Annotated in this window: 50 protein-coding genes and 2 pseudogenes (2 of these 52 only partly in view); 30 read left to right on the top strand and 22 right to left on the bottom strand. The window is 63.9% G+C overall.

Annotated features, from left to right (window positions below):
• The 4 genes from STTU_RS04060 to STTU_RS04045 form a co-directional block, all read right to left on the bottom strand.
• Positions 1-1321, bottom strand: the 5' portion of a protein-coding gene (locus tag STTU_RS04060) for an ATP-binding protein (RefSeq protein WP_007820071.1). The gene continues 239 nt to the left of window position 1, outside the view; the window shows 1321 of its 1560 coding nt (coding positions 1-1321); it begins with the start codon at positions 1319-1321; the stop codon falls past the left edge of the window.
• 96 nt (positions 1322-1417) lie between these two features.
• The gene (gene fdhD / locus STTU_RS04055) at positions 1418-2263 is read right to left on the bottom strand and encodes a formate dehydrogenase accessory sulfurtransferase FdhD (RefSeq protein WP_007820068.1); all 846 of its coding nucleotides are present in this window, start codon (positions 2261-2263) and stop codon (positions 1418-1420) included.
• A 148-nt stretch (positions 2264-2411) separates the two neighbouring features.
• A complete protein-coding gene (locus tag STTU_RS04050) occupies positions 2412-3917 on the bottom strand; it encodes an MFS transporter (protein WP_007820063.1) in 1506 nt (501 codons plus the stop codon).
• A gap of 108 nt (positions 3918-4025) precedes the next feature.
• Positions 4026-4670 (bottom strand): TetR/AcrR family transcriptional regulator, encoded by a 645-nt coding sequence (locus tag STTU_RS04045; protein ID WP_234019139.1) that lies wholly within the window; start codon positions 4668-4670, stop codon positions 4026-4028.
• A gap of 271 nt (positions 4671-4941) precedes the next feature.
• On the opposite strand from STTU_RS04045, the gene STTU_RS04040 reads away from it, so the two are divergent.
• The 16 genes and pseudogenes from STTU_RS04040 to STTU_RS03965 form a co-directional block, all read left to right on the top strand.
• On the top strand, positions 4942-5889 hold the full coding sequence (locus tag STTU_RS04040; protein WP_007820059.1) for a beta-ketoacyl-ACP synthase III: 948 nt from the start codon (positions 4942-4944) through the stop codon (positions 5887-5889).
• Between the two features lie 264 nt (positions 5890-6153).
• Entirely contained in the window at positions 6154-7335 is a 1182-nt protein-coding gene (locus STTU_RS04035; protein WP_043254066.1) for an ROK family transcriptional regulator, read from the top strand.
• Positions 7336-7731: 396 nt separating this feature from the next.
• Positions 7732-9219, top strand: coding sequence for a sugar ABC transporter ATP-binding protein (locus STTU_RS04030; RefSeq protein WP_029397398.1), 1488 nt, complete (start codon positions 7732-7734; stop codon positions 9217-9219).
• Positions 9216-10259 (top strand): ABC transporter permease, encoded by a 1044-nt coding sequence (locus tag STTU_RS04025; RefSeq protein ID WP_043254057.1) that lies wholly within the window; start codon positions 9216-9218, stop codon positions 10257-10259. Before STTU_RS04030 ends, STTU_RS04025 begins: the two co-directional genes overlap by 4 nt.
• 110 nt (positions 10260-10369) lie before the next feature.
• Positions 10370-11410: a substrate-binding domain-containing protein gene (locus tag STTU_RS04020; protein WP_007820048.1), complete on the top strand. Its 1041-nt coding sequence runs from the start codon at positions 10370-10372 to the stop codon at positions 11408-11410.
• A gap of 77 nt (positions 11411-11487) precedes the next feature.
• Positions 11488-12708, top strand: coding sequence for a Gfo/Idh/MocA family protein (locus STTU_RS04015; protein ID WP_007820047.1), 1221 nt, complete (start codon positions 11488-11490; stop codon positions 12706-12708).
• Positions 12709-12721: 13 nt separating this feature from the next.
• A complete protein-coding gene (locus STTU_RS04010; RefSeq protein ID WP_007820046.1) occupies positions 12722-13726 on the top strand; it encodes a sugar phosphate isomerase/epimerase family protein in 1005 nt (334 codons plus the stop codon).
• 352 nt (positions 13727-14078) lie between these two features.
• Positions 14079-17756, top strand: coding sequence for a ThuA domain-containing protein (locus STTU_RS04005; protein ID WP_007820044.1), 3678 nt, complete (start codon positions 14079-14081; stop codon positions 17754-17756).
• A gap of 144 nt (positions 17757-17900) precedes the next feature.
• Positions 17901-19061: an inositol-3-phosphate synthase gene (locus tag STTU_RS04000; protein ID WP_007820042.1), complete on the top strand. Its 1161-nt coding sequence runs from the start codon at positions 17901-17903 to the stop codon at positions 19059-19061.
• A pseudogene (locus STTU_RS03995) lies at positions 19058-20055 on the top strand (SCO3242 family prenyltransferase). The gene STTU_RS04000 and the pseudogene STTU_RS03995 overlap by 4 nt, the downstream one beginning before the upstream one ends.
• On the top strand, positions 20052-20966 hold the full coding sequence (locus STTU_RS03990) for a sugar phosphate isomerase/epimerase family protein (RefSeq protein ID WP_007820036.1): 915 nt from the start codon (positions 20052-20054) through the stop codon (positions 20964-20966). Before STTU_RS03995 ends, STTU_RS03990 begins: the two are co-directional and overlap by 4 nt.
• Entirely contained in the window at positions 20963-21574 is a 612-nt protein-coding gene (locus STTU_RS03985; protein ID WP_043254054.1) for an EboA domain-containing protein, read from the top strand. Before STTU_RS03990 ends, STTU_RS03985 begins: the two co-directional genes overlap by 4 nt.
• Positions 21574-22422 (top strand): TatD family hydrolase, encoded by an 849-nt coding sequence (locus tag STTU_RS03980; protein ID WP_007820034.1) that lies wholly within the window; start codon positions 21574-21576, stop codon positions 22420-22422. The genes STTU_RS03985 and STTU_RS03980 overlap by 1 nt, the downstream gene beginning before the upstream one ends.
• Position 22423: 1 nt before the next feature.
• Positions 22424-23593, top strand: a complete 1170-nt coding sequence (gene eboE / locus STTU_RS03975) for a metabolite traffic protein EboE (RefSeq protein WP_007820033.1) — start codon at positions 22424-22426, stop codon at positions 23591-23593.
• A 26-nt stretch (positions 23594-23619) separates the two neighbouring features.
• A complete protein-coding gene (locus STTU_RS03970; protein ID WP_007820032.1) occupies positions 23620-25038 on the top strand; it encodes an alkaline phosphatase family protein in 1419 nt (472 codons plus the stop codon).
• Between the two features lie 64 nt (positions 25039-25102).
• Positions 25103-25717 (top strand): annotated as a pseudogene (locus tag STTU_RS03965) (TIM barrel protein); the annotation flags it as partial.
• A 368-nt stretch (positions 25718-26085) separates the two neighbouring features.
• Here STTU_RS03965 and STTU_RS32670 read toward each other — a convergent pair.
• Together STTU_RS32670 and STTU_RS03960 are read right to left on the bottom strand one after the other, a co-directional pair.
• Positions 26086-26271, bottom strand: coding sequence for a DUF397 domain-containing protein (locus tag STTU_RS32670; protein WP_078518915.1), 186 nt, complete (start codon positions 26269-26271; stop codon positions 26086-26088).
• Positions 26264-27076, bottom strand: coding sequence for a helix-turn-helix domain-containing protein (locus STTU_RS03960; protein ID WP_043257046.1), 813 nt, complete (start codon positions 27074-27076; stop codon positions 26264-26266). Before STTU_RS03960 ends, STTU_RS32670 begins: the two co-directional genes overlap by 8 nt.
• Before the next feature lie 1009 nt (positions 27077-28085).
• Here STTU_RS03960 and STTU_RS34565 point away from each other — a divergent pair.
• Positions 28086-28433, top strand: coding sequence for a hypothetical protein (locus tag STTU_RS34565; RefSeq protein WP_158678781.1), 348 nt, complete (start codon positions 28086-28088; stop codon positions 28431-28433).
• Between the two features lie 452 nt (positions 28434-28885).
• On the opposite strand, the gene STTU_RS03940 is transcribed toward STTU_RS34565, so the two are convergent.
• Complete coding sequence (locus STTU_RS03940) at positions 28886-29824, bottom strand: hypothetical protein (RefSeq protein ID WP_158678780.1); 939 nt, start codon at positions 29822-29824, stop codon at positions 28886-28888.
• Positions 29825-29897: 73 nt separating this feature from the next.
• Entirely contained in the window at positions 29898-30089 is a 192-nt protein-coding gene (locus STTU_RS03935; RefSeq protein WP_007820020.1) for a hypothetical protein, read from the bottom strand.
• 257 nt (positions 30090-30346) lie between these two features.
• Here STTU_RS03935 and STTU_RS03930 point away from each other — a divergent pair, with 257 nt between their 5' ends.
• The 13 genes from STTU_RS03930 to STTU_RS34535 all read left to right on the top strand — a co-directional run bounded on the left by STTU_RS03930 (position 30347) and on the right by STTU_RS34535 (position 41900).
• The gene (locus STTU_RS03930) at positions 30347-31036 is read left to right on the top strand and encodes an XRE family transcriptional regulator (protein ID WP_324607869.1); all 690 of its coding nucleotides are present in this window, start codon (positions 30347-30349) and stop codon (positions 31034-31036) included.
• Between the two features lie 2383 nt (positions 31037-33419).
• Positions 33420-33584, top strand: a complete 165-nt coding sequence (locus STTU_RS34560) for a hypothetical protein (protein WP_158678779.1) — start codon at positions 33420-33422, stop codon at positions 33582-33584.
• A gap of 856 nt (positions 33585-34440) precedes the next feature.
• Positions 34441-34623, top strand: coding sequence for a hypothetical protein (locus tag STTU_RS34555; protein ID WP_158678778.1), 183 nt, complete (start codon positions 34441-34443; stop codon positions 34621-34623).
• 469 nt (positions 34624-35092) lie between these two features.
• The gene (locus STTU_RS34550) at positions 35093-35482 is read left to right on the top strand and encodes a hypothetical protein (protein WP_158678777.1); all 390 of its coding nucleotides are present in this window, start codon (positions 35093-35095) and stop codon (positions 35480-35482) included.
• A gap of 333 nt (positions 35483-35815) precedes the next feature.
• On the top strand, positions 35816-36115 hold the full coding sequence (locus STTU_RS34545; RefSeq protein ID WP_158678776.1) for a hypothetical protein: 300 nt from the start codon (positions 35816-35818) through the stop codon (positions 36113-36115).
• 1 nt (position 36116) lies between these two features.
• Positions 36117-36455: a hypothetical protein gene (locus STTU_RS03910; RefSeq protein WP_043254041.1), complete on the top strand. Its 339-nt coding sequence runs from the start codon at positions 36117-36119 to the stop codon at positions 36453-36455.
• Positions 36456-36537: 82 nt separating this feature from the next.
• On the top strand, positions 36538-37890 hold the full coding sequence (locus tag STTU_RS32665) for a DUF3987 domain-containing protein (RefSeq protein ID WP_158678775.1): 1353 nt from the start codon (positions 36538-36540) through the stop codon (positions 37888-37890).
• Complete coding sequence (locus STTU_RS03905) at positions 37887-38486, top strand: hypothetical protein (protein ID WP_043254040.1); 600 nt, start codon at positions 37887-37889, stop codon at positions 38484-38486. Before STTU_RS32665 ends, STTU_RS03905 begins: the two co-directional genes overlap by 4 nt.
• Before the next feature lie 135 nt (positions 38487-38621).
• A complete protein-coding gene (locus STTU_RS03900; protein WP_043254038.1) occupies positions 38622-38963 on the top strand; it encodes a histone-like nucleoid-structuring protein Lsr2 in 342 nt (113 codons plus the stop codon).
• 78 nt (positions 38964-39041) lie between these two features.
• A complete protein-coding gene (locus STTU_RS03895) occupies positions 39042-39467 on the top strand; it encodes an Lsr2 dimerization domain-containing protein (RefSeq protein ID WP_007820004.1) in 426 nt (141 codons plus the stop codon).
• 503 nt (positions 39468-39970) lie between these two features.
• The gene (locus tag STTU_RS34540; RefSeq protein WP_158678774.1) at positions 39971-40192 is read left to right on the top strand and encodes a hypothetical protein; all 222 of its coding nucleotides are present in this window, start codon (positions 39971-39973) and stop codon (positions 40190-40192) included.
• 41 nt (positions 40193-40233) lie between these two features.
• A complete protein-coding gene (locus STTU_RS03890) occupies positions 40234-40722 on the top strand; it encodes an adenylyltransferase/cytidyltransferase family protein (RefSeq protein ID WP_234019138.1) in 489 nt (162 codons plus the stop codon).
• Positions 40723-41549: 827 nt separating this feature from the next.
• On the top strand, positions 41550-41900 hold the full coding sequence (locus STTU_RS34535) for a hypothetical protein (protein ID WP_158678773.1): 351 nt from the start codon (positions 41550-41552) through the stop codon (positions 41898-41900).
• Positions 41901-42472: 572 nt separating this feature from the next.
• Here STTU_RS34535 and STTU_RS03885 read toward each other — a convergent pair.
• From STTU_RS03885 to STTU_RS03845, 14 genes are all read right to left on the bottom strand, one after another.
• Positions 42473-42703: a hypothetical protein gene (locus STTU_RS03885; RefSeq protein ID WP_043254035.1), complete on the bottom strand. Its 231-nt coding sequence runs from the start codon at positions 42701-42703 to the stop codon at positions 42473-42475.
• Between the two features lie 58 nt (positions 42704-42761).
• On the bottom strand, positions 42762-43583 hold the full coding sequence (locus tag STTU_RS32170; protein WP_052862316.1) for a GH25 family lysozyme: 822 nt from the start codon (positions 43581-43583) through the stop codon (positions 42762-42764).
• Positions 43584-43861: 278 nt separating this feature from the next.
• The gene (locus tag STTU_RS32655; RefSeq protein WP_267881238.1) at positions 43862-45247 is read right to left on the bottom strand and encodes a glycerophosphodiester phosphodiesterase; all 1386 of its coding nucleotides are present in this window, start codon (positions 45245-45247) and stop codon (positions 43862-43864) included.
• 405 nt (positions 45248-45652) lie between these two features.
• Entirely contained in the window at positions 45653-46717 is a 1065-nt protein-coding gene (locus STTU_RS34530; protein ID WP_043254033.1) for a hypothetical protein, read from the bottom strand.
• 2 nt (positions 46718-46719) lie between these two features.
• Positions 46720-47925, bottom strand: coding sequence for a siphovirus ReqiPepy6 Gp37-like family protein (locus STTU_RS03860; protein ID WP_234019137.1), 1206 nt, complete (start codon positions 47923-47925; stop codon positions 46720-46722).
• A gap of 42 nt (positions 47926-47967) precedes the next feature.
• Entirely contained in the window at positions 47968-48774 is an 807-nt protein-coding gene (locus STTU_RS32165; protein WP_234019136.1) for a phage tail domain-containing protein, read from the bottom strand.
• A 206-nt stretch (positions 48775-48980) separates the two neighbouring features.
• A complete protein-coding gene (locus tag STTU_RS35190) occupies positions 48981-53552 on the bottom strand; it encodes a transglycosylase SLT domain-containing protein (protein WP_007819987.1) in 4572 nt (1523 codons plus the stop codon).
• 12 nt (positions 53553-53564) lie between these two features.
• The gene (locus tag STTU_RS32160) at positions 53565-53807 is read right to left on the bottom strand and encodes a hypothetical protein (RefSeq protein WP_234019135.1); all 243 of its coding nucleotides are present in this window, start codon (positions 53805-53807) and stop codon (positions 53565-53567) included.
• Positions 53808-53974: 167 nt separating this feature from the next.
• Positions 53975-54262, bottom strand: a complete 288-nt coding sequence (locus tag STTU_RS34525) for a hypothetical protein (RefSeq protein ID WP_007819986.1) — start codon at positions 54260-54262, stop codon at positions 53975-53977.
• A 76-nt stretch (positions 54263-54338) separates the two neighbouring features.
• Positions 54339-54956: a hypothetical protein gene (locus STTU_RS32155; RefSeq protein WP_234019134.1), complete on the bottom strand. Its 618-nt coding sequence runs from the start codon at positions 54954-54956 to the stop codon at positions 54339-54341.
• Between the two features lie 416 nt (positions 54957-55372).
• Positions 55373-55720, bottom strand: a complete 348-nt coding sequence (locus tag STTU_RS34520) for a hypothetical protein (RefSeq protein ID WP_007819985.1) — start codon at positions 55718-55720, stop codon at positions 55373-55375.
• Positions 55721-56047: 327 nt separating this feature from the next.
• Positions 56048-56392, bottom strand: coding sequence for a phage head-tail connector protein (locus STTU_RS32645; RefSeq protein WP_234019133.1), 345 nt, complete (start codon positions 56390-56392; stop codon positions 56048-56050).
• A 47-nt stretch (positions 56393-56439) separates the two neighbouring features.
• Complete coding sequence (locus tag STTU_RS34515; RefSeq protein WP_158678771.1) at positions 56440-57537, bottom strand: hypothetical protein; 1098 nt, start codon at positions 57535-57537, stop codon at positions 56440-56442.
• Positions 57538-57554: 17 nt separating this feature from the next.
• On the bottom strand, positions 57555-57671 hold the 3' end of the coding sequence (locus STTU_RS03845; protein WP_043254028.1) for a hypothetical protein. 414 nt of this gene lie beyond the right edge of the window; only the last 117 of its 531 coding nucleotides appear in the window; the start codon falls outside the window, past its right edge; its stop codon occupies positions 57555-57557.

Below are 57671 nucleotides of genomic sequence, written 5' to 3'. Positions count from 1 at the left end.
TGATGCGATGAACGAAACGCAGATCCTCAAGTTCTACGATCTCCCGCCCCCAGTCGGTGTCCATGTATTCACGGCGCACGAGGAAAAAGAAGGTGTCGCGATCGCGAACAAATCGCACCAGGTCGTCGAACCGGGCTTCGAGGGCGGGGGCATCCCGCCCGGCGTCGTTACGCAGATCGGTCTGCTTGCGCTGGAGGCGCAGACCGGCTGCCGATTGGACGTTCTCCGCGCTGATGGCGAATGGCTGGTCGCTCCCTTCGCCCCGCTGCGAGGATTCCCACCCCGCGTCAGCCGCCGCAATGAGCAGGTCGAAGTAATCGCGGGCCACAGCGCCACCCGCGATCAATACCGCGCGCTCGCGAGCTGTTGGCGTGAGAACGTCACGGATCTTGAACTCGGTAGGCGCGAGCACGCCGTTCGCCACCTCCTCCAGGAAGGTCTGCGCCGTCGCGAAATCAGTCAGGCCCACGTCCAGCGAGAGATGCTGAAGATCATGGGGTGGCTGCATGCCGAGTGGCGGGTCACCATCCGAGAACGACTGCGTCCGTGAATGTACGCTGCCAATTTTGAGCCACACATTGCTTCGCTTCGTGACGCCGTGGAGGTGATCCAGAACGAGCGGCTGTTTGTTCTTCGCGATGAAGTAGAAGTCGTCGAGTACCACCAGGAGTGACTTCCGGCCGTCAAGATTTGCCGCCTTTTCCAGGGCTTGCGCGATGGCGGGAGCGAGGTCGCGGAGAAAATCCTCCTTGCGGCGTGTCTGTGTAGAGCTTTCCGAAGTCTTCGTCCGCCTGGACCGCGAGGCCGCGGCCGATGTGCTCAAGCGCGCGTACCGCCTGGCCACGCTGCCCCGAAGGCTTACTTCGAGGTCGTTCGATTGGGCCTCGTCGCACTCCATGCTCCGGGTGACCTCGGCCCCCGTGTCGCGGAGAGCGTAAAGGATGGTGAGGAGCTGTTTCACTCTCGTGCGAAGCTCCCGCTGTGGCTTCCTCCACCCCTTGGGCTCGATCGCTTGGAGGATGTCGATGATGATCTCGATGAGTACGTCGGGATAGGAACGGGCCTTGTGGGTCTCCACGTCGACGAAGATGACCCGGGCGCCACGCTCCTCCGCGCGGCGCTGGAGGACGGCGAGCGTGGTGGATTTGCCCACTCCCCGCCGGCCGGTGATGAGGTGGTTGACCGCTGATTCGAGGGTGGCCACGGTGCCCGGACGGAGCTCCACGAAACGGTCGCTCAAGGCGTCGTCGGCTTGGTTGGTCGTCCTCAGCGCGGCGGACAAGGCCGCCTTGAAGGACTGCAGGTTGTCTCGGTGCAGCAAGCTATCCCCCGTGTCATGAGTGCCGCACACAGGGTAGTCGAGTCATGCCATGGAGTCACATTGCCGCTTTGCCTGCAGAATGACCGCCCGATCCCGTCAGCTGACCTCCGCCCCCTCCAGCACCAGCCGTTCCTCTCCCGCGTACACGTTCATCGACTCCCCCCGCAGGAACCCCACCAGCGTCATTCCCGTCTCCGCCGCCAGGTCCACCGCCAGGGAGGAGGGGGCCGAGACGGCGGCCAGGACCGGGATGCCCGCCATGGCCGCCTTCTGGGCGAGTTCGAAGGAGGCGCGGCCCGAGACCAGGAGGATCGCGCGGCTCAGGGGGAGGCGGGCGTCGGTGAGGGCGCGGCCCACGAGTTTGTCGACCGCGTTGTGGCGGCCCACGTCCTCGCGGATGTCGAGGAGTTCACCCGTCTCGGAGAAGAGCGCCGCCGCGTGGAGGCCGCCCGTGCGGTCGAAGACGCGCTGCGCGGCGCGGAGGCGGTCGGGGAGGGCGGAGAGGAGAGCGGGGGAGAGGCGCAGGGGCGGGGTGTCGGCGAGGGGGTGGCGGGTCGTCGTCCGGACCGCGTCCAGGCTCGCCTTTCCGCACAGGCCGCACGACGAGGACGTGTAGACGTTCCGTTCCAGGGTGAAGTCGGGGAGGGCCACTCCGTCGGCGAGCCGCACGTCCACGACGTTGTACGTGTTCGAGCCGTCGTCGGTCGCCCCGGCGCAGTACACGATCGAGCGCACGTCGTCGGCGGAGGCGAGGACGCCCTCGCTCACGAGGAAACCGGCGGCGAGCGCGAAGTCGTCGCCGGGGGTGCGCATCGTGATGGCGAGCGGTTTGCCCGCGAGGCGGATTTCGAGGGGTTCCTCGGCGACGAGCGTGTCGGGGCGCGCCGAGACGACGCCCGCCCGTACGCGGGTGACCCGCCGCCGTTCCGTCACGCGTCCCATGAGCGGCCCGCCCTTTCCGTCCGTACCCGTGCGCCGCGGCCCCCGCCCGCCCCATGCGTGCGGTGGCACGTCGGTACGAGCGTGCCACGGCCCTCGTGGGGACGATACGGGGAGGGGGCCGCTCGGCGGCGGCCCGCTCCCCGTGTCCTCACATGTGGACCACCGCCGCCGCGTGCTGCTCGGCGCGGTGCGCGCGTCGGCGGCGGAAGAGGAGACCGGCGGCGACGAGGCCCACGGCGAAGAAGACCGCCGTCCACACGTACGCGTCGGAGTAGCCGTGCACCCCGGCGGCGAGCCGCGCCTTCGGGTCGCGCGCGTCGTGGGCGGCGAGGTAGTCGGCAGCGCCGCTCGCGACGATCGTGTTGAGCAGCGCCGTGCCGAGCGAACCGCCGACCTGCTGCATGGTGTTGACGAGCGCGCCCGCCGCGCCCGCGTCGCTGTGCGCGACTCCCGCCGTGGCCTGGCTCATCGCGGTCGCCATCACGGCACCCATGCCGAGCCCCGCGATGACGAGCGGCGGCAGCACGTGGCCCGCGTACGAGCTGTCCACGTCCAGCCGCGAGAGCCACAGCGCGCCGATCCCGCCGAGCAGCATCCCGGCGCTCACCACGAGCTTCGGCCCGAAGCGGGGGAGCAGGACGCTCGCGCCCGTCGTCGCCGTGACCATGATGGCGCCGCTCATCGGCAGGAACGCGAGCCCGGTCCGCACCGGGGACAGCCCCAGGACCTGCTGGAGGTAGTACGTCAGGAAGAGGCTGATGCCGAAGATCGACGCGCCCGCGACGAGCATCGCGGTGTAGGCGGCGCCCCGGTCGCGGTGCAGCAGGATGCGCAGCGGCAGCAGCGGGTGGGCGGTGCGCGTCTGCCAGAAGCAGAAGGCGGCGAGCAGGAGGGCGCTCGCGACGAGGAAGCCCCAGGTGCTGACCGACGACCACGTGTGCGTCTCGGCGTTCGCGAAGCCGTAGACGAGGCAGAAGAGCCCCGCGCTCGCGAGCAGCGTCCCCGGCACGTCGAGCTTCTTCGTGCGGTCGCGGGCGGTACGGCGCAGCAGGAGCAGGCCGCCGACGAAGGCGATCGCCGCGAAGGCGATGTTGACGTACAGGGTCCAGCGCCAGTTGAGGTGCTCGGTCAGGATGCCGCCGAGGAGCAGCCCGAGGGCCGCGCCGGACCCGGCGACCGCGCCGAAGATGCCGAAGGCCCGGCCGCGCTCGGCCGGGTCGGTGAAGGTCGTCGTGAGCAGCGAGAGGGCGGCGGGCGCGAGCAGGGCGCCGAAGAGGCCCTGCACGGCGCGCGCGACGATCAGGACCTCGAAGCTCCCGGCGGCACCGCCGAGCGCGGAGGCGAGCGCGAAGCCGACGAGACCTATGAGGAAGGCGTTCTTGCGGCCGAAGAGGTCGGCGACGCGGCCACCGAGGAGCAGCAGCGAGCCGAAGGCGAGCGAGTAGGCCGTGACGACCCACTGCCGGTCGGCGTCGGAGAAGCCGAGGTCGCGCTGCGCGGTGGGCAGCGCGATGTTCACGATCGTCGCGTCGAGGACCACCATCAGCTGGGCCACGGCGATGAAGACCATGATCAGCCAGCGGTGCGGCACGGGCCCGGAGGCGGTTCCGGCGGTTCCGGGACGTGCCGGAGCGCCGGTTGCGGGCGAGGACATGCGGTACTTCCTTGCGTGGGAGAGGGGAGGAGCGGGGCTCTCGCGGGTGGGAGGGGAACAGGAGGGAGCGGCCGGGCACGGGCGGACTCCTCCGGCCGCCCGGACCGGTCAGCTGTGCAGCAGCGCCGGGAGGAGGACGTCCTCCACGAGGGCCTCGAGTCCCGAGGGGCCGGTCCGGCCGTCGAGGCTGTGCACGAGCGCGGCACCGAAGAGGAGCCCGCTGAGCTGCCGCGCGGCGGCCGGGCGGTGCGACAGCTCCCCGCGCGCGACGGCGCGGTCCACGGCGGCGGTCAGCTCGGCCGTCTCCGGGTCGATGAAGGCGAGCCGCAGCGCGTCGTGCAGGGCCCGGTCCTCGATGGAGGCGTGCGCGACCGCCCAGACGAGCGTCGTCGAGTCCTCGAACTCGGAGGACGCCCGCCGGGCGGCGGCGAGCAGATCGCCCCGGAGCGAGCCCGTGTCGAGCGGCAGCCCGCGCGCGGGCCGGGTGCGCGAGAGCGCCGTGGCCACGAGGTGCTGCTTGGTGCGGTAGAGCCGGTAGAGCGTCGCCTTGCCGCACTGGGCGCGGGCCGCGACGCCTTCCATGGTCAGCGCCTCGTACCCCGTCTCCCGTACGACGGCGAGGGCGGCCGAGAGGAACTCGTCCTCCCGCTCCGGGGTGAGCCGGGGACGCCGCACGGGCGGACGCGCCCCGGCCGGGCGCGCGCCGTCCCCCGACTCCTCGCTCACCACGACCCCCGGAAAAGAAACGCTCACGTTTTTACGGACGTCACGGTAGCCCGCCCGCCGGGAAAAACGCAAACGTTTCCAAAGTGGCCCCGCCGGTCCCGCGCGGGAGCGTTTCCGCACTCCTTCGCGCCCCTCTTTCACCCCGCACGCCCCTGGTGTCCCGTGGTTCTGGGTGAACTCTCCAAGCCCGTCGCCCGAATCCTGTCGCTTTACCCACCTCCGTACCCGTCGGTAAGTGATCACGCTGGAACAATCCGTCTCACGGCTACGGAACACGGCTACGGAGGGCAAGACCCCCATGAACGGTTCACGGATCGTCGCGCTCGGTCACTACCAGCCCGGCCGGGTGCTCACCAACGAGGACCTTGCCGGCATGGTCGACACCAACGACGCGTGGATCACGTCCCGCGTCGGCATCAGGACCAGGCACATCGCGGGTGACGACGAACCGGTCGACGAGCTGGCCGCCTACGCGGGCGCGAAGGCGCTCGCCGCCGCCGGGCTCACCCCCGGCGCCGTCGACATGGTCCTCGTCGCGACCTCCACGGCCGTCGACCGCTCGCCCAACACCGCCGCCCGCGTCGCCGCGCGCCTCGGGATGCCCTCACCCGCCGTGCTCGACGTCAACGTCGTCTGCGCGGGCTTCACGCACGCCCTCGCCCTCGCCGACGCCACCGTCCGCGCGGGCAGCGCCCGGCAGGCCCTTGTCATCGGCGCCGACAAGATGTCCGCCGTCACCGACTGGACCGACCGCAGCTCCTGCGTCCTCGTCGGCGACGGAGCGGGCGCCGCCGTCGTCGAGGCGACCGCGCCGGGCGAGGAGCCGGGGATCGGCCCGGTGCTGTGGGGCTCGAACCCGGCGATGGGCAACGCGGTACGTATCGAGGGCACCCCGGCGCGCTTCGCGCAGGAGGGGCAGACCGTCTACCGCTGGGCCACCACCCAGCTGCCCGCCATCGCCCGGCAGGTCTGCGAGCGCGCCGGGCTCACCCCCGAGGACCTCGCGGGCGTCGTGCTCCACCAGGCCAACCTGCGCATCGTGGAACCCGTCGTGCGCCGCCTCGGCGCCGTCAACGCCGTGATCGCCAAGGACGTCGTGGACTCCGGCAACACCTCGGCCGCGAGCATCCCGCTCGCCTTCTCCAAGCTCGTCGAGCGCGGCGAGCTGAGCAGCGGCGACCCCGTCCTCCTCTTCGGCTTCGGCGGAAACCTCTCGTACGGGGGTCAGGTCGTCCGCTGCCCCTGAAACCCCCTCCCACCGGGGTGATTCGCCCGCCCCGCGCGCTCATTGACCCACGCCGCCCGCTCCTTTGTCCTGAGGCGGGAGAAAGTAGGGGCCAATTCCCGCGCAAGTCCTTCCCCTTCCGGTAGCCCACTGCTACGTTCCACGTCGAAAGCGCGAACGCCCGTGAGCGCGAGAACGCCACGACCCGCCGCAAGCGGGCCGCGGCGGCGGGCGGCGGCGAGGGAATCGGACAGCCGGTGAGGCGGGGAGGGGCGCGTGAGACGCATGACAGCACGACCCGCCAACACGCATCAGGCCCGGTTGCTGCGACTGCTGCGCGACGGGGGCCCCAACTCCCGCGCCCAGCTCGGTGACCAGGTCGACCTCTCGCGGTCCAAGCTGGCCGTCGAGGTGGACCGGCTCCTGGAGACCGGGCTCGTCGTGGCCGACGGGCTCGCCGCGTCCCGCGGCGGCCGTCGCTCGCACAACATCCGGCTCGCGCCCGGACTCCGTTTCCTCGGCGTGGACATCGGGGCCACCTCGATCGACGTCGCCGTGACCAACGCCGAGCTGGAGATCCTGGGGCACATCACGCACCCCATGGACGTCCGCGAGGGACCGGTCGCGGTCTTCGAGCAAGTCCTCGCCATGGCGGCGAAGTTGCGGGCATCGGGCTTCGCGGACGGCTTCGACGGCGCCGGTATCGGCGTCCCGGGACCGGTCCGCTTCCCCGAGGGCGTTCCCGTGGCGCCTCCGATCATGCCCGGCTGGGACGGCTACCCCGTCCGCGAGGTCCTGAGCCAGGAACTCGGCTGCCCCGTCATGGTCGACAACGACGTGAACCTCATGGCGCTCGGCGAGCAGCACGCAGGAGTCGCCCGCTCGGCAGGCGACTTCCTGTGCGTCAAGATCGGCACCGGCATCGGCTGCGGCATCGTCGTCGGCGGCGAGGTCTACCGGGGCACCACGGGCAGCGCGGGCGACATAGGACACATCCAGGTGGAGCCCGAGGGCAGGTCCTGCGCCTGCGGCAACAGGGGCTGCCTGGAAGCCCACTTCAGCGGTGCGGCGCTCGCCCGCGACGCGCAGGACGCGGCCCGCGAGGGCCGCTCGCCCGTGCTCGCCGAACGCCTCGGCGCGCAGGGCACGCTCAACGCGGCCGACGTGGCGGCGGCAGCGGCGGCGGGCGATCCCGCGGCCCTCGACCTCATCCGCTCCGGGGGCAACCGCACCGGACAGGTGATCGCCTCGCTCGTCAGCTTCTTCAACCCGGGACTCGTGGTGATCGGCGGCGGGGTCACGGGCCTCGGCCACACCCTGCTCGCCGCCATCAGGACCCAGGTCTACCGCCAGTCCCTGCCCCTCGCCACGGGCAACCTGCCCATCGTCCTCGGTGAGCTGGGCCCGGCCTCCGGAGTCATCGGCGGCGCCCGCCTCATCAGCGACCACCTCTTCTCCCCGGCCTGACCCCGAAAGGGCCGGCACCTCTCAGGTACAGCGCCACCCCGCACCACCGCACGAGCCGCACCACCGCACGAGCCGCGCCGCACTCCGTCACGCCCGAAAACAGCCGCACCCGGAATCCGCCGCACCCGCGAAGCCACCCGCACCGCCAAGTCAGCCCCCTCCGGCGCTTGACGAGCGGGGTCGTGGGGCGGAGCCCCGCGCAACGGGTGGGGGACACCCCACACCCCGCGCAACGGGCGGGGGACACTCCGGCCCCATGGGGCCGGGGGCACCCCGCACGCGGCACCCCGCACCACGCCACGCCCACAGCGCACCCGTATTCCCGAGGGGATCCTCGCTATGGCACCAGCGCACCACCCGTCCGGGGAGAGCCCGCCGCAGGCGAGCCTCCTCACGATGACCGGCATCACCAAAGCCTTTCCCGGCGTCCGCGCGCTCGACGGCGTCGACCTCGACGTGCGCCCGGGGGAGGTGCACTGCCTGCTCGGCCAGAACGGCGCCGGGAAGTCCACCCTCATCAAGGTGCTCGCGGGCGCCCACCAGCCCGACGAGGGCACCATCGTCTGGCGCGGCGAGGAAGTGACCCTCAGGTCGCCAAGTGCCGCCATGGCACTGGGAATCGCGACGATCTACCAGGAACTCGACCTCGTCGAGCACCTCTCGGTCGCCGAGAACGTCTTCCTCGGCCACGAGCGCACCAGCGCCGGTTTCGTGGTGCGCCCCGGGTCCGCCCGCGCCGAGGCGAGCGCACTCCTCGCCCGCCTCGGCCACCCCGAGATCGACCCCGGCGTCCTCGTCGGCAAGCTCTCCGCCGCGCACCAGCAGATCGTCTCGATGGCCCGCGCGCTCTCGCACGACGTACGGCTCATCGTCATGGACGAGCCCTCCGCGGCCCTCGACCCGGACGAGGTCGAGAACCTCTTCCGCATCGTCGCGGACCTCACCTCCGACGGCGTCGCCGTCGTCTACATCTCGCACCGCCTGGAGGAGATCCGCCGCATCGGCGACCGGGTCACCGTCCTCAAGGACGGCCGCGCGGTCGCGGGCGGACTGCCCGCCGAGTCCACGCCCACGAGCGAGGTCGTCTCGCTCATGACGGGCCGCAAGGTCGAGTACGTCTTCCCCGCACGCCCCACCGAGCAGCCCGGCGCCACCGTGCTCAAGGTGGAAAACCTCGGCAGGGAAGGGGAGTTCGCGCCCGTCGACTTCGAGGTGCGGGCCGGTGAGATCGTCGGCCTCGCGGGCCTCGTCGGCTCGGGACGCTCGGAGATCCTGGAGACGGTGTACGGGGCGCGCAAGCCCACCAGCGGGACCGTCACCGTCGACGGCCAGGCCCTGCGCCCCGGCAGCGTGCGCTCCGCCGTCCGCGCCGGGATCGGGCTCGCGCCCGAGGAACGCAAGGCGCAGGCCCTCCTCGGCCTCGAATCCGTCACGCGCAACGTCTCGATCTCGACGCTCTCGCGCTTCTCGAAGGCCGGCTGGGTCGAGCGCGGCAAGGAACGCGCGGCGGCCCGCGCGGCCACCCGCGAACTGTCGCTGCGCCCCGACAACCCCGACGCGCAGGTGCGCACACTCTCCGGCGGCAACCAGCAAAAGGCCGTCCTGGCACGGTGGTTGCTGCGCGGCTGCAAGGTGCTGCTGCTCGACGAGCCGACGCGCGGCGTCGACGTCGGCGCGCGCGCCGAGCTGTACGCCGTCATCCGCAGGCTCGCCGACGACGGTCTCGCCGTCCTGCTCGTCTCCAGCGAGGTCCCCGAGGTCCTGGGGCTCGCCGACCGTGTCCTCGTCCTGCGCGAAGGCACCGTGGTGCACACGGCGCCCGCCCAGGAGCTCGACGAATCCCGCGTACTCGACCTCGTCATGGAAGGGAGCCCGACGTCATGACGCAGCCCGCCTCACCCGCGCGCGAAGACGGAGCGGGAACCACCGCCGCACCGCCCGAGGCGTCCCCGAAGGCGTCCCCGAAGACCGTCCCCGCCAAGCGCCTGGTCCGCTGGGACGGGCGCACGCTCACCCTCGTCGGTGTCCTCGCGGCGCTCGCCCTCGTCGGCGCGATCACCAAGCCGGACCAGTTCATCGCGACCTCGAACCTCCAGCTGATCCTGACCCAGTCCTCGGTCATCGGGGTCGTCGTGGTCGGTGTCACCTTCGTCATCATCTCCGGCGGCATCGACCTCTCGGTCGGCGCGATCGTCGCCCTCGCCTCGGTGTGGGCGACGACCGTCGCGACGCAGGAGTACGGATTCTGGGGCATCCTGTTCACCGCGCTCCTCGTCGGGCTCGCCTGCGGGCTCATCAACGGGGTCCTCGTCGCGTACGGGCGGCTCGTCCCGTTCATCGCGACGCTCGCGATGCTCGCCTCGGCACGCGGGCTCGCGCTCCAGATCACCGACGGCCAGACGCAGATCGTCTCCGTGAAGTCCGTGCTCGACCTCGGGCGCCGCGAGAACTACGTGCTCGGCATCCCGCCGCTCGTCATCGTCTTCCTCGCCGTCGTGATCGTCGGCTGGCTCCTGCTGAACCGCACCACCTTCGGGCGGCGCAGCGTCGCGGTCGGCTCCAACCCCGAGGCGGCCCGCCTCGCCGGGATCGACGTCCGCCGCCAGCGCCTCTACCTGTACCTGCTCTCCGGACTGTGCTGCGGCATCGCGGCCTTCCTGCTCGTCGTCCTGGTGGGCTCGGGCCAGAGCACCAACGGCAACCTGTACGAACTCGACGCGATCGCCGCCGCGATCATCGGCGGCACCCTGCTCAGCGGCGGGCGCGGCACGATCGTCGGCTCCGTGCTCGGCGTGCTGATCTTCACCACGATCAACAACATCTTCGCGCTCAACAACCTCCAGACGGACGTCCAGCAGATCGCCAAGGGCGCCATCATCGTCATCGCCGTCCTCGTCCAGCGCCGCGACGCACGCGACACCTGACCCCGAGGAACCGGGCCGCCCCACCCCCACCCCCCACCGCGTACTCCCCGCACCGTCCCGCACCACCCCACCACCCGCGCAGTACACGCCCTACGGGAAGGGTCACCGCCATGTCACACGCCACGAGCCGCAGAGGACTCCTCTTCGGCGGTGCCGCGGTCGGCGCGACCGCGCTGCTCGCCGCCTGCACCAGCAACGAGCCGGCCGAGGCCAAGGAGGAGAAGACCGACGCGGCCCCGGCGGCCGAGGAGTCGGGCAAGCACGTCACGATCGGCTTCGCGGGGCCCCAGGCCGACCACGGCTGGCTCAACGCCATCAACGTCCAGGCCGACCAGCGGGCGAAGAAGTACTCCGACATCACCTTCGAGAAGACCGAGGGCTCCAACGACACGGCCACCCAGATCGGCCAGATCGACACCCTCATCAACAAGAAGGTCGACGTCCTCGTCATCCTCCCCGCCGACGGCAAGGCCCTCACGCAGGCCGGGCTCAAGGCGATGCGCGCCGGAATCCCCGTCGTCAACCTCGACCGCATCTTCGACACCCCGCAGGCGTACCGCTGCTGGGTCGGCGGCGACAACTACGGGATGGGGCTCAACGCCGGGCACTGGATCGGCGAGCAGCTCAAGGACAAGAAGAACGCGAAGGTCATCGAACTCGCGGGCACCGACAGCCTGGAGCTGACCCGGCAGCGCACCAAGGGCTTCGACGACGCCCTGAAGAACTACCCGAACATCCGGAAGGTCGCCCGCCAGGCCGCCGAGTTCACCGTCGAGTCGGGCCAGGCCAAGATGGCCCAGCTCCTCCAGGCGCAGAAGTCCTTCGACGCCTGCTGGAACCACGACGACGACCAGGGCGTCGGTGCCCTCCAGGCCATCGAGCAGGCGGGGCGCGACGGCTTCATCATGGTCGGCGGCGCCGGTGCCCGTTCCGCGATGGACCACATCAAGGCGGACGACGGCGTGCTCAAGGCCACCGTCCTCTACCCGCCGACGATGGCGGCGTCCGCGATCGACCTCGCCCGCGCCCTCGGCCAGGGCAAGGGGATCTCCGGCCTCTCCGAGACCGAGATCCCGACCCAGCTGAGCCTGTACTCGGCCGTGGTCGACAAGGACAACATCGACCAGTACCTGTCGAGCGGCTTCAAGTAGGCCCGCGCGGCAGCAGGGGGGCCGACCCCGGCGGGGGCCGACCCCCCACCCGTATCTCGCCAAGGAGGAAAGACCGCATGAGCACTACGGAGCACGAGGACGAGTCGGCCACGAGCCCGCCGCGCCTCGGCGTGGGAATGGTCGGCTACGCCTTCATGGGCGCCGCCCACTCCCAGGGCTGGCGCACCGCGGGGCGGGTCTTCGCGCTCCCGCTCCGGCCCGAGCTGGCCGCGCTGTGCGGACGTGACCGGGCGGCCGTGGGCCGAGCGGCCCGGCAGCTCGGCTGGGCGGCGGCCGAGACGGACTGGCGGGCGCTGATCGCCCGCGAGGACGTCGACCTCGTCGACATCTGCACCCCCGGCGACAGCCACGCCGAGATCGCCGTCGCGGCCCTGGAGGCCGGCAAGCACGTGCTGTGCGAGAAGCCGCTCGCCAACACGGTCGCCGAGGCCGAGGCGATGGTCGAGGCGGCCCGCGCCGCCAGGGAGCGCGGACAGCTCGCCATGGTCGGCTTCAACTACCGCCGGGTACCCGCCGCGGCCTTCGCCCGGCAGCTCGTCGCCGAGGGTCGCCTCGGCACGCTGCGGCACGTCCGCGTCACCTACCTCCAGGACTGGCTGACCGACCCCGCCTCCCCGCTCACCTGGCGCCTGGACAAGAGCAAGGCCGGTTCGGGCGCGCTCGGCGACCTCGGCGCGCACGTGGTGGACCTCGCGCAGTACCTCACGGGCGAACCGATCGTCGGCGTCTCCGCGCTCACCGAGACCTTCACGACCGAGCGTCCCGTACCGGAGGGGAGCGGAGCCTGGCTCGGCAGCACGGGCGCGGGCGGGCGGCTCGGCCCGGTCACGGTGGACGACGCGGCCCTCTTCATCGGCCGCACCGCCTCGGGCGCCCTCGCCTCTTTCGAGGCGACGCGCGTGGCCGCGGGGCGCAAGAACGCGCTGACGCTCGAACTCAACGGCTCCAAGGGCTCGCTCTCCTTCGACCTGGAGCGGCTCAACGAGCTGTCCTTCCACGACCACACCGAGCCCGCCGCGACGAGCGGCTTCCGCCGCATCCTCGTCACCGAGCCGGAACACCCCTACCTGGACGCCTGGTGGCCGCCGGGCCACGGCCTGGGCTACGAGCACACCTTCGTCCACCAGGCGCGTGATCTCGTGCACGCCCTCGCGTCGGGCGAGCAGCCGGTGCCCACCTTCGAGGACGGGCTCCAGGTGCAGCGGGTGCTCGCCGCCGTGGAGGAGAGCGCCGCGAAGAACTCGGTCTACACCCCCGTACCGCAGCAGACCTCCTGAGAAAGGGCCCCGCATGTCACGTGACTACACCCTCTTCACCGGCCAGTGGGCGGACCTGCCCCTGGAGAAGGTCTGCGAGCTGGCCCGGGACTTCGGCTACGACGGTCTCGAACTCGCTTGCTGGGGCGACCACTTCGAGGTCGACAAGGCGCTGAACGACCCCGGCTACATCGCCTCGCGCAAGGCGCTGCTCGACAAGTACGGGCTCAAGGTCTTCGCCGTCTCGAACCACATGGCGGGGCAGGGCGTGTGCGACCACCCCATCGACGAGCGGCACCAGAACATCCTGCCCGCCCGCGTGTGGGGCGACGGCGAGCCCGAGGGCGTGCGGCAGCGCGCGGCCGAGGAGATGAAGAACACCGCGCGGGCCGCCGCCGCACTCGGCGTGGACACCGTCATCGGCTTCACGGGCTCCTCGATCTGGCACCTCGTCGCGATGTTCCCGCCCGTCCCGGACGGCATGATCGACCGAGGGTACGAGGACTTCGCCGCGCGCTGGAACCCGATCCTGGACGTCTTCGACCAGGAGGGCGTGCGCTTCGCCCACGAGGTGCACCCGAGCGAGATCGCGTACGACTACTGGACGACCGTGCGCGCCCTGGAGGCCGTCGACCACCGCCCGGCCTTCGGTCTCAACTTCGACCCAAGCCACTTCGTGTGGCAGGACCTCGACCCGGTCGGCTTCCTCTACGACTTCCGCGACCGGATCTACCACGTGGACTGCAAGGAGGCCCGCAAGCGCCTCGACGGGCGCAACGGCCGGCTGGGCTCGCACCTGCCCTGGGGCGACCCGCGCAGGGGCTGGGACTTCGTCTCCGCCGGGCGCGGCGACGTGCCCTGGGAGGACGTCTTCCGGATGCTGGGCTCCATCGGCTACGAGGGGCCCATCTCGGTCGAGTGGGAGGACGCCGGGATGGACCGGCTCCAGGGCGCCCCCGAGGCGCTGGCCCGGATGCGCTCGTACGACTACGAGCGGCCCACGGCGTCCTTCGACGCGGCCTTCAGCACCAAGGACTGACCCCGGCGCACCCGCTCGGGGACCCCCTGCCTTCCGGCCGGTGCGTCCCGAGGCGGTACGCCCGGTTCCGCCCGGCCCGTGGCACCACCCGCCACGGGCCGGTCAGGGCTGCCCGCACGTGTCTTTGTCCTGTGGCGGGAAAAAGACGAACTAGCCTGCGTCCAAGGGCTATGCCGCACGGACAAAGCTCTACTACCGTCCCTGAGCGTGTACAGGACCACGCGGTACACACGGCACCACACCGCACCACGGCACCACGGCAGTACGCACCACGCACGACGTAGCACGCCCCGGACGACGGCGCGCCCGGGACCACCCGCCCGTACGACCGGCCCCCTGTGGAGGCACTCTCGTGCACAGGAAACGTCAGGGGTTCCGAAGAACCCTCGCGCTCTTCACCGGAACCCTGCTCACCGCCGCATCCCTCACCCTCGTCGCGCAGCCCGCGGGCGCCGACGAGCCCGAGACCCCCGAGTTCCAGCAGGTGACCCTCGCCAAGGGTGCCGCGGAGACCGGGGAGCCGATGTCCCTCGCGGTCCTCCCGGACCTCGGTGTCCTGCACACCTCGCGGGACGGCACGCTGCGCCTGACCGACAAGAACGGCACCACCAAGGTCGCCGGCAAGCTCGACGTGTACTCGCACGACGAGGAAGGTCTCCAGGGCGTCGGCGTCGACCCGGACTTCGCCGAGAACCGCGCGATCTACCTGTACTACGCGCCGCCGCTCGACACCCCGGACGGGGACGCCCCCGAGAACGGCACCGCCGCCGACTTCGAGCCCTTCGACGGCATCAACCAGCTCTCGCGCTTCACGCTCGCCGAGGACGGCACCCTCGACAAGGCGAGCGAGAAGAAGATCCTCGACGTCAAGACCTCGCGCGGCACCTGCTGCCACGTCGGCGGCGACATCGACTTCGACGCCGACGGCAACCTGTACCTGTCGACCGGCGACGACACCAACCCCTTCGCCTCCGACGGCTACACCCCGATCGACGAGCGCGCGAGCCGCAACCCGGCCTTCGACGCCCAGCGTTCGGCGGGCAACACCAACGACCTGCGCGGCAAGATCCTCCGGATCAAGGTCCACGAGGACGGCAGCTACGACATCCCCGAGGGCAACCTCTTCGCCCCGGGTACCGACAAGGCCCGCCCCGAGATCTACGCGATGGGCTTCCGCAACCCCTTCCGGCTCAACGTCGACAAGGAGACCGGCATCGTCTACGTCGGCGACTACGGCCCCGACGCGGGTGCCGCCTCGCCGAGCCGCGGCCCCGCCGGACAGGTCGAGTTCGCCCGCGTGACGAAGGCCGGCAACTTCGGCTGGCCGTACTGCACGGGCAAGAACGACGCCTTCAACGACTACGACTTCGCCACCGGCCAGTCCGGCGCCACCTTCGACTGCGCCGCGCCGAAGAACGACTCGCCGCACAACACCGGGCTCACCGACCTGCCGCCCGCGCAGGAGGCGTGGATTCCCTACGACGGCGGCTCCGTGCCCGAGTTCGGCTCCGGCTCCGAGTCCCCGATGGGCGGCCCGGTCTACCACTACGACGAGAACCTCGACTCGCCGGTGAAGTTCCCCGAGGAGTACGACGGGGACTTCTTCGCGGGTGAGTTCGGCCGCCAGTGGATCAAGCGCATCGAGCAGGACGCCGACGGCACGGTCCAGTCGATCAACGACTTCCCGTGGTCCGGTACGCAGGTCATGGACATGGCCTTCGGCCCCGACGGCGCCCTCTACGTCCTCGACTACGGCCTCTCCTGGTTCGGCGGCGACGAGAACTCGGCGCTCTACCGCATCGAGAACGTCACCGACGGGCGCGCCCCGGTCGTGGACGCGAGCGCCAACAAGACCTCCGGGCAGTCCCCGCTGCGCGTCGCCTTCTCGGCGAAGGGCAGCGACGGGGACGGCGACGCGATCAGCTACAGCTGGGACTTCGGCGACGGCTCCAAGAAGGTCGCCGGCGCGGACGCCGCCCACACCTACCGCACGGACGGCACCTACACCGCCACCGTGACCGCGACCGACGCCACCGGGCTCACCGCGACCGCGAGCGTCGAGGTCGTCGTCGGCAACACCGCGCCGACCGTCAAGCTGGAGGCCCCGGCCGACGGCACGCTCTTCAAGTTCGGCGACACGATCCCGTTCAAGGTGACCGTCACCGACCCCGAGGACGGCCAGATCGACTGCTCCAAGGTCACCGTCCGCTACATCCTCGGGCACGACAGCCACGGCCACCCGATCACCTCGGCGACCGGCTGCGAGGGCACCATCACGGCGCCCGCCGACGCCGAGCACGACCCCAACGCCAACATCTTCGGCGTCATCGACGCGGAGTACACGGACAACGGGGGCGGCGGCCAGGCCAAGCTGACCGGGCACGCGCAGGTCCAGCTCCAGCCCCGGCACCGCCAGGCCGAGCACTTCAACACCTCCTCCGGCATCAAGACCTACGACAAGGCGCAGGCCAACGGGGGCAGGACGGTCGGGGACATCGACGACGGCGACTGGATCGCCTTCACCCCGTACAACCTGACCGGCGCCAAGAAGCTCACCGCGCGCGTCGCCTCGGGCGGTGCCGGCGGCTACCTCGAAGTCCGTACGGGCTCGCCCACGGGCACCCTCCTCGGCTCCACCGCGGTGCCGAAGACCGGGAGCTGGGAGACCTTCCAGAACGTCGACGTCAAGCTCAGCCAGGTGCCCAGGAAGACCACCTCGCTCTACCTCGTCTTCAAGGGAACCACCGGGCAGGGCGCGCTCTTCGACGTCGACGACTTCGAGATCACCTCGGACGCGGTCGTCAAGGGCAGCAAGCGGGTCCTGGTCTTCTCCAAGACCGCGGGCTTCCGCCACGACTCCATCCCCGAGGGCATCAAGGCGCTCAAGGAACTCGGAGCCGAGTCCGGCATCACCGTCGACGCGACGGAGGAGGCCGGGCAGTTCACCAAGAACAACCTCGCCAAGTACGATGCGGTCGCCTTCCTCTCGACGACCGGTGACGTGCTCGACGCCGACCAGCAGGCCGCCTTCGAGGCGTACGTCAAGGGCGGGGGCGGCTACATGGGCGTCCACGCCGCGGCCGACACCGAGTACGACTGGAAGTTCTACGGCGGCCTCGTCGGCGCCTACTTCGACTCGCACCCGCAGATCCAGGAGGCGACCGTCCGCGCGGAGGGCCACGACCACCCCGCGACCGAGAGCCTCAAGGACGCCTGGCAGCACACGGACGAGTGGTACAACTACCGCACCAACCCGCGCTCCCAGGCCAAGGTCCTCGCCACCGTGGACGAGACCAGCTACAGCGGCGGCAACATGAAGGGCGACCACCCGATCGCCTGGTGCCAGCCGTACGAGGGCGGTCGCGCCTTCTACACCGGGCTCGGCCACACCAAGGAGTCCTACGCCGAGGCCGACTTCCGCGCCCACCTGCTCGGCGGCATGAAGTACGCCACCGGCCAGGTCAAGGCGGACTGCAAGCCGAACAAGGACTACCGCCCGCTCTTCAACGGCCAGTCCCTGGACGGCTGGAAGCAGGCCGGTCCCGGCAAGTTCTCGGTCTCCGACGGCGCCCTGCACTCCGAGGGCGGCATGGGCCTGCTGTGGTACCAGGCCAAGGAGCTCAAGAGCTACTCCCTCAAGCTCGACTGGCGGATGCGGGGTGACGACAACTCCGGTGTCTTCATCGGCTTCCCCGCCTCGGACGACCCCTGGTCGGCCGTGAACAAGGGCTACGAGATCCAGATCGACGCCACCGACGCGGACGACCGCACCACCGGCTCGGTCTACACCTTCAAATCCGCCAACCTCAAGCTCCGCGACCAGGCCCTGCGCCCGCCGGGCCAGTGGAACTCCTACGAGATCAAGGTCCAGGGCGAGCGCGTCCAGGTGTACCTGAACGGTACGAAGATCAACGACTTCACCAACAAGGACCCCGAGCGCTCCCTCGCGGACGGCTACATCGGCATCCAGAACCACAGCGACGCCGACCACGTGTCCTTCCGCAACATCCAGCTCAAGGAACTTCCCTGAGCGAGGGCGGGACGCCGGCCCCCGGGCACGGCGTCCCGCCCGCCCCGAGACGGCGGTGGGCGGGGGACGCCGGACCCCCGCCCACCGCTCCCCGAGCCGCACCATCCCGGCGCACCCGCAGGTTCGTATGACAGGAGGCTGCCCATGTCCGCCGAACCGACCCCCACCCCCACGACGCCCCCCACCCCTTCCCCCGTACCGGCCCGTACCGGCATCTGGCTCATCGGTGCCCGCGGTTCCGTCGCCACCACCACCGTCACCGGTGCCGCCGCCGTCGCCGCCGGGCTCCACCCGGCCACCGGCATGGTCACCGAGACCGCCGCCTTCGCCGAAGCTGGCCTTCCCCCGCTCTCCGCGCTCGTCTTCGGCGGCCACGACACCACCGCGTGCCCGCTGCCCAAGCGCGCCGAACAACTCGCCGCCGCCGGGGTCCTCCCGCACGGCCTGCCCAGCGCCCTCGCCGCCGAACTCGCCGCGGCCGACGCGGACATCAGGCCCGGCGGCCCCGGACCCGGCGACACCCGGAGCGACGAGGAACTGATCGCCGCCCTCGCCGCCGACCTCACCGACTTCCGCACCCGGCACGACCTCGCCCGCGTCGTCGTCGTCAACGTCGCCTCCACCGAGCCCGCGCCCGGACCGGACGACACGCGCCTGCCCGCCAGCTCGCTCTACGCCGCCGCCGCACTCGCCGCCGGCTGCCCCTACGTCAACTTCACCCCGTCGACCGGGCTCCACCACCCCGCGCTCGCCGCGAGCGCGGCGGCGAGCGGCCTCCCGTACGCGGGCCGCGACGGCAAGACCGGGCAGACGCTGCTCCGCTCCGTCCTCGCCCCGATGTTCCACCAGCGCGCCCTCGCCGTGCGCGCCTGGTCGGGGAGCAACCTCCTCGGCGGCGGCGACGGCGCGGCCCTCGCCGACCCGGCCGCCGCGGCGGCGAAGAACGCGGGCAAGGAGCGCGTCCTCGCCGACACGCTCGGCACCGCCCCCGAGGGCGAGGTGCACATCGACGACGTCCCCGCGATGGGCGACTTCAAGACCGCCTGGGACCACATCGCCTTCGACGGCTTCCTCGGCACCCGCATGATCCTCCAGACCATCTGGCAGGGCGTCGATTCCTCGCTCGCCGCGCCGCTCGTCCTCGACCTCGCGAGGCTCCTCGCCCGCGCACACGAGACCGGGCTCAGCGGACCGCGCCCCGAACTGGGCTTCTTCTTCAAGGACCCGGACGGCGGCTCCTCCTCGCTCGCCGAGCAGTACACGGAACTCCTCGCCTTCGCCGGACGGCTGGGGGAGACCCGGTGACCCCCGCGCTCGTCCCGCCCCCCGCCCCCGCGCCCGGCACCCGCGCGCGACTCGCTGCCTGGGCCGAACTCCTGCGCGTGTCGGCGCTGTTCACCGTCCCGGGCGACGCGCTCGCGGGCGCCGCGGCGAGCGGCGCGGGCACGCCCCGTACGACCGCGCTCGCCGTCGGCTGCTCGCTGTGCCTGTACGAGGCCGGCATGGCCCTCAACGACTGGGCCGACCGCGCCGAGGACGCCGCCGAGCGCCCCCACCGCCCGCTGCCCTCCGGCCGGATCACGGCGCCCGCCGCGCTCCTCGCCGCGAGCGCCCTCACGGCCGCCGGACTCGCCCTCGCCGCCCGCGCGGGCCGCCCGGCCCTCCTCCTCGCGAGCGCCCTCGCCAGCACCGTGTGGGCCTACGACCTGCGGCTCAAGCACACCCCGTGGGGCCCCCTCGCGATGGGCGCGGCGCGCGGGCTCGACGTGCTCCTCGGCGCGGCGGCCCAGCCCGGAGCCCGCACGCGCACCGCCCTCGCGGCGGCGGGCGCCCTCACCGCGCACACCACCGCCGTCACCGCCGTCTCGCGGCACGAGGTGCGCGGCGGCTCCACGAGTGCCCCGCTCGCGGCGCTCGCGGCGAGCACGGCCCTCGGCGCCGCGCTGGTACGGGGCGCGCTCGGCCGTACGAGGAACACCCCGCGTACGGGGCACAGCGCCCCCGTACCCCCGCACCCCCGGCGGGCCGGGTGGCAGCAGCCGCCCCCGGCCCGCCGGGCACCACCCTCGCCGCCGCGCTCGCCGCCGGGTACGCGCTGAGCGCGGGCCGCCCCTTCCTGCACGCGGCGCTCAACCCGTCCCCGCAGCTCACCGGGCGTGCCGTCGGCGGCGGCATCCGCGCCATGATCCCGCTGCAGGGCGCCCTCGCGGCCCGCACCGGCGCCCTCGGCGCCGCGCTCGCGACCGCCGCGCTCGCACCCCTCGCGAAGGCCCTCTCCAGGCGGGTGAACCCCACATGAGCACCCTGCGATTCGGCTACGGCACCAACGGCCTCACCGACGTGCGCCTGCCCGAGGCCCTGCGCCTCCTCGCCGACCTCGGCTACGACGGCGTCGGCCTCACCCTCGACCACATGCACCTCGACCCCCTCGCCGAGGACCTGCCCGCCCGCACCGCCCGCATCGGCGGACTGCTGGCGGAGCTGAACCTCTCCGTCACCGTCGAGACCGGCGCCCGCTACGTCCTGGACCCGCGCGCCAAGCACGGGCCCTCGCTCCTCGACCCCGACCCGGAGCGCCGCGCGCTGCGCACGGGGCTCCTCGTGACCGCCGTCCGCGTGGCGGCGGAGCTCGGGGCGCACGCGGTGCACTGCTTCAGCGGCGTCCTCCCTTCCGGGCAGGACGAGGGGGCGGCGTGGGACCGGCTGCTCGGCGCGCTCGCGCCCGTCCTCGACGCGGCCGGCACCGCAGGGGTGCCGCTCGCGATCGAGCCCGAGCCCGGACACCTCGTCGGCGACCTCGCGGGCTTCCACCGCCTGCGCGGCCTCCTCGGCGACTCGGCGCCGCTCGGCCTCACGCTCGACATCGGCCACTGCCAGTGCCTCGAACCGAAGCCGCCCGCCGACTGCGTCGCCGAGGCCGCGCCCTGGCTGCGGCACGTACAGATCGAGGACATGCGCAGGGGCGTCCACGAGCACCTGCCCTTCGGGGACGGCGAGATCGACTTCCCGCCCGTGCTCGCCGCGCTCGAAGCCACCGGCTACCGGGGCCTCACCGTCGTCGAACTGCCCCGCCACTCGCACGCCGGACCCCACCACGCCGCGCGCTCCCTGCCGTTCCTGCGCGAGGCGGCCCGCCGCGCCGCGGAAGGCGGGAACGGCGGAGACGGCGCGGAAGCCGCCCGAGTCACCCCAGGAGGTGTCCCCGCATGAGCCCCGACACCTGGCTCGCCACCGCACTCGACCAGGCCGCCGACCCCACGGCGACCGGGCCCGGCGGGCTCCCGTTGTGGGAGGTCAGGCTCGCCGAGGCCGGGCGCGCCTGCGGCCCCGAGCGCGCCGACGCGGCACGCGTCGCGCTCCTGCGCGCGGCCCGCCCGGACACCGCCGCGCTCGCCCGCGTATACCGGCACGGCACGGGAGCCGAACGTCGCGCCGTCCTCACCGTCCTCGACGCCCTCGTGCCCGACGACTCCGCCCTCCCGTTGGTCGAGGACGCCCTGCGCACCAACGACACGCACCTCGTCGCCGCCGCGCTCGGCCCCTACGCCGCCCGGCACCTCGACGCGCACGCCTGGCGGCACGCCGTCCTCAAGTGCCTCTTCACCGGCGTCCCCGTCACGGCCGTGCACGACCTCGCGCACCGCGCCCGGGGCGACGCCGAACTCGCCCGCATGCTCGGCGACTTCGCCGCGGAACGCACCGCGGCGGGGCGCACCGTGCCCCAGGACCTGCGCACCGTGCTCGCGCACACCGCCGCCCCCACCGAAGGCGCCCCCGAGGGCGTCCCCGCAGGCGCCCTCAACGGCGAGGAGAACTGATGCGCATCTTCGACCCCCACATCCACATGACGTCGCGCACCACCGACGACTACGAGGCGATGCACGCGGCCGGTGTCCGCGCCGTCGTCGAACCCGCCTTCTGGCTCGGCCAGCCGCGCACCAGCCCCGAGAGCTTCTACGACTACTTCGACGCCCTCCTCGGCTGGGAGCCCTTCCGTGCCGCGCAGTACGGCATCGCGCACCACTGCACCCTCGCCCTCAACCCCAAGGAGGCCGGGGACCCGCGCTGCACGCCCGTGCTCGACGAACTGCCCCGCTACCTCCTCAAGGACCACGTCGTCGCCGTCGGCGAGACCGGCTACGACTCGATGACCCCCGCCGAGGACCACGCCCTGGCCCTCCAGCTCACGCTGGCCCACGAGTTCGGCCTCCCCGCCCTCGTCCACACCCCGCACCGCGACAAGCTCGCCGGACTGCGCCGCACGATCGACGTCGTCCGCGAGTCCCCGCTCGCGGCCGACCACCTCCTCCTCGACCACCTCAACGAGACCACCGTCAAGGAGGCCAAGGACTCCGGCGCCTGGACCGGCTTCTCCATCTACCCCGACACCAAGATGGACCCGCACCGCATGGTCGCGATCCTCCAGGAGTACGGGACGGAGAAGGTCCTCGTGAACTCGGCGGCCGACTGGGGCAGAAGCGACCCGCTGCTCACCCGGACGACCGGCGAGGCGATGCTCGCGGCCGGCTTCACCGAGGACGACGTCGACCAGGTGCTGTGGCGCAACCCCGTCGCCTTCTACGGGCTCTCGGGCCGCCTCGACCTCGACCGCGAGGCGCCCGAGGCGCTCCACGAGGGCAACTCCATCCTGCGCGGGGGTGAGTGAGGTGCGCTTCCGCCACCCGGACGGCTCGGTGCTCCACCTCTCGTACTGCACCAACGTCCACCCCGCCGAGACCCTCGACGGCGTCCGCGCGCAACTCCGCGACCACTGCGAGCCCGTACGCCGCCTCCTCGGCCGCGACCGGCTCGGCATCGGCCTGTGGCTCGCGCGCGACGCCGCCAAGTCCCTCATCACCGACCCCGTCGCGCTCCGCGCCCTGCGCGCCGACCTCGACGCCCGCGGCCTCGAAGTCGTCACGCTCAACGGCTTCCCCTACCGCGGCTTCGGCTCCGACGAGGTCAAGTACCGCGTCTACAAACCCGACTGGGCCGACCCGCAGCGCCTGGAGCACACCACCGACCTCGCCCGCCTCCTCGCCGGACTCCTCCCCGACGACATGCCCGAGGGCTCCATCTCGACGCTCCCGCTCGCCTGGCGCACCGCGTACGACGCGGACGCCGCGCGCGCCGCGCGCACCGCGCTCACGACTCTCGCCCAGCGCCTCGACGCCCTGGAGGAGACCACCGGGCGCTCCCTGCGCGTCGGCCTCGAACCCGAGCCGGGCTGCACCGTCGAGACCACCGCCGACGCCATCGCCCCGCTCACCGAGATCGCCCGCGACCGCATCGGCATCTGCGTGGACACGTGCCACCTCGCCACCTCCTTCGAGGACCCGGCGACCGCGCTCGACGCCCTCGAAGCCGCCGGGGTCCCCGTCGTCAAGACCCAGCTCAGCGCCGCGCTGCACGCCGAGCACCCCGACCGCCCCGAGGTGCGCGAAGCACTCGGCGCCTTCGCCGAACCCCGCTTCCTCCACCAGACCCGCACCCTCACCCCCGCCGGGCTGCGCGGCACCGACGACCTCGCCGAGGCTCTCGGCGGCGACCGCCTCCCCTCCGCCCAGCCCTGGCGCGCCCACTTCCACGTCCCCCTCCACGCCCCGCCCGCGGCTCCCCTCACCTCCACCCTCGACGTGCTGCGCGACTGCCTGCGCACCCTCGTCGGCGGCGCGCACCCGCGCACCCGCCACCTGGAGGTCGAGACGTACACGTGGCAGGCCCTGCCCGAGGGCCTGCGCCCCCGCAGCCGCGCCCAGCTCGCGGACGGCATCGCGCGGGAACTCGTCCTCGCCCGCGACCTGTTGACGGAAATGGGCCTCAAGGAGCTGCCGTGACACCCGAACCCGTGACCCCAGAACCCGTGACCCCCGACCACGTGACCCCCGAACCGGCCGGACCGGGGCCGACCCCCCTCCTCGTCCTCGACGTCGTGGGGCTCACCCCCCGCCTCCTCGCCCACATGCCCCGCCTCGCCGCGCTCGGCGACTCCGGGAGCCGCGCCCCGCTCGGCACCGTCCTGCCCGCCGTCACCTGCGCCGCCCAGTCCACCTTCCTCACCGGCACCCTCCCCGCCGAGCACGGCATCGTCGGCAACGGCTGGTACTTCCGCGAACTCGGCGACGTCCTCCTGTGGCGCCAGCACAACGGCCTCGTCGCGGGCGACAAGCTGTGGGACGCCGCGCGCCGCGCCCACCCCGGCTACACCGTCGCCAACATCTGCTGGTGGTACGCGATGGGCGCCGACACCGACTGGACGGTCACCCCGCGCCCCGTCTACTACGCCGACGGCCGCAAGGAGCCCGACTGCTACACCCGGCCCCCGGACCTCCACGACGAACTGACCGAGAAACTCGGCACGTTCCCCCTCTTCCAGTTCTGGGGCCCCGGCGCCAGCCTCGACTCCTCGCGCTGGATCATCGGCGCGACCCGCCACCTCCTCGCCACCCGCAAGCCCGATCTCGCGCTCGCCTACGTCCCGCACCTCGACTACGACCTCCAGCGCTTCGGCCCCGACGACCCGCGTTCCCACGCCGCCGCCGCCGAACTCGACATCGCGCTCGCCCCGTTGATCGAGGACGCCCGCCGCGAGGGCCGCACCGTCGTCGTCCTCTCCGAGTACGGCATCACCAAGGCCGACCAGCCCGTGCACCTCAACCGCGCCCTGCGCGAGGCCGGGCTCCTGGAGGTGCACACCCAGGACGGCATGGAGTACCTCGACCCGATGGCCTCGCGGGCCTTCGCCGTCGCGGACCACCAGATCGCCCACGTCTACGTCCGCAGGCCCGAGGACCTGGACGCGACCCGCGCGGCGCTCGCCGGGGTCGAGGGCATCGGCGAACTCCTCGACGACGAGGGCAAGAAGGCGCACGGCATCGACCACGCCCGCGCGGGCGAACTCGTCGCCGTCGCGGCACCGGGGCACTGGTTCACGTACTACTACTGGCTCGACGACGCGCGCGCCCCGGACTTCGCCCAGCTCGTCGAGATCCACCGCAAGCCCGGCTACGACCCCGTCGAACTCTTCATGGACCCCGAGGACCCCTATGTCCGCCTCAAGGCGGCGGGTGCCCTCGCGCGCAAGAAGCTCGGGATGCGCTACCGCATGGCCGTCGTCCCGCTCGACGCCGCGCCCGTCCGGGGCAGCCACGGGAGGCTGCCCGAGAACGACGACGAGGGCCCGGTCCTGCTCAGCTCCGACCCGGCGGCGGCCACCGGTCGCCTCGCGGCGACCGACGTCAAGCCGCTCCTCCTCAGACTCGCCGGTCTGGACGGGTCCTGACCCCGTCCCCTCCGGCGCCACCGCACCACCACCTCACCCCTTCTTCCTCCCAGGGAGCCCACGCATGAGCCGCAAGAAGACAGTGGACGAGGAACTCTCCGCCCGCCTCAGCAGAAGAGGGATGCTCGGCGTCGGCGCCGGTCTCGGCGCCGCGGCCCTCCTCGGCCTCGGCACCGGCCAGGCCGCCGCACACGGAGGCGGCCACGGCCACGGGCACGACCACGGGCACGGTCACGGCCACGGCGGGGGCGTCCCCGCCCTGCCGAAGGGCCGGCTCGGCATCCAGCTCTACTCGCTGCGCGACAAGGTCGCCTCGCTCGGCTTCGCCAAGGTCTTCGACGAGCTGGAGCGCTTCGGCTACGACGAGGTCGAGTACGCGGGCTACACGCAGGGCACCGGCTCCCTCACCCTGCCCCAGCTCGCCCGCCTCGCCCGCGACCACGGCCTCAAGGGCATCGGCAGCCACGTCAACTACTACGACGACAACAACCCGGACGCGTACTCCTTCGCCCAGAACCTGGAGAAGGTCCTCGACGACGCCCAGACCCTCGGCCTGCCCCACATCGGCACCGCCTCGGGCCCCTTCCGCTACGGCGACACCGTCGACGCCTGGAAGCGCGCCGCCGCGGACTTCAACAAGTACGGCGCCGCCGCCCGCCGTCGCGGCATGAAGTTCTACCATCAGAAGCTGATAGGCTCTACGACCGTAGGGCCAGGAGGGGACTGGTATGCCTACGCTGGACAGTACCGCAGGTCAGAGCACCTTGCAGGAGCTTGGCGCAACGCTCATGACGCTGGATCAGGGCCGCCGTTGCGCCGTGCTGCGACAGCTCACGGGCCTTGACTCTGCCCAGCGGGCAGCAGTCGCAGTACCGGCCCCACAGGCACCCGAACGGCCTTGGTGGTTCTCTTCTGGGGCAGCTACAACGCCAATGTCTCTTACCATTAGAACAGCCCTCTAAGGTCCCTACGACAGTAGAGAAGCCCCCTCCCGAGTCATAGTCGGGAGGGGGCTTCTTGCACCCCGAGGGGAGGGGCTTGACTAGGTTACTTCACGGACTCCACGAACGTGCCCCACGCTGCCCCAGCCACGGTGAAACCGGGAATGCTGACATCCTTGGAGTCACGAACCGGCACCACGTGCTGAGTGCGTGCGATGTTGCTAGCCCATTCCACACAGCCGCCCCCGTTCGAGTTGCTGTAAGAACTTTTGACCCATCCCTCTTCAACCATGGTTCTGTTCCATTTCCTTAGCCGCTTGCAGTAGCAGCCGCCGTGACTCGACAGGACTTAGGGACATGCCCCACAGGCGATCATACAGCCACAGGGACTCGCTAACAGTTTTAGGATCTTGGATCAGAGTTCCTGTGGTAGTGGACTCCTCCCACAGGATCGGAGGCGCCTCACCACGGTGCATCAGGACCAGCGTGCCGCCTAGCAGGGGGTGCGCTCCGAGACTGAGCGGAGCAACCTGAATGCTGATCCGGGGAAGGTCCACCCGATCGGCCAGGAACCGAAGTTGCTCGGCCATCACCGCGCCCCCGCCTACGGGGCGTAGTAGAACGGTCTCACTCAGCAGAATCCTCAGGTATGGTGGATCGTCTGATTCCAGCCTGGCTTGTCGTTTCCTCCGCAGAGTCATCAACTCGCCGATTTTGTGGGGTTGCTGCCGCTGCCCCTCAGTGAAAAAAGCTGTTGCGTACGCTTCGGTAGTCACGAGCCCCGGAACCAGCGTATCTGCGTACTCTTTTATCTCGGTTGCCTCATCCGACTCCATTTTCATACGCGCCCTGTATTGGTCGGGAATCGCCTCCTTGCAGGCCAGGGTGAAGAACTCTTGGAAAAGCCTTCCTGTTCGAAAGTGTTCGTCAAGAAGGGGCGGCACATTTGGGGGAGCTAGATCCTCACCCTTCTCAATCCTCCCGTACGCCCGTCGGGACATGTTCAACAGGCGTGCCATGCCCTCTTGCGTGTCCCCGGACTGGTCCCTGGCCTCCCCCAGTCGCGAGGCGAACATCTGTTTGGCGTCGTCGGACACGTGATCCCCTCTGGCATATGCGTTTTTGGGCAAGTGGAGATTGCCCACCAAACAGGCTAGAGGCACCTCGTAGGGGGGTCCAGAGTTGTTGCACACCAACTCGCCCCACTCGGGAAGGAGGCCCGCCGTGCCCACGAACGCGGACCCCACCCCTAACGTTCCCCCCACCTCTGCCGTAGAGGCCCCCAGCGACCCCGTGGAAGAGGAGCAGGGCGGCCCGCCGGAGGAAGAGGAGTCGCAGGACCCTCTGTACGCCCGGTGCACGGCCTTTCAAGCCGCGTACGAAAAGCACCGCAAGTACCTCTGAGGGGACCCCATGCTCCTCAGACTCTTCAAGCCCCGCCACCGGGCCCTGATCACCCACCAAAGCCCCGAGGCGGAACCGAACGGGTACGCGGTCGGATGCGCTTCCTGCCCCGCGCTAGGGGATTGGGTGGACGTGGACCCTTTCAGCGTGGACGGCGCAGCAGACGAGGCCGCACGGCAAGGCGCGTGGGTCTGGGCCGAGGCGCATCACGCTGAGACCGGACACAGCGTTTTCCGGGCTTACACCAGCTACGTCCTTCACCTCATGGGGGCGGAGGCACGGTGAGACGCGTCAGGCTCCTGTGTGAGCAAGCGGTGATCGTGCACGGGCGGCGTCCGTTCATCGTCGCCCGTGCAGCCGCCCAGTCACCGGAATTGGCTGTTCGTTGGATGACGGAACGGGCGTACCGGTTCGCCCGCGTCCTGGACCCCGTTCCCGGTGACAGCCTAATTCCGGCCCGATACCTGGAAGAGTCCGGCAGCAATTACAACCCGGGCCGACTCTTCTATAATTGGGCGGTTAACGAACTGGCCCACAAACAGGCTGAGGCCACCTTGACTGCGGGAGACCCCGCAAGGGTCTGGGCCGGGGAGGAGTTCACTCATTATGTAATCGCTGTAACTCCAATCAAGGTAATCACGGAAATGACCCCCCGTGAAATCGCATGGGTCAAGAGCTGACCCCAAAGTAAGTGAAGAGCGAATGGTGAACCTGGAACCTGTCGGCCCCGAGTACTTTAGCTACACGGACAAAGACGAAGCTGTAATGAAAGCCGTTGAGTTCGTGAACGCGCTTCGGCGCCTGGGGGTGGATTTTCCGGAAATCCACGTGGAAGAGCCCTGCAAGCATGACAGTGCTGATGTCACCTTCTCCGTGGGTCTCGGAAACATTTCCATGGCGGATGCCGAACGGCTCGCGGTGCGCGTCAATGAGGTCGCTGACATCGTGGATCGGCACAAGGCTCGGGAAAGGAAAAAAGCCCGCAAGGCAGAGAAGCGGGAGTGGGAGAATCCTGAAACGGATTTGATGGGATACATCCCCCTATCCTGAAAATATCACTCACCCGAAAGGTAAACCCGTGTCCATGGAAACAGCAGACCGCACACCCGTGGTGCATGGCCCCCTGTGGGAAGCGCAGGAAGTAGCCACAAGACTGCACAACGCCTTCAAGGCGGTCGGTATACGACTGCCGTCCGTGCAGGCGGACCTTCCGTCCTGCTCGCTCACCACAGACTCACGGGATGACACTCGGCTGATTGACCTCGGTCGTCTCCCCCTCCGTGAGGCAGAACGACTAACAGACCTTCTGCGTGACGTGGCAGGCCGCAAGGAACAGGGCCAGGACGGCTAGGCCCCCCTGACCGCCCCCGCCCGGTGACGTTCTCCCCTGGGCGGGGGCTGTTCACGTTCCGCAATTAGCACATATATGTAAGTGGGCATGGGGGAGAGGAGTAGGACACAAGAAGGGGCACCCCTGGGGGTGCCCCTTCCAGCTTTCGGCCTCAGGATTCAACCTCCCCACCCGGCCAGGGCGCGGCAGGAGACGAAGCGCGATGCCCCCCACCCGGAGTGAACGACCTTGTTGCTAGGGCCGCTTCTGTGAGGTGGTCAGCAATGGCCCTGGAAATGGCCATTCCGGTTTTGGCCTCTACGAAGCCAAATTGGCCAGAGGGGTTGGCCTCCAGGAACCACCACACTCCGCGTGTATCCACTGCAAAGTCAAGGGCTGCGTACTCCAGCCCCATAGACTGCATCAGTGCACCAACACGCTTGCCTAGCGGGCGACTCATCGGCGTAGCCTCAAACGCCGTACCCTCCTCAGGGATTGCCCGCCAGTCGATACCCCCAGAGGCATCGATCTTGCAGGGGAACGCGCGCTCGCCGATCACGGTCAAACGGACGTCGTGCCGCTTTTCCACAGGCATCTGAAAGCAATGCACTGCCTGGCGAATGCTGTCCCCGGATTCCCTGATTTCCTGCGCGTCCACCACCCGGGCCGGAATGAAACGGTCGGGGTGCCCCGTGAGGGTTTTACAGACCACACGCCCGCCATGTTCGTTGGCGAACCGCGCAGCTTCCTCAGGGTCGTTCGTGTAGAGCGCAGGAGGGGTGGAGAACCCGAGCGTTGAGGCCAGCCGGAGCTGTGAGGGCCCCGGCCTGGCCGCCAACGCCTTGTGGGGGTGATTGACCCACATGACATCTTCGAGGCCGTACAGCAGGCTTTCGAGAATGACACGGGACTCACTCTGTTCCCACCCCTCGGGCTGTTCGGGATGCCACCAGAAAACCGACACGATCGAGGGAGACAGTGTCTCTCTGTTCTCGTCCCTGAGGGTGAACCTGACCGGCTCATCGTCAGAGTGTCCGGAGAGACGCAGCACTCCGGGGCGGGTCAGGTCTGCCGGATCGATCCTGTGTACGTCCACGTTGCGATTGGCCACATGGCGTACCACTAGATCAACGGCAAGGTCTCCTGGGGATGACACCACCAGAACGGTTGGAGGCAGAGGCATATCAGTCGTCGTCCTTCTTGGAGCCAGAAGAGTTGATCGTCATGGAGTCACCGAACAGCACTCCGGGGGTGTCCACGACGGCCGACCCGAACGCGGTGACGTTGAGCTGCCGCGCGGAGTCGTAGGTCCGCGCCGGGGTAGAGCTGGCGACGACGGGAGCGGGAGACGGAGTGAGGAGAGCGAAGGCGGGCATGGCGGTCCTTCCTGTTGTCTGGAGCGTAGCTCTAGGCCGGGCTCCGTGTGGTCCACTCCGGTTGGGTTAACCGGGGAGGTGCAACCATCATGACGCCGCAACGGTGACAAAGTGGGGGACGTTCAGGGGCAGTTGAGACGTCTGGGCGGTACCGTGAAACGTCCCAAACGTCTCGGGGAGCAGCCTTGAACACTCGTTTGCAATCGGCTATGAACGCCGCTAGAGAAACGCCTGGGAGCCTCGGAGTACGCCTAGGGGTGAGTAAAAAAACCGTTGAGCGCTGGATAGCCGACGAAAATTTGATACCCCATGCACGAAATCGGCAGGACGCTGCCCTCGCATTGAAAGTGGATGAAGAAATGATCTGGCCCAGGGTCGTCAAAGAGCGCATCAAGTCCGGTGAGGATCTAGAATTGGTGCACTCCTATCCGTATCGCAGTGCGTGCCCAAATCAGGTGTGGACGGACTTAGTTCATGCCGCAAAAAAGGACATCCTGTTTGCCGGGTATACGAACTATTTCCTGTGGACAACCATTCCCCGGTTCCCGGAGATCGTGAAAAAGAAATCTGAGACCGGTTGCCGCATCAGGTTTCTACTGGGGGACCCTGAGGGGGCAGTCACGCGGAACCGAGAGGCCATTGAAGATACGGCCTTGGCGGTATCCACACGGGTGCGTATCACGTTGGAGCACCTAGAACGCCTCGGGCCCCTAGCGGGGGTGGAGACGCGGTTCTCCTCCCCTGAGGACGCTGTGAACCATGTTGGCCTGTCCGTTTTTCGGTTCGATGACGATGCATTGGTGACGCCGCATCTGGCGCGGCTGGTGGGACACGACTCACCCATGCTGCACCTGCGGCGCCTGGGCGCTGAGGGCCTGTTCAGCCGCTTCCGCGACCATGCCGAGGAGCTGTGGGAACGAGGGGTGCCCCTGCCCCCAAGGGGTTAGGCACATATATGTAAGTCCCCATGGGGGATCAGAGCCCCCCGGCTGATCCCGGGGGCCCTTACCTATCACAGACAAGAAAAAGCCCCCGCCAGTAAGGCGGGGGCTTATCTGTGTGTTCATTCACCAGAGGCCCCCTTGAAGGGGCCTACTTCCTCTAATGGGCAGGGTATATAACCCTGCCCTATAAGTAATGTAGGTGTGAGATAGCACTTTTATTCACGCATTCACTCAATGATGTGCTGCAAATCACACAAGAAAGGCAGGCGAATGCCTTGACAGATGTTATTGAAGGCGGTTGGGGCGCCTAACGCTGCCGAAAAAGGCCCTGAAAGGCCCTTCTGGCGCCTAAAAGGTGCTGTCTGGTGTCCCAGGTGTATTAGTGGGTCGAGAAGCGCTTAGAAAGGCACTCAGAGATTTGTGCCATTGTGAAAATAATGAAACCCGTACACGATCAAAGGAAGGCACCCCCGGTGGGTCCTTTATGCATATGTGTGCGCATTACCCCAGGGGTAGGGGGATACATATATGTGCCTATCAATACGCGTGCACAGGGCATGGACTTGGGAGATGAGATCTCCCTCATGGGGACATACATATATGTGCCTAATTCGAGCTGAGAGGCGGGAATGAGCACATACATGAAAGGGGCGGTGAGGACGCACGGAAGGCGCGCGCCGGATCGTTTGGGTGTCGTGCCTCTTGGGTGGGAGGGGTGCTTGAGGGAGGGCTAGCAGGGAGCCGGGTACGGGTTGGGATACGTGCCTAGTGGGGCAATAGCCGTATAGGGGATACCTGTGCGGGGGGCTTGTACTAGTGGGGCGTATCTAGGCAGGTAGGGCATGTGGGAATTGGGGGTATGGATAGGGGGATAGCAGAGCACAGGGCGTGCCCTAATTGCCCTGATCTGCGAAGGGGGCATCAGGAGCTAAGCGCGTGCTTTTGTCACGTACGGATCACGCTATGCCCAAGTGCTGGCATGGTTGTGAATATGTGAATCCACCTATTCCGGACACACCTTAAAGCGCAGGCAAAGACTGGTTGACTACTTTCCGTGACGGAATACCTTGTGATTGCCCGTTATATACCCTTGACAAGAACAGCGCTTTATGCAACGTGCGCTCGTGTGCGCGTTCCTTCCCCCAATCAAGCGGGCACTGATACACAGCGTGCATCTGTCGCACGCCAGGTTGCACGAGGGGGATTGAGAGCTTGTGGCTAGAGGGCTAGCTTTCTCCATGTCGGAACGGGGCAGCGCAAGCGGCCCCGGGGGCACCAGAGGAAAGCCCGAGAGGGTGAGTACAAAGGGAGCGCAGCCGACTTGAGAACTCCATAGAGAGCCCATTACTTCCGGGTGATTCGCATAGCGCTTTCTGTCATGCGCTGAATTACCTGATGACCTGTACCGGCGGGGTCCTACGGCCGGTAGAGAGGCGCATCGACAGGCTATGCGCAGCAACACACACGTGCGAGCGTGGCCCCTGTAGGGGCTGTGAGCGGGCGCCAGAGGCGCCATCGGCTCTGCCAGTCGGCATAGCTCGCATGACCCCGTGATCAGGCGTGAGGAAGCCGCCCACGGGATCAGCACTTGGGATTGCCTACCGCAGACAGGCGACATGATCCGGCAGGCGGGACACGGGCACGGGGGACTGACACTCTCCCGGCCCGGGGCTCCTGTCCTAAGGGGATGACAGACTGCCTGCGTAGGGGAGTCGCACAGTGCGGCGCTACTAGGGACGGAAAGACGGCTATGGGCGAGCGTTTTTACTACGGTCACGCCATTCTGTTCAGTGAGGCAATGAATCGACTGAAAGCCGCTGGGTGGTCCTGCACAATCATGGACGATGGTATTCGGGTGCAGAACGGAAGAGCGATTCGCCAACTCGTTAGCGTGGATTCGCTTGGGAGCCTCATGAGTAAAGATGAGGTGGTAGGCGCGTGTGCCGAGTTGCAAGGGATTATCAGTAGGCGCAAAGGCTAGGTTAGAGGTATCGGGTACTCACGCTGTGAGTGCCCTCTTATCTCCACCTAGGGGGTACAGATGAAGGGGAATAGGGATGAGTACGCAGCTTGAGCCGGTCACCGCGTGGGTTTGCACGGATTGCATTGGGCACCTGGCAAACGGCGAGTGTGGGGGCTGCCACACGGAACCGGAACACCAGGATGGTATGCCGCTTTCCCAGCTCAGCAACCGGGCCAACCCCGGAATGGGGTGGAAGGACCACAACGAGGAGTGCCACGTCCACAAGTCCGAAGGTGCGGACAGGGGCGAGTGCGACTGCGAAACGGATACCTACAGCACAAGCATGTGCGAGGGGTGCGGCAGTCCAATGCATGGCGAACGTCATGCGGCAACCGACTGGATCTAACTCGAAAGGGAGGAATCATGATCAATGACGATTGGGTAATTTACCCGCCTGAGTACCGTCCGGAAGTCCGTATCGAAAATGGGATGTTGTTTCACCCTGATGTTGATGGGTTGACATTCCGAAGCGTAGATGAGTGGTACCAGTTCCGAGAATATTTGGATCTGTGTGCGGCAGGTTCCTGACAGTCGTCACGGCGACTCTAAACAGGCTTTAGGCCGTGAGCGTCGCCCCCACAGGGGGCGGGTGGCAATAGTTGTCACGTCCCTTGGACGTTAAACGGGAGGGGATCAAGTGAGGCGAGTTCTTCAGTTCGCGAGTGTGGCCGTTGCTGCCTGCCTGTTGGGCGTTTTCGGGGGGCAGATGTGGGAAAGTGTTGAATCACCCTCCGAGTCCGGGCATAGCCATGTAAGCTCCTTCAATGAGGGGTTTTCGGACGCCAAGGCGGACGATTGCGCACAGGGCTTTTCGGATGCCTGCAAGTGGCTAGGGAAGTAGGGGTCAAGGGTGAAGCAATGCAACTGCGAACACGAATCGCATTTCACGCAAAACCCGGGTGTGCACGACTATGGGCGTGCCAAGGCCGGGGAAAAACGAGCGCAGCACGTAGGCCCCATCTGTGATGACTGCGCGGAAACACACATGGCTGACTACCTGGTGAGGGGCTGACCAATGACGCAAGAAGAGTTGTCGAACATCGTTGTTCACTTCAACGCGATCTTGCACGGCTCATGCGAAGACTGGATGGATATTGAGTTCCCGCACTTGCACGGTGCGACTTCATTCGTACAAATGATGGGGTGGGAAAGTGATGCAAGGCTCAGGGAACCTGTTACCCGATTCTCTGGCACGGTGGTTGTGCAGGTACCCGAACCTCTGTGGCGAGGGTTTAACCTCATGACCCCCCTAAGGCCATTCTGAGATCTGACACGTCGTCTGAGCGACGTTAAACGAGAGGGTAAAGGCGAGTGCGAGTTGAGGAAGGGTGAGCGGGCTATGCATGAGGTAGCGGATTTCCCAGAAGGGGAAAGGTGGGGGACCGTGGCAGGGCATCCCGATTCCGGCCTGCGTTATCAGGAATCCATGTCGGATGGCGAGTACGACGGGCGTCACGCCCGAGTGATCAAAGATAAGCGCGAGATCGTCTCCCCCAGTCGGGACTTTGATTCCGTTTGGATGCAGTACAAGCGCCGCGTAGCTCGCGCTATCGGGGAGAGCGAATGAAGGGGCCGGACCAGTGGACATGGCCTAAAAGGGTCCTCTGCGTGTGCGGAACTAGCGTACTCAACAGGGAGGAAGCCAAACAGGGGCACTCGAACTTCTGGCATTCCGAAAGGTTCCCTGCCAAGTTCGAGTTGCCGAACGCAGTGCGCTAGTCGTTTTGATGATGGGCGGGAGAGCAGGTGTCCCGCCCTTTGTCATGCCAACTGGGGCAAACAAAAGGGGAGTTGTGGCGAGGATGATTGGCCCCGCGTGCCACGAGTGCACGCATGGGCGGAGTTGCGTGGATAACGAGGCACCCGGAAAGGGTCGGCGCCGAAAGCGCCGCAACGTAAAGCGAGCGGAACGCTTCCGAGTAAGGCAGGAAATACTTCGCGAGGAGGGAATCTGATGCGGCCGTTTCTTATGCTGTTCATGGTAAGCATGGCGCTTCTGGTGTCCGTGATCCACTTCCGGTAATTCAATAGGGGGAATGATGCAGTACACCCACCAGGCCGTTTGTGTCACAGCTTTGAAAATGGGATACGAGGAATTCTACATCGAGTGGACTCCGGGGAGTCCACTAGTAAACGTGGTCGTGAAAAGGGAAGAAGAGCACTACCGGAGACACGGAAAAAGACGGGAACCCATGGGGTTGCACCCGTCCCCGATTCTCCTTTCGGACATTGCCGAACAGGCTTTCGAGTGGGACTACCTGAACTGGGTCGCGGGGCGCATTAATGGCATTTCCGCAACCGTTCTGGCCTATCAGATCATTAAGAATGACAAGGTTTTTCCCGTTTGGGAGGGCACTCCGTACAACAACCCCCCCAAGAGGCGCCGAGCGGTCGAGGCCGAGCGGGAGGACGCCCAACAGCGGTGATCCGGGGGTTTGTGCGGCACGCGGAGGAGCGGGAGGCTTCCGCGTACCGCACTGGCCTACCCGGGCCACACAGGAGGGGAGCTGAGTTGGTGAAAATTAAGACGTACATGATTGACTCTGAAACGCTTGTGGAGCGTGCAAGGGCGATAGCATGGGTGAAGTCCGCCCGGTCACGTTTGCGGGCGCTGGGGGAGCTGTACGGCGACGCTGGCATAGCTGCGAGTGCGTACCCCGACCCGTGCGTTGTGTTGAGTCTGTTCATGGATGACATCGGGGAGGCGTGGCAAGAGGAGCGCGACCTTATAAACCGATCGAGCCACGTGAGGACGTGTAATGCCTAATCTGCACACAGTCGATGTCATCTTTTACGTGCCGCACCGTTTTGAGGCGGGGGGGTTTGAGGAAGCGGGGTCGGCTCGTTTCGATATCGATTTGAACGAGCGTCTGTTGAGATGGGATGCGGCGGGAATGCTCCAAGCGGTCATCCTGGACGCCCGTAAGGGGAGCACGAGTTTGGGCGAACTTCCTCTCTCGTCCGTTGTTGCAATGGCGGACTTCCCGAATCTCGATCCTGCACGTCTGGCCGTCAACGGTTTGGGGCAGGAACAGCACACAGGAAAGCAGGGAAACTAGAATGGACATTTGGGAGCGCACCACTTTCCGGGAAATCGGAGTGGGTGACACCCTTGTGACAGGGGACGGATATAGGAAGGTTGAAGCTATCCGCCCCTCTGCCATCCCGGAAACGTTCGTTGAAGTGAAGTTCACGGGTCAACGAGCATTTATGAGCTACAATCTGAGCGGCCCTGTGGACAGGCTTGCCGGGCAAGTGCCCTTGCATACTCCGACCTTCGCCAACAGCAAGGTCAGGGTTGAAATGCCCCGACAGGTGGTGAGGCTTGAGCACTTGGCGCAGGCACTCAATCAGATGTTCGATTTCGAGGGTGTTGGGGAACCCCCGAAAGAGCTTTGACGGGGCATGAGGTGCTTTGGTGCGGGCCGGAAGGTTTCCGGCCCTATCCATGGAATCTCAGGCAACAGGGAAGGGAACGAAGGTGAGTTGGGAAAAAATCAAGTACGGGCCCATCGGTGAAGCGGTTGAGGCAAACTTGCCCGGATCGGAGGGTGACCCCATTGGTATTTTCGGGGCCCTCCTTTCGATCTATTCAGCGGGCATCAATGGCAAGGTCTACATGGGCCAGTCAGAGCAGGAATCGAACCGCCCCGCTGCCGTGTGGAGCATTTTGGTAGGGCATTCCGCTGATGCCGCCAAGGGGGACGCTCTAAGGGCCGCTGTGGGGGCTCTCGGCCCCAACCTGCGGGATTTCTACCACGAGTGCAGGCGGTCTGGTATCACGTCGGGTGCGGCCCTGGTAACGACCGTTGCCGGGCGCATCCAGGATGGTGCGAACTTGGATGAACCGGACGGACGTGTATTCATCCTGGAGGAGGAATGGGCAGACGTTCTGCGGGCGGCTTCGAGGGATAAAAACTACTCCTCGCGTCTGCGGCAGGCATGGGATGGAAAGCCGATTGAGAATCGCACGACCAAAGCGCACGTAGGGGTTCCTCGTCCGTTGCTTGGATTTCACGCGCACATCACTCCGGGGGAGTGGGGGGCGTATCTCTCCCGAAATGATGCTCTGGGGGGCAGCTATAACCGAATGCTTCCCCTTTACGTGCAGCGCTCGAAAATGCTGCACACGCGTTCAAGGGGTAACTTCACCCCCTCTTCCGCACTGGAAGACGCGTACCAGTGGGCATGTGAGAAGCCCCGAACGATCAGCATGACTCCCCGGGCCGATGATGTGCTGTTCGAAATTCGCACTGAGATCGCAGAAGAAGTGAAAGACATGGACCCCGCCCAATCGGTTTTCCTGTCCCGGGGAGCGGAACACATTGCACGCATTGCAATGGCTTACACGGCCTGCGAAAAGAAGACCAAGATTTCCGTTGCGGCGGTGAAGGCTGCATATGAATTGGTGCGCTATTCAATGAGCAGCCTGGAAAAGATCACAACCGAGGTGGCGAACCTCAATGTGCCTCGCGGCATGGGGCGCCCGGTTACTCCCCTTGACCAGTTCGTGAGGAACATTCTGGAAAGGGCAGGCGGGGAGATCCTGCATACGGGATTGGCTCGCCATTTGGCGCAGCGGGGTATTCGGGGACCGCAGGTTCGGGAACTTATGAGTTCGTACCCGTGGATTGACGTGCAGGTGCGTGAGGCGAGGGTACCGGGCCCCAAACCAGTCCACTACGTGATCAAGGACGAGAAGGCCGCAGAAACCCCCGCCAGCCCCCCAAGTCTGTCGGTAGTACCCTCGCCCCGTAAGAAGGCTTCGGCGCGTCCTCAGCCCCGTAAGGCTGCCGCTAAGAAGGCAACACAGAAGAAGAAGGAGACATCATGAGTGACCTGTCCCCCGAAGAGATGGAAATGTTGCGGGACCTGACTCAGGAAGCGGGGTTGGTGAAGCGAGCCAAGGGGCGGAACATTAAAACCGCTCAGTCGTTGATCAAGCGCGGCTTGGCCGAATGGGTCAATGATGACAGCCGTCGTTGGTCCATCACATGGACGGACGCCGGGAAGGTTGAGGCTGAAAAGCACAAGGCGTTCTACCGGGCGCCCACTGTGAACACTGAGAGCTGCACTGCCAAGGCGCACGCGGCATTGGGGCAGCAAAACGAGCGTGCCGGTAGCTTCACGGAACGTTGGGAGTCCGTGAGCCTCAACTCATTGGAGGAATTCACGAAGGACGCAAAGGACATCCTTCGTGATTTCTCCGAAATGCGGGGGCACGAAATTGACGCAGTCAACTTCCTCGAACTCCTTAACGGCTACCGCAACATCATGGACCTCCCCCTAGTCGATGGCGAGGGAGGTGGGGAACGTGTGCTCCGACCCGTGTATCACGTCAGGGACGCAAACCGGATCGTGGGGTATTTCGTGAGCATGCCGGGGGAACCCCTCACCTACGTGTCTAACCCCTCGCGTCCGTCCGCGTGAGAGTAAGAATGGTCTAGGAGTCCGGATAGACTCAGTGGCGCACGGATTCCGTGCGCTCGCTGTGTCCGGCTGGAATTCGGGCAGTACGTGTGACACTATTCGTCTACCTCAATCCACTCTTGGAAAGGCGCGAGGATGGCACAGAAGACGATCATCGAGTTGGTTGACGATCTCACGGGGGAGGAGGCCGACGAAACCGTTGTTTTCGGCCTGGACGGGAAGACGTATGAAATCGACCTGAGCACGGCTAACGGTGACCAGCTCCGCGAGGTGCTGGCTCCCTACGTGGAGAAGGGGCGCAAGCTGTCGGCGTCCTCTGGTCCTGGTAGGAAGTCTGCCCGGGGGGCCAAGGCAACGGGGGTGGGCCGGGACAGCTCGGCTGTCCGGGAGTGGGCCAGGAAGAACGGTTGGCCGAACCTGGGAAACAGGGGCCGGGTGCCCCGTGAGGTAGAAGAGGCGTACCTCAAGGCGAACTAGTTGGAGAAGCTTCGGGGCCCCGGAAACGGGGCCCCGAATGTGCAGGGCATAGATGCAGAGTCGAACAAGGGAGTAGCGATGGCGCTCATTCGTCAGTCGGATTTGTCGGACGCAACTGGAGATGAGGTTTCGGGATTCACCCTTGAGATTGGGGGTGCCGTGTATGACATCGACCTGACGGAGAAGGAGTACAAGGAGTACCTGGAATTCACCGGGCGGTACGTTGCCGTCGCGCGTAAGCGCGAGCAGCCGGAACAGACTCAAATCCCTGTTGCTCGTGGGGCTGCGGCAAAGAAGGATCAGGGAGACGGCTACAGCGCGGAGTTCAAGCAGGCTGTACGCGCGTGGGCATTGGAGACCGGCGCCGAGGTTGATGGAAAGCCCATCAGCGAACGTGGACGCATCGGGGCTGGCTTCATCCGTCAGTATGAGGCGCACATGCGCGCGGAAGCCGCTAAGGCCGATGAGGCCGCTGGAGAAGAGGAAGAGACTCAGGACGCATGACGGACAAACAGGAGACCGTGCGGGAGGTCTCGCAATACTGCCTGAACTGTAAGCGGGACTACCCGCAGCATGACTGGCAGTGGCATTCCGCCCCGTGCAATGCGTGTCAGTCGGACGGGCATTCCCGCTGCCAGCACTGACCCATGAGAACCCCCGCCCGAAAGGGCGGGGGCTTTCTGGGTAGGAAGAGAAGGAGAGATGATGGCGGTAACCGGCGCCAAAAAGGCTCCATTCCTGATGCTCAAGCCTGCAATTCATCTTGACAGGCGTGGGCGGGCGTGGGGTGTGGTAGTTCATCAGACCGCGAGGGAATTCAAGCTTCTTCACGCAGAATTCCGGGACGACGGAGTGTTGGTGCGCACTAGCCCTGAGGCGTGCAAAGAGAACCTGACGTTGCGGAAACAGCCGACACCTGAAAATGTGTACGCGCATCTTGAATCCATTTGGGCGCGTATTGAGTCCCAAGAGATCGAAGTGTTGGACAACCTATATTAGGAGGGCTGGTGCCGGGAAAAGTCACTCGTACTCGGATGAAGGAAGCGGCCCAAGATGCGCTTATGCATGGCATTGGTGCCGCTCTTAGTGCTGATAAGGACTCAGGCTTTTATCCGGAAGACTTTGAGCAGTGGACCTCAAGGGAACAGGAGGCATACCGGGAGGTGCTTAAAAAGCAGGCGGATAGAGTAGCCAAGCTTTTCGGTTTTGATGAAGCGTGGTTCATCTAACCGATTGCATTCAATCCTTTCTCCGTGCTGGGGGAGGGGTTGTGTCCAATCGGACAGAAAACGAAAACCTGTGGGGGGTAAAAATGAGTGGGGAGCTTGTTACGGGATACGCGTCCGGCGTGTGGGACCTTTTTCACATCGGACATCTGCGGTTGCTTGAACGGGCCGCAGAGAGATGCGACCGACTGATAGTCGGTTGCCTCACAGACGAGGCCGCAAAGCACAAGGGCTCTCGCCCCATCATCCCTCTGATAGAGCGCATGGAGCTGATGCGGTCGCTGCGATTCGTACACTCTGTCGTTCCGGACTACGGCCTTGACAAGATCAAGGCGTGGGAAGAACACAAGTTCGACGCGTTCTTTAAGGGGGACGACTGGAGGGGCACCCCCAGGGGTGACCAGTGGGAACGCGATTTTGCCGAAGTCGGTGTGCGGCTCGTGTGGCTGCCGTACACTCTGCACAGAAGCAGCAGCACCATAAAGGCCGTGATCCGGGAGGGGACCTCTCCGGTAATCCAAGTGGAGAAGTAACGGGGGATTGATGGCGGACACACTCGCGCCGACAAAGGAAAAAGCCAAGTCGGAGAACGAGGAAGAAAAAGAAGAGGGCAAGCCGGGAGAGCGCAAATCGCACAGGACATGCCCCGAATGCCAGCCTGAGATTCGTCTAGGGGATAGCACTCTATTAGTGACGCTTTGCGGTAAGCGGCTGGTGAACCCCCAAAGGAAGATTTCGCTTTGGAGGGGTCCTACGTGCAAGGTGTGTAAAGAGCTTACGTGGCCGCACATCAAAATGCATCTTCGGGAAATCTGAGATGGAGAATCGTGGAGAGTAATTCTCGATACGTAATTGGGAGGGATGGCGTATTCGCTACCCTTTGGGACACCAACGAACAAGAACTAGTGGTAGAAAATAGTACGCAAGCTCATTGCATTCGCGTACGAGAAGAGCTGGGCGGAGGTGCGAAGGATGATTCAGGCGAATCCCAATAAGTGGGCTTTCGGGATTATCGGATATCGCAGTGAAGTCATTCACGCTGTGCGGCGTGATAAGGCTGCGTGCGGAAAGTCCGTTTACCAGAAGGCGGGCCCTTGGCAGACCAAGCAGTTTTACGAGCGGTTCGGAAAGAAGGTAACTTGCCTCCAGTGTCGAAAGAAGATGGAAAACGAAAGTCTCTGAGCGGCCGACTACCGGGTAAACAAAGGAATTAGCGCGCTAGAGGTAGATTGGGCGCGGTTGTATCGTGGTGATTCCTTTTGCCGCTAGCTACACACTCGGTTGGTTGTAGCCCATCATTTAGGAACTCGCAGGGGTTCCTAGATGGTGGTAGTCAACCAAAAGAAAGAGGGTATGGCTCATGGTGCAATTCACGATTCTGCAATCTCGCGTAGAAGTGGCTGAGTACTTCAAGGAGATTGCCGAGGATAAGACCCGTGAATATTCGGAGAGGCTGGAAGCGGCGCAGGCTGCCGATGCGGAATGGCTCGCAATTAGGGTCATCTGCGGAAACCTGGCCAGGGTGTGTGAAGAGCAGCAGGAAAAGGCCGAACTGCCAGAAGAAAATGATCCCACTTCGGAAGTCTATAGGAAGGATGCGGTTATTCATGTCTGGGGAGATTTGCGACAGTATATGTTCCGCATAAGTTCGCAAGCAGCGGAGCACTGGAACACTGTGTCACGCCTTACAGCGGAAATTGCGGATATCTGATCTGCGGCAGAAGTGGTCATGCTGCCTTCCAATCCAAGCGAGTGGACTCCGGGGCTCATTGGCGATCTGAGTACCGTCATCCACCTAGCAAGGCGCGGGAAGTCCCTGTGCGGGAAATCCATCTACCTGAGGATCAATGGGGCGGTAATCCTCAACTTCTTCCCGAAACCTGGACAGGATGTCACCTGTCCGGACTGCAAGAAAGGGAGCCCGGTAAACGAGTAATCCGGCAGAGCAGTATCACGATCTCGTGGAAGCGCTTACAGGTAAGGGGTTGTTATGGGGCACAAAGCAATTCGTGATGCACGGTTCTCTGGATACAGCACCAATCACGGCCACATTATCATGTGGGTAACCGTGACGACTCCGGGACCGGACTTCGGGCGGAAAGTGAGAGTCGTATTCACTCCCGCTGAGTTTCGGGAACGATTTGAGTGCATGCTTCCAATGGCGGATGCCCTTGAGCGTCGGAAGGGGCAGGAATCCACACCTGAGTGATTAGAGCAAAAAAGGGGCCCCCGGCATTTGCCGGGGGCCCTTATCTGTTTCTCCCTCAGGCACACCCCTATGCCTCAGTCATGGAGCTGGTGAACCTCCGCCAGCTCTGGGGGCTCCTCTAGAAGAGCCTCACGGGTCTTGCTGTCCTCGACGCGCTGTACGGCCTCGCCGAGGCCCAGGAGGACGAGGACGGCCCCTAGAACCTCCTGCCAGTCCACATCTGGGAGGGCCCAGGCTCCGACAGGTACCAGGGCTGTCAGGAGCCCTGTAATGCGCACCGCGTGCGCTTTGATGAATTCGAACATGCGTACTCCTTTAATTGGCACATATATGTATGTCCCCATGGGGGAGAGGGGGAGGGGGTTACTTCATCAGCCTTGCCCACGTCTCCTTACCAGGGATGCCGTCAGCGTCACGGCCAGTCCATCCCTGAGCGCGCTGAAACGCCTGCGTGGCATCATGGTCCGCCTGCCCCCACTGAGGGCCGGGGCCGACCTTGTAGAAACGGCCGTACCCCTTCTTGACGAGGGCCTTCCCTAGCTGGGTGACGTAGGCATTGTTCGAGCCGGGGCCGAACTTACTCGCGCCCGGGAAAGCGGGAACCTTCGGCACGGACGGCTTAGGCTTCGCCTTCGCTTTCTGAGCCCAGCTTTTCAGAGCGGCCCGAGACGCGAAAGCCCCAGAGTTGGTGTCGATCGGAGTGCTCGTGTACTGATGAAACAGCCAAGTTGCCTGAATAGTCGGCTTACCCGGCTTGTTGTTGTACTCGGCAATCCACAGAGCATCACCAGCATTGCTAGTGGTGTCCCGTCGAGTCCAATAATCTTTGTTGCAGTAAAGGCCCACCCGGTGAGTGGAACCCCTTAGGCGTTTCACCTCGGCAAGGAAAACATCCTTGTCGGCGCAGGAAACCCCCGGGGTCTCCCAGTCAGCCCAGAGCGGGTCACCTTCCCGGCTTGCCGCCTTTTCCACAAAATAAGCGGCCTGCTTTTTCATGTCGCCAGGCTGTAGGAAATGATAGAAGCCAACAACTAGACCGGCATCACGAGCGCGTTTAGCCTGAGCAGCCATTTTTGGATTGACATAGCTGACACCCTCAGTCGCCTTGACGAAAACAAAATCAATGCCAGTGGTGGAGTACGTTTCGCTCTGGTAGGAACTGACGTCAATTCCTTTTACGGTCATAGGGGCTCCCTCGGGGTGCGTGTAATGCGGATAGGGTCTAGTGCGGTCAGCAGGTCAATGAGGTGTCGGTTTTCACGCTCAATTGCGGTCAGTCGAGTTTTGATCTCGGTCATGTCTAGCTGTAGACGATCCGCCCGTGACTTCTGTGCGTCTGCTTCGTCTTTCCACACCTTCGCTGTGTTGGTTCGAAAGGAAGCGAATATAAGAGCCGCTGAGGCGGCAACAGCCGAAACTGTGCCGCCTAGCGCAATAATTTCATTGGGGGACAAGGGCCCTCCTTAAAGGGCGGTGACTTTCAGATTCCGCCACCGTGGGCGGTTACCGATAGCGGCAACCGATCCGGCAGACAGGTGAAGGTATCCACCTCGATAGTTTTTATCCGCTGTCGTCACGGACACATTTGGTGTCACGTCGGTACGGGTAAGGGTGACTGCGGCCGGGGTGATATCTACCTGAAAACTCATCCAAGTATTTGCCTTGGGAGCCGTAGAAGAGGCAGAAGCGAGCTGCGTTCCATTAGTCACATTCGGCTGATGGGAGAAAAGCTGTAGGTCACCATTACCCCTAAAGCAGACGTGATATCCACCAGATGTGTTCGCTAGACCAAACTGGTAAGGGCTGTCGTCGGCTTTGCCAAATGCAATTCCCGCATGTTCGTTAGTGGCTGGTATCGCCTCGAAAAGCATGTCGTAAGTGATGCGGTAGCCGTTGGTGGGAAACTCCGGAAAGGACTGAGCACCCGCAAGAACAGCATCTTTCGTCACATCCATAAAGGCTTCACCAGTACCGGAGTATTTCAGCGAACGCACCCCAGAATAATAGGTGCGACCCATTTCCCCCGGCGCTTTTGTGGCGCTCTTCCATGTGTCATTAGGAATGATCTGTTTAGACCGGTTAGTGATCCACTGGTACTGAGCACACATCATGCCCCGCACCCCAAGGCCAATTAGCTGATCGTGCTGGGAGCGTCGGTGAACTTCCCAGCACATCACCGGTTTACCCCGGGAAACGATCTCCGCCATACGCGATGCTGCCATGGTGTGAGGAACACCCCACATATCAATGTTGGCATCGGCGGCGTCAAGCTGAGCATTCGTGGTTCCATCATCCACGTAGCCCCACGTGGTGAAGCCACGGGATTTCATTAGCGGGAACGTGGGAGACTGGAAGTATGCTTTCCAAATGACCGACTGATTAGCAGTCGGGTAGTAGTCGGCAAGCATCTTCTGTACAGCTATGGTTGCCTCGTTTGTTTTACCCTCCAGGAAAATGACCACTCGACCGATAAAACGATCAAGAACATCTCTCAGAGTGGGAAGCGGCTGAGGCTGCCACCCCTGCCCGAGAATCGCAGCAGGCTGAACCTTAGTCGTATTCGAAAGACCCGCATAAAGAGTGCCCAGAACGGGCCCCGTGCTGTTGGTGGTCCGGTCTAGCGTGGGGTCGTGCATACATACCGGCACACCATCAGCAGTCAGATTGACGCTTACCTCAATGGCCTGAGCCCCACAAGCGACAATGGCGTCATACGCGGCCATGGTGTGTTCGGGGAATTCCATGCCGGAACCCCTGTGAGCGCAGTAGAAAATGGGCTGAGCGAGGTACGAGGTCACGGAGGCTGCCGTCTGCGGTCCGTGGGAGGGCACCAGGGCCTCTGGCAGCATCCCCGACGCATCAAGCGGCGCGAGGCCGTTGGGGGCGCCCCTACGGGCTTCCAGCTCGGCCAGGACGGCCGCGCGATCCCCATGTGGATCATCGGCAGTCAGGTGCTCGTGGAGACGCTGCCCCACACTGGTGGACTGCACGGAGACCCGACCACCCCCGAAGTCGAGCCACAAAGATTCGGCGTCGTCAGGGCCCCAGAACTCGGGGACCATGCCCGCAGCGTCCGCAGACAGCTCCTCGATGGGGGCGCCCTGGCCGTCCAGGAGGTCAAGGACCCGAGAGGCCCCCTCTGTGGGCCCATCCCACACAGTTCCTACCGCCCCGGGAATCCTGGCCCCGGACGTGTCCTCCGCGACATCTGCGGCAGAGCCGCCAAAAGAATTACGTGCCATAAAAGCCAATCCTTAAATAGTGTTGGTTTCGATCACTCCCGAAATGAAAAATTGGGAATTACCAGGAAAGCCGGGCATCCCATCCAGACCCCCGGTCGGTGTAGTCGGACTGGGAACCATCAGATTGAGAGCCGTAGAGTTCGGGGTTGTGGACGCCGTTACCGACATCATGTTTGGCAGATTCCCAGACTTGCCGCTGTTAGCTACATAACCGTGAACAATCTGAGTGTTCGCATTGGCGGCAACTGGGAGGGTGATACCAGCCCGCCAGTTCGAACCGGTCAGCATCGCCCCACCATCGTTGGCGTTTTTGACCTGAGCCGAGAACCAAATAATTCCGGGGGCGATCCATCGCCACCGCCCCGAACGATAAGAAGCAGGAAGCGAAGAGGTGCCCAGAATGCTTGGTGTGTATGCACGTGTGTATGTGAGGTCACGCGTAATCGTGGGACCCGAAGCCCCGTTGAAAAACTCAACCTGAATTGCTTTCCCAGTGTCCAGGTTTCCGTCAAGGTCGTAAACAAAGCCATGCTTAGGGGCCAGGTAAGCTGAGTCTTTTGTGTTCCAAGGGGACGTCACCGGAGCGGGCATAGGGTAGAGAACTCGGCTAGCGACAGTCACAGCCCCGTTTTTGGCGGGAGCATTGATTGCCATGATCGGAAATTCCCAGATGCCACCTGGCTGCCTGCGTGGCTGAGGCTCCACAGGTGATGCGGCAGCAGTTCCTTGAAGAATGGTCATGTTCGCAGCCGATTTCGCCATATCCAGGCGCACAACCAGCAGGTCTTTTCTGTCGTTGCCCCCAGGATTGTCAGCAACGGTCAGGGTCATGGGCTCTGTGAGTTCATAAAAGAATCCACCCACGGTGACCGTCCCCTCAGTCACCGTAATTTTGCGGCTACTGGTCACGGAAACTCTAAAGGGAAGATCCCCGGACGAGTACGAACCCGCAGGCAGCGGGAGGTTAGTTCGGTCGCCTAGGGCCTGAGCCATCATCGATTGCCACTGAGCCTGAGAAACAACCGCCTTACCGCCGTTGGCGTTATCCGCTTCAAACGGGTAACTGTTTTCAGCCATAATTACATCCTCGCTTCTAGGCGACGCAACTTCTTGCGGAGTTCATCCACCGTCGCATAAAGATTCAACGGCTCTCCGGAGCCCTGTTCCCCGATCTTCGGGTGAACGTCTACAGCGTTTCCACCGTCATCAACAGAGATGGTTACCTCTCGCACAACGTCTACGTATTCAACTCCGTTGATTGCGACCGTAATGCGATCGCCAACGAAATAGTCACGGCCAAACAGGCAAGTTTCCGTGTCGATGGGGTAAATCTGAAAGTTACCATTCTTCTCACCCTCAGAGAGGGCGGAAGTAGCAGCATCAACGGCCGCATCCTTAGCGGCCTGAAAGTCTGCATCGGTCATTTCAGAGTCGGACTTAACGACCTTCCCGTTAGGGATATCCCACTTCAATTGAATGTCTCGCCGGTCAACAAAGGTTTCGATTTGCAAGCCCCACTCTTCCTCCGATGCTGTGTCAATCTTCTGGTAGTAGTAGCGCTCCTGATTCTCGCCATCACATCCAACAATGGCGCGAGTCACCTTAGGCGCTGACACAGTCCAGATATATTCCCGCAGGTTTCCAAGCTCAGGAGACAGGCGAACAGATTTAGAAAGGTCGCGAGGCTGGAAGATCACCAAATCAATAAGTTGGGTTTCAGCGTTATAGATCAGTCGGTAAGCAACACCCGTGGTGTCGTACCAGGTAGCCAGTTTTTCCCCGACTTCATCGAATCGCAGCGTATCCGCCATGCCCTTATTGGTAAGGCTTGATGGTTGGAGGTTCAACCCCGCAACCCTTCGATCAGCTACGGCCCCCGGCCCAATGCTCTTGTTCAGCTCGTCATAAATCATTTTCGCCGCCGCAGTGCTGGCAGGGATAGCCCGGGAGGATACAGAAGATTTCCACTGGTCTACCGCAGAACGGGACGGGTCGGGAAAGGCGAGGCGTCGGTAAGCGAGGGTGTTATGGCATTTACCAGCAATGTATACGGACCCTGGGCCTGTGTGCTGCACGGTCGTCCAGTAGAGCTGAAAGGTGTCTACCTGTCCGGAAAGAAGGGGCGTGTTAACGCCATCCTGCCAAATAACAATGCCCCCGCCCTTTTGGATTAGCTCAGCCTGTGTAGTCCCCGCTTTGATGAGGAGCTGCCATGAGCCCTCCTCGCAAAGTCGCACTGTAAAGTCAAGAGAGATCCATTCATCGATCTCCCCGATACGCCTCATGTTTCGGTCAATGACCTCAACTCGGTAACCCATAACCCTCCCTCAGATGTAGCTTGCGAATCGTGGGCGAAAAGACAAAGAAATAGACGCCATCCCCGACCCTGCTACCACATTTACCGTTGCCCGGGTTTCGCCCGGCTCAACAGCCCAGAAAACCGGATTGGTGGAAAGACGATCCCAAAAGTTAGCTCCAAGATCATCCCTAGCCGTCTTGTGCCCAGGCCGCGTGTCAATCGTCAGCGTCCTACCAGAGGGCACCACATCGGAGCCGTCAGCCCGTGCTAGAGCCTCAACGGTGGCCCCGTCAGGGCCCACTAGGGAGAAGCTTTTGACAGGGCCTGTGAGGGCCCATACAGGCCACGCATCAATGTCCCCATCATTGCGGATCACTACGTTGGCAGCCCCGTCCCCTCCGAGGACCCCGGACACCACCTGTAGTGGTAGGAAGGCTCTGGTGGAACTCAGGAATGGTTTTGCGGAGTCTCCGAACGTCCATTGCTGGGATGTGACCTGATCCGCGTAGAACCATGGCTCCATAGCTGTGAACGTGAGCCCATAACGAGTGAACGTAAATCCGGACTCCTCGCCCTCACTACCCTCAAGCCCGCCTTTGTAGTAGGCGTTAATCCGGCGAGTTACCCCACTGCCTTCCGTGAAGGACAGCACGCAATAACCTCGCGCGGGGTTGAGGGCCTGAAAGAACTGGCGCTTAAGTGCGTTGATGCTCTGCCGGTCAATTCCATGCAGGTAAACAGGAATCATGATTTCCCGGCTTGACGTACGGCTGTTACGAAAGATCGCACCATCGAGATTGGGACTCTCATCCGAAAACAGGGCCAGGGGAGGCATGTCAAGCCCCGTAGCCCCAGGAAGCATAATGACGCCCGGCCACCTGGGATCACGGAAATCGGTCAGGGAAATAGGCTCCCCCTGACCGTTCCTGCCAGCAATTGAAACACTGGTGTGACTCCAGTTGACCGGAATGGGTGGCGGTACCGTCGTTACCTCAGGTACCACCACCCGTGCCCGGACAGGAAATGGCATGTGAAGCCCCCTCAGAATTTAGTGAATAGGGCCTCTGCCTGTCGGAGAGCCCGCATTACAGCCTGCGGTGTGGGCTCGTTACGAGCCTCATGAACGTGAATCTCATACTTTTTCCCATTGAGCAGGGCCTCTGTTTCAGCGTTGTTGTACACGCGTTCACCGCCCTGGAAATCCACGATTTCCCTGCCATTCTCCCCAACTACCCGGGAACCACGAGCCGCAGATTTGGTGCCCATCCAATACCCGGCATTGCCGGACAGGGCTTTAGTCCATCCCGAATTGTACCTATGCCGGGCATAGTTAAGCCCGGCATAAATGTTGGCTAGCGGGTTGAAAATGCCCATCCCCTTATACAGGCCCGCATACCTATCAAAGGTAGGCTGAATGGTCTGCATGAGGCCCTTAGACGGTGTGCCGTTCCGGGCATTGATGTCCCAGTTGTTGACCGCTAGAGGGTTGCCCCCAGACTCCACCTGAATGCGATGAAGCACCAAATCGGCATACTTGCTGGAAAGCCCTAGCGAACTGAGAGCATTGAGAACAACAGGGCGCCAGCGTTCAACGTTTCCGCCGCCCCCGGGCGTACTGCCCGCAGCGTCAAGAGCCTTGCCGTTAGGCATTTTGCCGGAAAGCTTGTCTGTCTTGTCGAAATCAAATAGGCCCTTAGTGTTGGGCATATTTTCTTTCGCCGTGTCCATGAAATCCCCGGCAACTTGCTTCGCATACTCCTTCGGGGAATCAATTACGCTCTTGACGGATTTGAACATCCCGGCATAGTTGTTATACGAGTCCTGTACAGCACTCCAAATACCACTAACAGAGTCCTGTACTAGCGACATGGGATCGGTTACGAGGGTTTTACCGATGGTCCACAGGGAACCAGCGGATTCCCGAAGGCCATTCCACAGGTTAGACCCGACACCCTTAACCGTCTTCCATGAGAAGAGATCCCCCAGGTATTTACGACCTCGGTCGTAGATGTTGCCCGAGCCTTTCCAGACATCATCCCAAAAATACTCTTTCGAAACCGGGGCGAAGGTACCACCAACAACACCAGCGGCCTGGCCAATAATGGTCGGAACCCTCCGAAGAAGCTTCCAAATGTCGTCGGTGAAGAAGTCGTAACCCTGTCGCGTTTTCCCAGAGAATGCAGATCCCTCGTAATGGGCGGCATCTGTACCCGTTCCGATGATCCCGGACTGAATGTCTCCGCCGAGAGCATTGGAGGTACTGTCCATGGTCATGGTCTGGAAGGCAGAGGAAACCAACGGCCCCACGTTCGTGAAGTCCATCCATTCCCGAATCTGATCCAAACCCAGTTTCCCAGCGACACCACCACGTGCGTAACGGGATATCTGACCGCGTACAGCCATCGCATTCCATGCGTTAATGGTTCCTGGCCCAATAGCCTGAGTTACCTCAGGGCGTAGTACAGCCTCGCCAGGGGAGAGGACAGCGGGAATACTGTCTACCCAAGGTGAATAACCTGGCAGGACTCCGACGCTATCAACGTCAGAGGCTTTCATTACGCCGCCGCGAGCCTTCTTCTTTTTGGACTTCTTAGACCCCCCGGAGGAAGAGCCACCCCCATGCTTCGAAATGTTCCCAAGCTGAGTATTCAGCTCGGAAGCTTCCTTCTTAGCCCTGGAGAGGCGATCCCCAAGAGTGTCCATCGACTTATTGAGCCCAGTTAGCGACTGCTTAGACAGAGTGGAAACCCTGCCATTAAGAGAAGACGTGCCCCCCTTAGTGCCAATCGTTTTGCTCGCCTTGTTAGCTGCCGAAGTAACCTTGTCGAACCAATCCCGGAGAGCCTTGAGGCTCTTGGCCTTGAGGGTGTTCACGGCATCCGACAGACTTTTAACGGCCTTAGTCGTCTTATTGACTGCGGAAGTAGTGTCCGTGAAATGTTTACGCAGAGCTGTCAACGATTTCTTGTTGAGATCCTTTACAGCGGTCTCGGCAGAACGAATCGCACCCGCCAGTTTCTCAACCTGATTGGTGGTGGTCTTGACCTGCTGTTCACGTAGGCTTCCCAGCTTGCGTGAATCAAGCGCCTTAATCTGCTGCTCGGAATCCCTCAGCTTGCGAGTTAGAGTGTCCGCTTTCGCGTACGTTTCCTGGAGCTGATCACGGATCGCAGCAAGGCTCGCAGAATTGGCCTGCCGTACCTCAGTACGGACATCAGAGACGGAGTTCGCCGCCTGACGGCTAGCGCCACTCACTGAGCTATCTCCGCTGCCGCTGAGCTGCCGGATTAGCTGGTTGAGGTGTTCCCCGTCAAGGGCTCGAATAGAGCGACGCAGTTCAGCACTACGATCATTCGTATCCTTGATCTCATCCTCAAGCCTCTGAATCTCCTGACGGAGCCTGTCAACCTGAGAATTCTGACCCGTAACACTGTCCACGGTTCTGCGTGCAATGCTTCGGTCATCACCGTTGCGCAATGTCTGCCTGCGGGTCCTGTACCCCTCACGGAACGTGCCCCCGGCCTGCCGAGAGGCCAGACCGGTATTAACCTGCCTCGCGACTCGTGTAGCACCTCGGGCAGCCCTGGCCCCACCCGAAACAACGGGCGTAATCATTTTTCCGAACTTCCCAAGAAGTTTCGTGAAGAGACCAATTGCGATGAGGAATGGAGTCACAATGGCAACCCATTTAGCAACAGTCAGGGCGAACTTGGCCCAACTGGAATGGCTCTTACCGAAGTCGGTTATCCAGGCAATCATCTCCATGAACGTGTCGGCAACCTCAAACGAGACTTCCGTTAGTTTCACCAGACCAGGGAGAAGCTTCTTTCCCTCCTCCTGAATCTGCTGTAGATACCCGCCCTCATACGTGTAGCCGTCTAGGGTTTTCTCGCCCTTCCGGTCATATGAATACTGGGGCGTCTTCTTGCCCATGATCTTTTCGCCAAGACCCGTGTACTCAAAGGTGCCGTCCTTGCCCTCTTTATAAAAGAGCTGCCCAAGACGGTATTGAGCACCTTCCTGCATCTGTTGAATGCGACCAGAGATGGTAGCCGAACCCATGCGAGCCGCAGAGCCCTTAATGCCGGATTCGGGATCTTCCCAGTGCCGTAGCAGAGCATCAATGAGCTGTTCACCGCTCAGGCCCCCGGTCTCTTTGGCATTCGCCATGAAATCCATGAGCTGAGCAGAAGCCTCATAATCTGTGGGAAGAGTTCGTGAAACCCCCCGCTTCTTATCGGAAGCTCGCATTTTTTTCAGTTCAGACGCCGTGTACGGCCTATCACGGAAACCCATGAGCTGGGCAATGTTCTGAGCGGGGATACCCGTTGCACGCTCAAGCTGCTTCACGTTTCGCAGAGGAGCGCGACCCATATCCTGAATAACCTCAAGGGCATAAAGGCCCTGGCTCACCATGTTCGGATCGGTGATGCCACCAAAAGCGGCTGAGTCACCAATCATTTTCACCATGTCATTAGCCCGCTGAGTTACAGCGTGAGAGCCCTTGCTCTGGCGTGCGGGATTAGACGAATTAAAGTCCTCTGAGTGGGACGCATTGGCACGCACATAACGCGTGCCGTACATAAGCATGTCATTGACAGAATACGGAGTAGCAATACCGTACTGCGTCATCTCCTTGAGCATTTCGTTAATGTCAGGAGTATTGACGCCCATGCCCTTGAGTCCAGTCTGAGACTGAATCATCATGTCAGCGGACTTGACACCAATCGTTGTGATTGCCGCAGAAACAAGAGCGAGCGGAGCAAGGAGTTTGTCACGGACGAGGTTGCCCGCCTCAACGGCGTTCGTCCCGACCTTGTGCAGGCCCTCTGCCCCGCCCTCAAATGCCTTAGTCCACTTGTTCACGGCATCGGTCGTAGGGCGGGTTACCTGCGTGATCAGGCGTCGGTGACTCTGGATCTGCTGCCGGTTGGTCGCGGCAATCGCTGTAGCCGCATCGAGCTGTGTCCGTAGGGACGCCCGTGCGGCAGCCTGCTGGGCTACTGCCGTCCGGCGTATCTCCGCCCGTCGTTCTGCCTCGGCCTGGCGCTGAGCAGCGGCCTGGGCCGCCAGCTCGCGGCGGGCCTCCGCCGTGGCAGCACGCTCCGCCTGGACGGCCTCACGCTCCCTCTGCTGTATGAGCCTGATCCGGGATCGCTCAGAGGTCTGCCAGCGGGTAGCAGCGTCACGAGCCGCCCTCTCCTCAGCCTGTACGGTCGCTTTGATGGCCGTACGGGTGGCGGCGGACGTACCTTCCACAAGAGAGCGTTTCTCCTGTTCAAGTTGTCGCGCTTCCTTGAATCGCTTGGCAGCTTCTTTGCCGTACTCTTTGGTGATAGCCGCTTCAATACGAGCAAGCGCACTTTTAGTGTCCTTGGCCTCTTTCTCCACAGCGGCGGAGGTCTTTTTAGCGGCCTTCTTCACTTCCGTCGGAAGAGTTTCAAAACCCTTTCCGGCAGCCTTGGCGAATGCTTTGCCCGCTTCCAGGCCAGTCTTTTCGAGAGTGGAGACCAGAGTCTTACGGAACTCGGCTTTGGTCTTCTGATCTATCTTGAGGAATACGTCTACATAACCCGACCCCACTTTGATGGGCCCACCAGCAGAAATAGCCATCTAGGGCCCTCCTTACAAGGCACTCATGGTTTGGAAGAACGTTGCAACCTCATTCCCGGAGGCAAATTCATTGGCAGGAATGGGGGGTTCCTCCTCGGGATCTCCTGGACGAGGGAGAGGCATTGGCGCATCCAAATCCGTACCAGCGGAAATGTTGGCCTTGAGGAAGTAATAATTATTCGCTTCTTGCGCGTCGTAAACGCGAGCAAGAATATGGGATTCCACAGACCATGAAGCTGATGCGTCCATGGCCATCAAAAGAGTAGAACGTCCCGGCTTTTTGAGTAGGGACTTTATTGCCACTCCAATACGGCGGAAAGACAGCCGCCGCCGCCACAAATCGAGAAGGTCAAGGCCAAAGAACTCTAGTAGGTCTGCCTCAAGCTCATCCCTGAATTCGTTGATTACAGCGGCTGTCGCTGTCAGTTTCCCGTGTCTTCGCCGCCCTGAGCCTCCGAAAGCTTGTCCATGAACACCTGAAAATCTCGGATAGTCGGACGAGTGGCCAGGTACTCAAGCCATTTGGCTTCACCAACAATGACCGAAGCGGCTTTCAGCTCGTCGTCAACAAGAAGCAGTTCTAGAGGCATGTCGAGTGGGGCGGGAACCTCGAAAGTGATTCCGGCGTGATCAAAATAGGTGGGCTTGTCTTCCGTCTCGGCCTCAAGTGGGGCGGACGGAGCGGAAGCAGTCTTTTTGGCAGGGGGCATGGATTCTCCATAGGGCAGGGGTATTTAGCGAGAGAGAAGGCCGGGGACTATGATCCCTCCCCGGCAAGGGATTCCGTCAGGATTTCTTGAGACTCTGAGTCTGCGGGGCCGCTAGACCCTGCGTCCCACTGTCCTCTGTGCCATCGGACACAGAAGCGTCATTTGTGAGCACGTAGCCAAGATTGCCGCCCGCATCGAGCGCGTCAAAGGTCAGTTCAAACTTGCCGTTCTCGGCACGCTGTAGCTGAATAGCTCCACGATCAGAAATCATCGCCCGGGAAATCACCGCACGATACTTCACAGAAGCGTCATACCAATCCACCACTAGGGAAATTTCCTTAAGAGCTGGATTCGAACTCAGGTCAAGCCGATACAGGCCAGTCTTGCCCTCAACGGCCTTCCATTCAGAGCCGAAGAAAAGTTCCGTGGTCAGCTTATTGAACTGAATCATTGTCGCTTTGATCTGAAAGGCAGCCGCAGTCACGTTATAGAGAACGGGTACGGCACTCTGCCATGCATTGACCGGATTGGTGGTAATACTCGGCGTGATAGTCACACCGCCTTCATCGGCATAACCTAGATCCTGATACCCGGTTGGCGCACCATCAACGTCTACCGGGGGAGTGGCCTCACCAGTAGCCACATACAGAGCCCCGTTAGGGGCAAAACGAATCTGCTTAGCGTCATTACTCATAGGCCCTCCAAGGGCATTAAAAAATATTCAGGCTTACGCCCCTGTCAGGAAAAGGGTCAGTTCCCCACCGTACATATGCTCTCGGGAAGTGGAATCCGGAAAGTACCGGGGTGAGGAAATTTCTGCCACGTCTAGAATCTGAGCCGAGTCAACTACCCTTCCGGGCGCCTGTTCGAGAAACAGTGTCGAAACAATAAGCGCAAGCTCAAGGGCCTCGCCCCTGTCAACGTGATAAACGTTGTACTCGATATCTGCTCGGTCCATCCTGTCACGAACGAGGCGAAACCCGCCGGAGTGTTCAAGATAAATAGTAGTGTCTCCGGATTCCCGAAGGTTCATGTCCCCGATAACGGAATCCGAGTTAACCCCCTGCGAGGACTGTAGGAATTTCTGAGCGATTGCAACAGGGTCAAACCTCATTCAATCCTCGCCCTCTCCAAAGCCTTTTTGAGATAGTGCCTTCCAGGATGGCGACGGCCCTTCGGGTCCCTGTAACCACCCTCCTGCAAGAGCGCGTGACGAACCTTTTCGTTATCCTCAATGATCACGTTTCCGTGCCAGCCCTTGAGCGACTTATCAAGACTCATGGAAATGCTTTTCCGAATCGCATTCCAGTTATCTCGCTTAAAACTCCCCCGGGGAGCATTGGCAATAGAGAGCTTCATAATGTCGGCTGTGTGAACGGCAACAGCTTCACGCGCATATTCTGAGCGAAATACTTCCGTTTCCCATCCTTTGGAAAACGTGAACTCGGCATCAGCCACTAGTGACCCTCCAAGCCTTCACCCGGTAGTGCCGAAGCGATGTATGCAAGAACGGCATAGGATCGCCCTCAACCTCGAACCAACGGCCTAGATAAAGAATGCGATCCTGAGCAGTAACCATTTCGGCTGAGACAGGCAGGTAAATACGTAGCCGCTCTTGTGCTGTGGCACGCTCAGGGGACCGGTAGTCAAAAGTCCGGTCCCCCTGAACGCACCCCAGGCCCTCCCAGAGCAGTTGCGGGCTGGTCCAGTCCCTAGCCCTGGCGTACGGCCCCTCAGCGGCCTGTGCGGCCCTGTAGGCGGCCAGTCGATCCGTGAAGTGCCTCATCAGCACCCCCCAAAGCGCAGGTCGATCACGCCGAGCTGACGCCGGTAGCGTCGGAGGGCAGCCCTGCCAGCAGGGGAGAGGGTCTGCACCGTGGAAGCCCCAGAGAATTCGGTCTCAATATCCCCGACTTTTTCCCGGGAGACCCCAGGGGCCACAGCAAGCCATCGAATGACCTCGGCACATACCGCCGCTTTGAGTCCTGCGGGAATCACCGGAAATCTGTCCGCGAGATTGCCACCACAGTAGTCATCAGCGTAAGCCGTAGCATCATCAAGAAACGCTTGGACGCGTGCCTTTTCATCATCTTCAATGGGCCGCCCCAAACGGGCGGCCACATCATCCACAGTTGCAATAATCAAATCACCCTCCCCCCAAGAGGCAGGAAAGGGCATCAGCTACCCGAAGGGGCCTGCTCAGTAATCGAGACCTTGAGGCCACGAACAAACTGTTCGCCAATCAGGGTGCCTCGCACGGAATAGGCGGGGTCCTCCTTGATGGTGGCGAAGCCATACATGGTGTCGAGGCCGATAGTGTCTGCCTTTTTCCCGTAGTCGTAATCCACGAGCATTCGGGTAGCGATACCGTTGATGTCCTGGAGAGAGCCAGTTACGGCACCCATCGGAATAGCAGGACAGACAGACGCAATAAGAAGCGCACTCTTGTGGAAGAGGTACATTTCAAGACCGAAGCTATTGTGAATCACAATGTCAAAGCCGTAGATACGGCCAACGATCGCCCGGCGAAGGGCGTTTGTGTCACCGCTGTAATCCACTGCCACAAATTCAGGGTCCTTGAGTAGAATTGCCTCAACCTCAGGACCCGCAATGAGGAATCGCTCAGACGCGGGAACAAGGGCGAGATTCATAGCCATGCGAGCATCGACAAGCGCGGTACGAATGCCTAGCGCACGCTGAGACATATTCGCAGCAGTGCCATCAGAAGTCGGAATGGTAACCGCAATGTCACCACCAACGGCCTTTTTCTGCGCTGCCGTAAGACCGTTACGGGTCACGTTGGCCTTGATAAACTCGGCTGTAGTGTCGTCAAAATATTCGGCAAAACCGCGAGTGAGCTTCGAAAGAACCTGAGATCCAAACTGCTTGAGGTCAAAGGCAACCTGTTCCATGGAAAGGGTAGTTGCGTTCTGCGCAAGGGTAGTAAGAACCACAGGGAATCGGGTTTCATTGATGAACCCATTAGGGGCCCGGCGATCCACAGTTGGTAGTGGACGGTCCGAGGCCGCAGCAAGTAGATTCTTATCACCCTTAATCGGATTCTGAATGGGAGCCGAAATGCCGGACGCCTGAACGGGAATCCCTCGCGATTCCCGATTGACGTTAATCGTGTCACCGATACCGCCGGTAAAGTTCAGCTCAGAGTACCGGGCGGGAATGCCGCCTAGGGTTAGCTGCCGGTCAAGGAGGCCAAGCGCGGCAATAGTGACCTGTTTCGGGTCAAGATTAAAGTGATGCGTAGTGGGATCAGCCATAGGTTATGCCCTCCGTATTAGAGAAAACGACCCCCAGCAATAAGGTCTGCAAGCTCATTGGGGTCCATAGAAGTGATTTCGTTGCCCCCTGCGGGGGACTGGTGACCGGCTCCCTGAATGTTCGGGAATTCCGT

Origin of the sequence: Streptomyces sp. Tu6071, assembly GCF_000213055.1 — a bacterium.
Classification (GTDB): domain Bacteria; phylum Actinomycetota; class Actinomycetes; order Streptomycetales; family Streptomycetaceae; genus Streptomyces; species Streptomyces evansiae.
Note: the sequence above shows the minus strand (reverse complement) of the source record. Positions and strands in the feature narration are given on the sequence as shown.

Coding starts and splice junctions, on each gene's coding strand:
- STTU_RS34530 (WP_043254033.1), bottom strand. CDS start 46,717: ATGGCTGAAAACAGTTACCCGTTTGAAGCGGATAACGCCAACGGCGGT.
- STTU_RS03900 (WP_043254038.1), top strand. CDS start 38,622: ATGGCACAGAAGACGATCATCGAGTTGGTTGACGATCTCACGGGGGAG.
- STTU_RS04050 (WP_007820063.1), bottom strand. CDS start 3,917: ATGTCCTCGCCCGCAACCGGCGCTCCGGCACGTCCCGGAACCGCCGGA.
- STTU_RS34550 (WP_158678777.1), top strand. CDS start 35,093: ATGATGCAGTACACCCACCAGGCCGTTTGTGTCACAGCTTTGAAAATG.
- STTU_RS34515 (WP_158678771.1), bottom strand. CDS start 57,537: ATGGCTGATCCCACTACGCATCACTTTAATCTTGACCCGAAACAGGTC.
- STTU_RS32655 (WP_267881238.1), bottom strand. CDS start 45,247: ATGCTGCCAGAGGCCCTGGTGCCCTCCCACGGACCGCAGACGGCAGCC.
- STTU_RS03910 (WP_043254041.1), top strand. CDS start 36,117: ATGGACATTTGGGAGCGCACCACTTTCCGGGAAATCGGAGTGGGTGAC.
- STTU_RS32165 (WP_234019136.1), bottom strand. CDS start 48,774: ATGCCTCCCCTGGCCCTGTTTTCGGATGAGAGTCCCAATCTCGATGGT.
- STTU_RS04025 (WP_043254057.1), top strand. CDS start 9,216: ATGACGCAGCCCGCCTCACCCGCGCGCGAAGACGGAGCGGGAACCACC.
- STTU_RS34525 (WP_007819986.1), bottom strand. CDS start 54,262: ATGCCCCCTGCCAAAAAGACTGCTTCCGCTCCGTCCGCCCCACTTGAG.
- STTU_RS32670 (WP_078518915.1), bottom strand. CDS start 26,271: ATGGTTGAAGAGGGATGGGTCAAAAGTTCTTACAGCAACTCGAACGGG.
- STTU_RS03985 (WP_043254054.1), top strand. CDS start 20,963: ATGAGCCCCGACACCTGGCTCGCCACCGCACTCGACCAGGCCGCCGAC.
- STTU_RS03885 (WP_043254035.1), bottom strand. CDS start 42,703: ATGTTCGAATTCATCAAAGCGCACGCGGTGCGCATTACAGGGCTCCTG.
- STTU_RS04015 (WP_007820047.1), top strand. CDS start 11,488: ATGAGCACTACGGAGCACGAGGACGAGTCGGCCACGAGCCCGCCGCGC.
- STTU_RS03935 (WP_007820020.1), bottom strand. CDS start 30,089: ATGCCCGCCTTCGCTCTCCTCACTCCGTCTCCCGCTCCCGTCGTCGCC.
- STTU_RS03895 (WP_007820004.1), top strand. CDS start 39,042: ATGGCGCTCATTCGTCAGTCGGATTTGTCGGACGCAACTGGAGATGAG.
- STTU_RS03980 (WP_007820034.1), top strand. CDS start 21,574: ATGCGCATCTTCGACCCCCACATCCACATGACGTCGCGCACCACCGAC.
- fdhD (WP_007820068.1), bottom strand. CDS start 2,263: ATGGGACGCGTGACGGAACGGCGGCGGGTCACCCGCGTACGGGCGGGC.
- STTU_RS34560 (WP_158678779.1), top strand. CDS start 33,420: ATGATCAATGACGATTGGGTAATTTACCCGCCTGAGTACCGTCCGGAA.
- STTU_RS32155 (WP_234019134.1), bottom strand. CDS start 54,956: ATGAGTAATGACGCTAAGCAGATTCGTTTTGCCCCTAACGGGGCTCTG.
- STTU_RS04000 (WP_007820042.1), top strand. CDS start 17,901: ATGTCCGCCGAACCGACCCCCACCCCCACGACGCCCCCCACCCCTTCC.
- STTU_RS34565 (WP_158678781.1), top strand. CDS start 28,086: ATGGTGAACCTGGAACCTGTCGGCCCCGAGTACTTTAGCTACACGGAC.
- STTU_RS34545 (WP_158678776.1), top strand. CDS start 35,816: ATGCCTAATCTGCACACAGTCGATGTCATCTTTTACGTGCCGCACCGT.
- STTU_RS34535 (WP_158678773.1), top strand. CDS start 41,550: ATGGTGCAATTCACGATTCTGCAATCTCGCGTAGAAGTGGCTGAGTAC.
- STTU_RS35190 (WP_007819987.1), bottom strand. CDS start 53,552: ATGGCTATTTCTGCTGGTGGGCCCATCAAAGTGGGGTCGGGTTATGTA.
- STTU_RS03990 (WP_007820036.1), top strand. CDS start 20,052: ATGAGCACCCTGCGATTCGGCTACGGCACCAACGGCCTCACCGACGTG.
- STTU_RS03860 (WP_234019137.1), bottom strand. CDS start 47,925: ATGAGGCGTATCGGGGAGATCGATGAATGGATCTCTCTTGACTTTACA.
- STTU_RS04030 (WP_029397398.1), top strand. CDS start 7,732: ATGACCGGCATCACCAAAGCCTTTCCCGGCGTCCGCGCGCTCGACGGC.
- STTU_RS04020 (WP_007820048.1), top strand. CDS start 10,370: ATGTCACACGCCACGAGCCGCAGAGGACTCCTCTTCGGCGGTGCCGCG.
- STTU_RS04040 (WP_007820059.1), top strand. CDS start 4,942: ATGAACGGTTCACGGATCGTCGCGCTCGGTCACTACCAGCCCGGCCGG.
- STTU_RS03905 (WP_043254040.1), top strand. CDS start 37,887: ATGAGTGACCTGTCCCCCGAAGAGATGGAAATGTTGCGGGACCTGACT.
- STTU_RS04010 (WP_007820046.1), top strand. CDS start 12,722: ATGTCACGTGACTACACCCTCTTCACCGGCCAGTGGGCGGACCTGCCC.
- STTU_RS32170 (WP_052862316.1), bottom strand. CDS start 43,583: ATGACCGTAAAAGGAATTGACGTCAGTTCCTACCAGAGCGAAACGTAC.
- STTU_RS32160 (WP_234019135.1), bottom strand. CDS start 53,807: ATGGCCATGGACGCATCAGCTTCATGGTCTGTGGAATCCCATATTCTT.
- STTU_RS04035 (WP_043254066.1), top strand. CDS start 6,154: ATGACAGCACGACCCGCCAACACGCATCAGGCCCGGTTGCTGCGACTG.